The organism is Mycobacterium sp. E796 (assembly GCF_001672815.1).
Lineage (GTDB): Bacteria > Actinomycetota > Actinomycetes > Mycobacteriales > Mycobacteriaceae > Mycobacterium.
In genome coordinates this window covers 1-40,392 of record NZ_LZKK01000040.1, presented here as the reverse complement: position 1 = coordinate 40,392, position 40,392 = coordinate 1, and the positions used below count along the sequence as shown (strand labels likewise).

At 67.3% G+C, this 40,392-nt stretch carries 41 protein-coding genes and 1 pseudogene; 30 read left to right on the top strand and 12 right to left on the bottom strand.

What is annotated here, in order from left to right:
* The first annotated feature begins 89 nt into the window (after window positions 1–89).
* From A5706_RS03625 to A5706_RS03620, 3 genes are read left to right on the top strand one after another with little or no spacing between them, the layout of a single operon-like run.
* Entirely contained in the window at window positions 90–755 is a 666-nt protein-coding gene (locus A5706_RS03625) for a nitroreductase family protein (RefSeq protein ID WP_068108319.1), read from the top strand.
* A 54-nt stretch (window positions 756–809) separates the two neighbouring features.
* Window positions 810–953: a hypothetical protein gene (locus A5706_RS32855; RefSeq protein ID WP_156766654.1), complete on the top strand. Its 144-nt coding sequence runs from the start codon at window positions 810–812 to the stop codon at window positions 951–953.
* A gap of 46 nt (window positions 954–999) precedes the next feature.
* A complete protein-coding gene (locus A5706_RS03620; RefSeq protein ID WP_068127135.1) occupies window positions 1,000–2,481 on the top strand; it encodes an MFS transporter in 1,482 nt (493 codons plus the stop codon).
* Between the two features lie 190 nt (window positions 2,482–2,671).
* On the opposite strand, the gene A5706_RS32000 is transcribed toward A5706_RS03620, so the two are convergent.
* Window positions 2,672–3,106, bottom strand: coding sequence for a TetR family transcriptional regulator C-terminal domain-containing protein (locus tag A5706_RS32000; RefSeq protein ID WP_197517735.1), 435 nt, complete (start codon window positions 3,104–3,106; stop codon window positions 2,672–2,674).
* Between the two features lie 770 nt (window positions 3,107–3,876).
* Between A5706_RS32000 and A5706_RS03610 the strand changes: the two genes are divergently transcribed.
* Window positions 3,877–4,530: a TetR/AcrR family transcriptional regulator gene (locus tag A5706_RS03610; protein WP_068127132.1), complete on the top strand. Its 654-nt coding sequence runs from the start codon at window positions 3,877–3,879 to the stop codon at window positions 4,528–4,530.
* A gap of 241 nt (window positions 4,531–4,771) precedes the next feature.
* Here A5706_RS03610 and A5706_RS03605 read toward each other — a convergent pair whose 3' ends face one another.
* Complete coding sequence (locus tag A5706_RS03605) at window positions 4,772–6,427, bottom strand: PE family protein (protein WP_068127131.1); 1,656 nt, start codon at window positions 6,425–6,427, stop codon at window positions 4,772–4,774.
* Between the two features lie 409 nt (window positions 6,428–6,836).
* On the opposite strand from A5706_RS03605, the gene A5706_RS03600 reads away from it, so the two are divergent.
* From A5706_RS03600 to A5706_RS03575, 6 genes are all read left to right on the top strand, one after another.
* Window positions 6,837–7,217 (top strand): nuclear transport factor 2 family protein, encoded by a 381-nt coding sequence (locus tag A5706_RS03600; RefSeq protein WP_068127129.1) that lies wholly within the window; start codon window positions 6,837–6,839, stop codon window positions 7,215–7,217.
* A 40-nt stretch (window positions 7,218–7,257) separates the two neighbouring features.
* Complete coding sequence (locus A5706_RS03595) at window positions 7,258–8,175, top strand: LLM class F420-dependent oxidoreductase (protein WP_068127127.1); 918 nt, start codon at window positions 7,258–7,260, stop codon at window positions 8,173–8,175.
* Window positions 8,176–8,341: 166 nt separating this feature from the next.
* Window positions 8,342–9,109 carry an SDR family NAD(P)-dependent oxidoreductase gene (locus A5706_RS03590; protein WP_068127125.1) on the top strand — a complete coding sequence of 256 codons (768 nt, stop codon included), beginning with the start codon at window positions 8,342–8,344 and terminating at the stop codon, window positions 9,107–9,109.
* 56 nt (window positions 9,110–9,165) lie between these two features.
* Window positions 9,166–9,696, top strand: coding sequence for a cupin domain-containing protein (locus A5706_RS03585; RefSeq protein WP_231982172.1), 531 nt, complete (start codon window positions 9,166–9,168; stop codon window positions 9,694–9,696).
* Window positions 9,697–9,765: 69 nt separating this feature from the next.
* On the top strand, window positions 9,766–10,533 hold the full coding sequence (locus tag A5706_RS03580) for an SDR family oxidoreductase (protein WP_068127123.1): 768 nt from the start codon (window positions 9,766–9,768) through the stop codon (window positions 10,531–10,533).
* Window positions 10,534–10,545: 12 nt separating this feature from the next.
* Entirely contained in the window at window positions 10,546–10,953 is a 408-nt protein-coding gene (locus A5706_RS03575) for a cupin domain-containing protein (RefSeq protein WP_068127122.1), read from the top strand.
* A gap of 6 nt (window positions 10,954–10,959) precedes the next feature.
* Here A5706_RS03575 and A5706_RS03570 read toward each other — a convergent pair whose 3' ends face one another.
* The 3 genes from A5706_RS03570 to A5706_RS03560 all read right to left on the bottom strand — a co-directional run bounded on the left by A5706_RS03570 (window position 10,960) and on the right by A5706_RS03560 (window position 14,570).
* Window positions 10,960–11,733, bottom strand: a complete 774-nt coding sequence (locus tag A5706_RS03570; RefSeq protein WP_231985008.1) for a DUF5666 domain-containing protein — start codon at window positions 11,731–11,733, stop codon at window positions 10,960–10,962.
* A 71-nt stretch (window positions 11,734–11,804) separates the two neighbouring features.
* Window positions 11,805–13,634 carry an acyl-CoA dehydrogenase gene (locus tag A5706_RS03565; protein WP_068127120.1) on the bottom strand — a complete coding sequence of 610 codons (1,830 nt, stop codon included), beginning with the start codon at window positions 13,632–13,634 and terminating at the stop codon, window positions 11,805–11,807.
* A 78-nt stretch (window positions 13,635–13,712) separates the two neighbouring features.
* The gene (locus A5706_RS03560; protein ID WP_068127118.1) at window positions 13,713–14,570 is read right to left on the bottom strand and encodes a PE family protein; all 858 of its coding nucleotides are present in this window, start codon (window positions 14,568–14,570) and stop codon (window positions 13,713–13,715) included.
* A gap of 183 nt (window positions 14,571–14,753) precedes the next feature.
* Between A5706_RS03560 and trxA the strand changes: the two genes are divergently transcribed.
* On the top strand, window positions 14,754–15,113 hold the full coding sequence (gene trxA, locus A5706_RS03555; RefSeq protein ID WP_068127115.1) for a thioredoxin: 360 nt from the start codon (window positions 14,754–14,756) through the stop codon (window positions 15,111–15,113).
* Here the strand turns inward: trxA and A5706_RS03550 are convergent.
* A complete protein-coding gene (locus tag A5706_RS03550) occupies window positions 15,110–16,552 on the bottom strand; it encodes a condensation domain-containing protein (protein ID WP_231985007.1) in 1,443 nt (480 codons plus the stop codon). The two genes, trxA and A5706_RS03550, sit on opposite strands and share 4 nt — an antisense overlap.
* A gap of 340 nt (window positions 16,553–16,892) precedes the next feature.
* Between A5706_RS03550 and A5706_RS03545 the strand changes: the two genes are divergently transcribed.
* The 4 genes from A5706_RS03545 (at window position 16,893) to A5706_RS03530 (ending at window position 20,389) form a co-directional block, all read left to right on the top strand.
* Entirely contained in the window at window positions 16,893–17,606 is a 714-nt protein-coding gene (locus A5706_RS03545; protein ID WP_068127113.1) for a GAP family protein, read from the top strand.
* A gap of 24 nt (window positions 17,607–17,630) precedes the next feature.
* Window positions 17,631–18,440, top strand: a complete 810-nt coding sequence (locus A5706_RS03540) for an enoyl-CoA hydratase (protein WP_068127110.1) — start codon at window positions 17,631–17,633, stop codon at window positions 18,438–18,440.
* Window positions 18,441–18,461: 21 nt separating this feature from the next.
* Window positions 18,462–20,090, top strand: coding sequence for an ABC-F family ATP-binding cassette domain-containing protein (locus A5706_RS03535; RefSeq protein ID WP_068127109.1), 1,629 nt, complete (start codon window positions 18,462–18,464; stop codon window positions 20,088–20,090).
* A gap of 92 nt (window positions 20,091–20,182) precedes the next feature.
* A complete protein-coding gene (locus tag A5706_RS03530) occupies window positions 20,183–20,389 on the top strand; it encodes a helix-turn-helix domain-containing protein (RefSeq protein WP_068108365.1) in 207 nt (68 codons plus the stop codon).
* 38 nt (window positions 20,390–20,427) lie between these two features.
* On the opposite strand, the gene A5706_RS03525 is transcribed toward A5706_RS03530, so the two are convergent.
* Together A5706_RS03525 and A5706_RS03520 are read right to left on the bottom strand one after the other, a co-directional pair.
* Window positions 20,428–21,009 carry a TetR/AcrR family transcriptional regulator gene (locus A5706_RS03525; protein WP_068108368.1) on the bottom strand — a complete coding sequence of 194 codons (582 nt, stop codon included), beginning with the start codon at window positions 21,007–21,009 and terminating at the stop codon, window positions 20,428–20,430.
* A gap of 12 nt (window positions 21,010–21,021) precedes the next feature.
* A complete protein-coding gene (locus A5706_RS03520) occupies window positions 21,022–23,832 on the bottom strand; it encodes an aconitate hydratase (RefSeq protein ID WP_068127107.1) in 2,811 nt (936 codons plus the stop codon).
* Between the two features lie 153 nt (window positions 23,833–23,985).
* On the opposite strand from A5706_RS03520, the gene A5706_RS03515 reads away from it, so the two are divergent.
* From A5706_RS03515 to A5706_RS03490, 6 genes are all read left to right on the top strand, one after another.
* Window positions 23,986–24,525, top strand: a complete 540-nt coding sequence (locus A5706_RS03515; RefSeq protein ID WP_068127106.1) for a DUF6676 family protein — start codon at window positions 23,986–23,988, stop codon at window positions 24,523–24,525.
* A gap of 250 nt (window positions 24,526–24,775) precedes the next feature.
* On the top strand, window positions 24,776–26,209 hold the full coding sequence (ripA, locus tag A5706_RS03510) for an NlpC/P60 family peptidoglycan endopeptidase RipA (RefSeq protein ID WP_068127104.1): 1,434 nt from the start codon (window positions 24,776–24,778) through the stop codon (window positions 26,207–26,209).
* A gap of 25 nt (window positions 26,210–26,234) precedes the next feature.
* Window positions 26,235–26,960 carry an NlpC/P60 family peptidoglycan endopeptidase RipB gene (gene ripB, locus A5706_RS03505; RefSeq protein WP_068127102.1) on the top strand — a complete coding sequence of 242 codons (726 nt, stop codon included), beginning with the start codon at window positions 26,235–26,237 and terminating at the stop codon, window positions 26,958–26,960.
* 121 nt (window positions 26,961–27,081) lie between these two features.
* Window positions 27,082–28,212 carry a MoxR family ATPase gene (locus A5706_RS03500; RefSeq protein WP_068127100.1) on the top strand — a complete coding sequence of 377 codons (1,131 nt, stop codon included), beginning with the start codon at window positions 27,082–27,084 and terminating at the stop codon, window positions 28,210–28,212.
* A complete protein-coding gene (locus A5706_RS03495) occupies window positions 28,209–29,159 on the top strand; it encodes a DUF58 domain-containing protein (RefSeq protein WP_068127098.1) in 951 nt (316 codons plus the stop codon). Before A5706_RS03500 ends, A5706_RS03495 begins: the two co-directional genes overlap by 4 nt.
* Window positions 29,156–30,163 carry a VWA domain-containing protein gene (locus A5706_RS03490; RefSeq protein WP_068127095.1) on the top strand — a complete coding sequence of 336 codons (1,008 nt, stop codon included), beginning with the start codon at window positions 29,156–29,158 and terminating at the stop codon, window positions 30,161–30,163. Before A5706_RS03495 ends, A5706_RS03490 begins: the two co-directional genes overlap by 4 nt.
* A gap of 5 nt (window positions 30,164–30,168) precedes the next feature.
* On the opposite strand, the gene A5706_RS03485 is transcribed toward A5706_RS03490, so the two are convergent.
* On the bottom strand, window positions 30,169–31,065 hold the full coding sequence (locus tag A5706_RS03485; protein WP_068127137.1) for a hypothetical protein: 897 nt from the start codon (window positions 31,063–31,065) through the stop codon (window positions 30,169–30,171).
* A gap of 157 nt (window positions 31,066–31,222) precedes the next feature.
* Between A5706_RS03485 and fabG1 the strand changes: the two genes are divergently transcribed.
* From fabG1 to A5706_RS03470, 3 genes are read left to right on the top strand one after another with little or no spacing between them, the layout of a single operon-like run.
* Complete coding sequence (gene fabG1, locus A5706_RS03480; RefSeq protein WP_068127093.1) at window positions 31,223–31,966, top strand: 3-oxoacyl-ACP reductase FabG1; 744 nt, start codon at window positions 31,223–31,225, stop codon at window positions 31,964–31,966.
* Window positions 31,967–32,000: 34 nt separating this feature from the next.
* Window positions 32,001–32,810, top strand: coding sequence for an NADH-dependent enoyl-ACP reductase InhA (gene inhA, locus A5706_RS03475; RefSeq protein ID WP_068103250.1), 810 nt, complete (start codon window positions 32,001–32,003; stop codon window positions 32,808–32,810).
* 6 nt (window positions 32,811–32,816) lie between these two features.
* Window positions 32,817–33,821 (top strand): ferrochelatase, encoded by a 1,005-nt coding sequence (locus A5706_RS03470; protein WP_068127092.1) that lies wholly within the window; start codon window positions 32,817–32,819, stop codon window positions 33,819–33,821.
* A 50-nt stretch (window positions 33,822–33,871) separates the two neighbouring features.
* Here the strand turns inward: A5706_RS03470 and A5706_RS03465 are convergent, their stop codons facing one another.
* Window positions 33,872–34,792, bottom strand: a complete 921-nt coding sequence (locus A5706_RS03465; protein WP_068127090.1) for a hypothetical protein — start codon at window positions 34,790–34,792, stop codon at window positions 33,872–33,874.
* Between the two features lie 57 nt (window positions 34,793–34,849).
* Between A5706_RS03465 and A5706_RS03460 the strand changes: the two genes are divergently transcribed.
* The 4 genes from A5706_RS03460 to A5706_RS03445 all read left to right on the top strand — a co-directional run bounded on the left by A5706_RS03460 (window position 34,850) and on the right by A5706_RS03445 (window position 38,280).
* A complete protein-coding gene (locus A5706_RS03460; RefSeq protein WP_068127089.1) occupies window positions 34,850–35,284 on the top strand; it encodes an NfeD family protein in 435 nt (144 codons plus the stop codon).
* 29 nt (window positions 35,285–35,313) lie between these two features.
* A complete protein-coding gene (locus A5706_RS03455) occupies window positions 35,314–36,456 on the top strand; it encodes an SPFH domain-containing protein (protein ID WP_068127087.1) in 1,143 nt (380 codons plus the stop codon).
* A 10-nt stretch (window positions 36,457–36,466) separates the two neighbouring features.
* A complete protein-coding gene (locus tag A5706_RS03450; RefSeq protein WP_068127085.1) occupies window positions 36,467–36,823 on the top strand; it encodes a DoxX family protein in 357 nt (118 codons plus the stop codon).
* A gap of 95 nt (window positions 36,824–36,918) precedes the next feature.
* On the top strand, window positions 36,919–38,280 hold the full coding sequence (locus tag A5706_RS03445; RefSeq protein ID WP_068127084.1) for an MFS transporter: 1,362 nt from the start codon (window positions 36,919–36,921) through the stop codon (window positions 38,278–38,280).
* Here the strand turns inward: A5706_RS03445 and A5706_RS03440 are convergent.
* Together A5706_RS03440 and A5706_RS03435 are read right to left on the bottom strand one after the other, a co-directional pair.
* Window positions 38,243–38,707, bottom strand: a complete 465-nt coding sequence (locus tag A5706_RS03440) for a type II toxin-antitoxin system VapC family toxin (RefSeq protein ID WP_068127082.1) — start codon at window positions 38,705–38,707, stop codon at window positions 38,243–38,245. The two genes, A5706_RS03445 and A5706_RS03440, sit on opposite strands and share 38 nt — an antisense overlap.
* Entirely contained in the window at window positions 38,704–38,937 is a 234-nt protein-coding gene (locus A5706_RS03435; RefSeq protein WP_068127079.1) for a hypothetical protein, read from the bottom strand. Before A5706_RS03435 ends, A5706_RS03440 begins: the two co-directional genes overlap by 4 nt.
* 114 nt (window positions 38,938–39,051) lie before the next feature.
* Between A5706_RS03435 and A5706_RS03430 the strand changes: the two genes are divergently transcribed.
* Both A5706_RS03430 and A5706_RS03425 read left to right on the top strand, forming a co-directional pair.
* Complete coding sequence (locus A5706_RS03430; RefSeq protein WP_068127077.1) at window positions 39,052–39,762, top strand: response regulator transcription factor; 711 nt, start codon at window positions 39,052–39,054, stop codon at window positions 39,760–39,762.
* A pseudogene (locus A5706_RS03425) lies at window positions 39,759–40,392 on the top strand (two-component sensor histidine kinase); the annotation flags it as partial. The gene A5706_RS03430 and the pseudogene A5706_RS03425, both read left to right, overlap by 4 nt.

The following is a 40,392-nucleotide window of genomic DNA, read 5'->3' as shown; positions in this document are numbered from 1 at the left end:
CATCCGCGTGGAAGTTGAAGTCACCGCCATCCTGCTTGCGTGAGCGATCCGACCTTCCGATCAGTGCACGCGAAAGGATCCCCGAGATAGTGAGTGCGTACCCGATCGTCGAGTTGTCCACCGACGCGCTGCTGACCACGACCCGCTCGGTGCGCAAACGGCTCGATTTGACCAAACCTGTTCCTATCGGCCTGATTCGGGAATGCCTGGAAATCGCGGTGCAGGCGCCGACGTCCGCCAACGTGCAGAATTGGAGCTTCATCGTGGTCACCGACCCGGAGCAGCGTCGCGCGATCGCCGATGTGTACCGCCGCACATGGGACTTGATCGTCGCATCCCCTTTCGCGGTCGCCGATCGGTTCAAGGACGATCCCGCGCGCAATCACGAGCAGCGCAAAGTTTCTGACAGCGCGGCGTATCTCGCCGATCACTTCGGCGAGGTCCCCGTCTTGGTCATCCCCTGCGTCGAGGTCATCGACGGCGACGGCAGATTGACAGCCGAAAACGCCAACCAGTATTGGAGTTCGATCATGCCCGCCACGTGGAGCTACATGCTCGCCGCCCGTTCTCGGGGCTTGGGGACCACATGGACCGGGGTGACCATAATGGCCGACGACGAGATGCGGACCATCCTGGGCCTGCCCGACAACGTCTATCACGCCACGACCGTCCCCACCGCCTACTACACCGGCACGACGTTCCGCCCTGCCAAACGGATCCCGCTCGACGACGTGCTGCACTTCGACCGGTGGTGAGCGGCGCGGCGAGCCGGTCGCCCGTGCCGGTGCGATTTTCTAAGGAGGACAGCCATGGATGGCGATTACGAAAACCCCTGCCCTGACAATGGTTCTAGGCGAACCGAATCGCTCGATGGCGATGACGGGCACAACGCGATTACTAGCCGCGACATCGATGTGCTGGCGCAGCTGAAGGCGCTCAGACAACACCGATGACCGGCGTACGCAACGGGTTTGGCGCCCGGTCGTCGGTTTGCGTCGAATGGCCCGCGCAGTGATATTGCGCGACGCGGCACCGACCAGCCGTGCGATGGTGGTCGCGGTTATGGTGTCGATGGTCGCGTTCCTCGACTCCACGGTGATCAACCTGGCTTTGCCGGCCACCGAGCACGACCTCGGCGGTGGCCTGGCGCTGCAGCAATGGATTGTCGACGGCTACCTGCTCGCGACGGTGGCCGCGATTCTGCCCGGCGGGTCCATCTCGGATCTGTTCGGCCGCGTTCCCGTGATGCGGTTCGGGCTGTTGGCTTTCGGTTCGGGCTCTGTGCTGGCAGCAGCCGCCGCCTCGCCGGCGATGCTGATCACGGCGCGCCTCATTCAGGGCCTGGGTGCGGCGTTCCTCGTGCCGGGATCCCTGGCGCTCATCAACACGGTGTTCGACAAAGCCCACCGGGCCGCCGCGATCGGCTTGTGGACCGGGTGGACGGGCATCGCCTTCGCGTTGGGGCCGCTATTGGGCGGAATTTGCGTTGACTTCCTAGGCTGGCGTTGGATATTCGTGTTGTCGGCGATACCGATGGCGGTCGGATATGCGCTGACGTTCTGGCTGTGCCCGATGTCGGGGCGGGTCGAAGGAGCGCGCATAGATATCGCCGGGCTGGGCCTCTCGGTGGCAGGGCCGGCGGCGACCGTGTACGCATTGATCGAAGCGCAACGCGATGGCTGGACCGACCCAATGGTCATCACACCAGCGGTGATCGGGATCGCCGCGCTGGTTGGCTTCGTGACATGGCAGCACCGCAGCAGGCATCCAATGCTTCCGTTGCCGCTGTTCACCTTTCGCAACTTCGCCGTCGGCAACCTCGTCACTGCATTGGTCTACGGCGGGTTGACACTGGGATCGCTGGCCGTAGCCCTCTACACCCAAGAAATCGGCGGATATTCAGCCACCATGGCCGGGCTGGCCACCCTGCCAATCCCGGCGCTATCGTTTGTGCTGGCCCGGCACGTCGGCCGAACTGCCGCGCGGGTGGGGCCGCGTACGTTCCTCATCGTCGGACCCGGGTTGGCGGCGGTCGGCCTGCTGCTGATCCGCCCGAAAGCCAACGGGTTCCACGCGCTCACCGATCTGGTACCGGGGATGACCGTGTTGGCAATTGGGCTGGTGGCGACGATCACACCGCTCACATCGGTGACACTGGCGTCGGTGCCGATTGAACACAGCGGCCTGGGTTCGGCGATCAACAACGCCGTCTCGCGGCTGGCCGCGCTGATGTCGACCGGATCCATAGGCCTGATCAGTGTTGGTGCGGCGAGCGCGCCCGGATTCGCCCGCGCGTTGGAGGTGAGCGCCGCATTGTTCGCCCTAGGTGCGTTGTGCGCCGCGCTGTTGATAACCAATCGGCCTGTCGGGCGCCAGCAGGTGCCCTGCGAGATCGCGGCGTTGTGCCGCGACCGGCCCGGTGCGCAACCCTGCTTGGCCAGCAGCGCCTCGGTCGCGACCGAACCGTCCACTCCGAACTAATCGTTCACCCGCTTGGCGAACGGTAATGGCGAGAAATACTGCAACCGGGTCCGGCGGGCACCCGGCGGTGTGCCGAAGCCCGAGCCCCCCTAGGGGACGACGACCGCGATCTACGAAAGCATTGGCGTACTTCTTGGTTCGACGCCTCCGGTGAGGCGGCGCATTGCGCACCCGGTCAAAGCGTGGTCGATTACTCGGCGATCACATAGGACCGGATGCGGCTGAGCGCTACGTCGATGGCTGCAGCCATATCGTCGACGTCGTGGCTAGCCTGGCTCAGCACATACCCGCCTTGAAGCGCGGCGATCAGCCCGGTCGCCAGTTCTTCGGGATTAGCGTCGCGCGCCAGTTCACCGCAGGTCTGCAGACGGCGCAGCGCGGCCGCGACAAGGCGCTGCCACTCGGCGAAATAGCCGGCCAGCAGCAGCCGACAGCGCTCGTCGCGGTCGGCCAGCCGCGAGACCATACTGCCCAACACGCAACCGAACGCGCCGCCGCGCCGCGCGTTGGCAGTGACCAAGCGGTCGCGCCAGCGCTCAAGGTCCGCCACGCTGGTAACCGCTTGCAATTCGCAGCGCTGTTGACGCAGCAGTGCCTGGGCTTGCTCATTTAAGACCGAACGCACTAAGTCTTCCTCGTCGCAGAATTGTTGGTAGCGCCCTGATTTGCACCCACCGCCACGTAGGATGCGCGCCGTGATTGCTGCTTGCGAGCCGCAGGTCCGCCGCATGTCGGTCGACGCGTCCAGACCGCAGGACCGTGGTGGGCCGGCGCGGCGCAGGCAGGCAGTGCGGCATGGCCGGGATCTCCGCGGCATCGACTTCCGCGAAGCGGCTGCGTAGTCTCATCCGCTATCTCCGTCATAGCTGTATCGCGCGCGTAGTCCCTCACCCTCTCTACAAAGGACTATATCGTCCTAAAGATAGTCCTTGGCCAGCGCCCGCGGGCCACGCCAACGTTAGGTTTCGGAAGCGATTCGTGCCGGATCAGCTTGTTACGCTGGATTCTCCACACGTCGGTCGCTGTCGCGCCAGCAGCTTGGAGTCACCGGTGCGACGCTACAGAGTGGTCTAAATAGACCGATAGTTCTGCGCCCCGCGGACCTCGTCGGCGGGGGAGGCGAATGTGTCCGCCGGTCGGAACACGGCGGACATGAGGACTATAAGGTCCGCACAAGCAGGTATCGTGTTAGGGCGGGACGGCACCGCGATGGCTGCCGCGTAGTGGTTGCGAGGGCGAATCGTGGTTAGGCGAGGTGCAGACCAGGCAGCGATGAGCGCGCGCACAGGCAGGCATGGTGCCCAGCCCTACTCAAAGTTTGGCGGCGGCGTTGCGCAGCGGCGGGCGCCAGCGCGTCTTGACGCGGGGGGCCGGAGTCGGCAAGCTGCTGGCACCGTGGGCCAGAGTGAACTTTCCAACCGCGCGCGACGTATCACAGCACGCGGAGCGGCCACGCGAGACCGGATCATTGCGGCGGCTGCGGATTTGATGTATGTGCGCGGCGTCAACGCGGTCACCCTCGACGATGTCCGCGAGGCCACCGCCACGAGCAAATCTCAGCTATACCAACACTTCGCAGGCAAGCCTGAATTAATTCGGGCAGTGCTGGCCTATCGGGCCGCGCAGGTGTTGGCTCGCGAAGAGCAAAGGCTGCAACGGTTGAAATCGATGCGCGGCCTGCGCCGCTGGCGCGATGCCCTGGTGCAAGGCGCGGCGTTGCAGGGCGGCGCCTACGGCTGCGCGCTGGGATCTATGGCAATCGAAATATCCGACCAAGACGAACAGGCCCGCGCCGCGCTGTCTCACTACTTCGCCAGCTGGAAAGGACTGCTAGCCGACGGCCTGAGGCGTATGCAAGAGGACGATACCCTCGCTGCGACGGCCGACCCAGACGCCCTGGCCACCGGCTTGCTGGCCGCCCTGCAGGGCGGCTACCTGCTGGCCCAGGCCAACCATGACGTCACGGCGATGGCCACCGCACTGGACATGGCGCTCGCCCACATCGACAGCCTGACAAACCAACCTGACCGCGCACGGCGCAAGTCGTGACATCGGCCACGGCTTCGCCGGGTCACTGTCAGCCGCCGCGGTGTGCGACACCAGCGTAGGTGTCCTCTTCGTCGGCGACCACTACTTGCTGCTTGACGTCTTTCGGTACCAACCGTCACCAACTTTCCCGGTCTCTCGCTTAATTCGTCAAGCGACTCGGCTTAAGCCTGCGGTGCACAGCACCCCGACTGCATCGTGGATGAGATGCTGTGCACCGCAGTTGGATTGGGGCCGCTCGGCGCTAGGACATCCCGTCGGTTCCCGGGGCTCCGAACATGCCGCCGTTCCCGCCGGTGCCGCCTGTCCCGCCGTTGATTCCATTGCCGCCATGGCCGCCGAAACCGATTATCGACGTCTCGGGAGTGCCGTCCAGGACACCCGAGGCGTTGCCGCCATTGCCCCCGTTGGCAACACCGATGCCGGAGCCGGCGTTGCCACCGTCGCCGCCCACGCCGAGGAGACCGAGGCCGCTGCCGCCAGTGCCACCCGTGCCACCGGCGCCCATGTCAGCAGCCCCGCCCTGGCCGCCCTGGCCGCCCATGCCGGCCAGGGCGCCGGCGCCGAGGCCTCCGGTGCCGCCATCACCGCCGGTGCCGAAGCTCGAGGCACCGCCCGCCCCGCCGGCTCCGCCCTGGGCGACGGTCGTGGACAGGCCCATGCCGCCAGTGCCGCCGGCACCAGCGATACCCGTTGCACCTGTGGCCGCGCCGCCAACTCCTCCGGCCCCGCCGATAGCGCCGCCAAATCCAATTAGGGCGGGCGCGACCGCATTGCCCCCGAGACCGCCGGCGCCGGCCACCCCGGTGGTGACGGCACCGCCGGCCCCGCCCGCCCCACCGCCGACGAGGTCCATTCCGATCAGGCCCGCCGCCGCGCCCGAGCCGCCGGCGCCACCGGTCCCGGCGATCCCACTCATTGCGGCGCCGCCGGCTCCGCCGGTCCCGCCGCTCGCGATATCCAAGCCGAATGGGCCTCGCGCGAAGCCGTCGCCGCCGACGCCGCCGACCCCACCGGTTCCCGTGGTGGCCGCGCCGCCTGTCCCACCGTCACCTCCGAAGCTCGCGAACAATCCGTTCGCGTTGCCGCCGGCTCCGCCGGCGCCGGCAACCCCAGTGGTCGCGGCCCCGCCGACGCCGCCGTTACCGCCGGCGCCCACCAGCAGCCCGCCCGTACCGCCGGCGCCGCCGGCGCCGCCGTCACCCGCGCCGACGGCAGCCCCGCCAAGCCCTCCCGCGCCGCCGTTGCCGAGCAGCATCGCGTTGCCGCCGACGCCACCGACCCCGCCCCCGGTGCCGCCAAGCCCGCCGGCGCCACCGTTACCGAGCAGGAACCCCCCGGTGCCGCCCGCGCCGCCCGCGGCGCCCGCACCTCCGGCGCCGCCGATGCCGCCGTTGCCGATCAGCCCAGCGGCGCCGCCGGCCCCTCCGGTCTGGCCGGCAGCGCCAGAGCCGCCGTTCCCGCCGTTACCGATCAACAATCCGCCGGCCCCACCGGCCTGCCCGGTACCCGACGCCCCGTTGGTGCCGTTGCCGATCAGCGGGCGGCCCACCAACGTTTCGGTGGGCGCGTTGATCGCACTCAGCACGTCTTGCTCCAGCGTCTGCAGTGGTGAGGCGTTGGCCGCCTCGGTGCCGAGGTACGCGGCAGCACCCTGTTTCATCAAGCTGACAAATTCGGCGTGAAAACCCTGCGCCCGGGCGCTGAGAGCCTGGAAATCCTGGCCGAACCCACTGAAAAGGGAAGCCACCGCCAGCGACACCTCGTCCTTACCCGCTGCCAGAAGGCCAGTCGTCGGAGCGGCGACGGCCGAAGTTGCCTCGGCTAGCGACGAATGGACGCTCGCCAGATCCTCAGCAGCATTCGCAACCAGATCCGGCGTGATGGACATGAACGACATAGCAGAACTCTCCTCGACTGGCCGACGTCATCCGGCCGTGTGTGTGGTCTTGAACGGTCAAACAGTCCGTCCCACATGTGGACCTTACAGTCCACGAGTCAACGACGCATCCATGGAACATGTTCTCACACAGTGGGAAACATCTCAGCAGGGCTAAAAATGGACTAACTAGTCCGCTACGGCGCCGGAGTGCTCATCGCCGGCGACCCGCACACACCGACTCCGCCACGCAGCAACGTACTTCACCTCTGACGCGTGAGGTACAGAATCCCGAATTGGCTTGCCCGGCGACATCACTCACCCGGGTGAATATGTGGTCGGGGTGATGACGGCTCATCCCTCGTGGCTGCAATCTCGGGGGGCAACAAGGCCCAGGCGGTACGAACGGCTTCGAGGAGGGACGCGATAAATGAACGACACCAAGCAGTCCGCGGAAGATCTGGCGACCCTCGAGCAGCTCAACGAGGATTACGTCCACTCCGACCAGTTCAACGATGTCAAGCGCTTCAGCGAGTTCCTCGCCGAGGACTTCATTGTGCAGACTCCGGGCGTCACCCGGAACCGCGAGGAGTTTCTCGAATACATCGCTAAGCCACGTCCCTTCAAGGATCTCGCGGTGCACGACGTCAACATCCGCATCCTCAGTGACGTTGCGCTGATCCACGCCCGCGCGACATACACCATGCTTGCCGACGGAGCGGAGCAAGAAGCTCTGTACACGGACACATATCAGAAGCGTGATGGCAGCTGGGTTTGTGTCGCGGCCTGTGCGATTGCTCCGGGGGCTTAACCCGCGCCACAGCCACCTTCGGCCTGTGAAGGGAAGCAGCATGCCGACTGGAATCGTGTTATTTCCCAACCCAAAAGCGACCAATGTCGTCGATGACATGGTGGCGCAGGCCAGCCGGGCGTTTTCACTCGGCGTCCGCCAGATCTGGCTGGGCCAGCAATTCGATTACGACGCGATCGCCCTCGCCGCTTTTATCGGCGCGGCCGTACCCGGGCTCGGCGTCGGCACGTCGGCGGTGCCGATCAACCCGCGTCACCCGCTGATCGTCGCGTCGCAGGCGCAGACGGCGCAGGCCGCCTCGCACGGCAACTTCAGTCTCGGGCTCGGATTGGGCGCGCATGAGCCGGAGCGGCAGGCCTTCGGGACGCAGTGGCCCAATACGGTCACGCGCCTTCGCGAGCACTTGACGGTGCTGAGATCCATCTTCGATACCGGAGCTGTGTACTTCAACGGCGACGAAATCAGCGCGCACCCGGGATGGCCAGTACGGGTCGCCGGGGGCACGCCCGTCCCGGTATACGTGGCCGCGATGGGCCCGAAGGCGTTGCAGGTCACCGGCGAGCTGGCCGACGGCACCCTGCCGTACCTTGCCGGCCCGCGGACAATCGCAGAGTTCATCGAACCGGCCATCGCGAAGTCGGCGGCCGACGCTGGACGGCCGAAACCAAAGATCATCGCGCAGGTCCCCGCGGTCGTGTCGGACGACGTCGATGCGGCGAAGGATTTCACTGCCGACAGGTTGAGTTTCTACGAGGCGATTCCGTCATATCGGAAGGTGATTGCGCGAGAGCGCGTGGCTCGCGCGGTAGACATCGCCGCAGTGGGTTCAGCGGCAACGGTCAAGCGGCGGCTTCAGAGCTATCTGAACGCCGGTGCGACGGACGTGGTGGTGACCGCGCTGGCCTGGGCGGACGCCGCCAAGGCCGACGAGCTGTGGGCCCTTGCAGCCTCGCTCTGATCCCCGAGCACTCACCCGGGTGAAGGGGGGATTGGGGTGATGACAGCTCACCCCGCGGGGGCGCAATCTCGTTAGGACCAGGTACATGCCGGATCGTCGGACCGTTCGCGGGTGCCCCGCAAGTCCAGCCGGAGCAGTCAGCACAAGCTAGGAAGGCAACCCGCACATGCATTTTGAGGGCAAGAAGGTCATTGTTATCGGCGGCAGTGCCGGCATGGGCCGACAGGTTGCAATCGACATCATCGATCACGGCGGGAGCGCGGTGATCGTCGGCCTGTCGAAAGAGCGTGTCGACGACACCGTCGCTGAGCTGAGCCGGCGTGGCCATGCCTGGGGCATCGCTGCCGAGCTGACGGACCGCGCCGCGGTTGCGGATGTGCAGCGGGCGCTTTCTGAGCAGCACGGCAAGGCGACACTGCTGGTGAATGCGGCGGGATTCTTCATCCCCAAGCCGTTTCTCGCGTACGACGCGCAGGATTACGACTCGTACATGGATCTCAACTATGGGCTGTTCTTCCTGACGCAGACCGTCGTCGAGGGCATGATCGCCCGCGGTGAGGGTGGGGCCATCGTCAACATCGGCAGCATGTGGGCGCATCAGGCGATCGGAGTCACCCCATCGTGCGGCCACTCGATGCAAAAAGCAGGGCTGCATGCGCTGACCCATAACCTGGCCATTGAGCTTGCCGGGCACAAGATCCGCGTCAACGCGGTGGCACCGGCCGCGGTGAAGACCCCGGCTCTTGAGAGGTGGGTCCCCAAGGACGAGATCGACGCCACGCTTGACACTTTCGCGCCGTTTCATCCGTTGGGGCGAGTCGGCACCACGGCCGACGTCTCCAACGCGGTGACGTATCTGTTGTCTGATGACGCGAGTTGGGTCACTGGCGCGATTCTCAACGTCGACGGCGGCGTTATGGCCGGCCGCAATTGACCCGGTGGACGTGGTCCTGGGACTTCGAAAACGATGGAAGCTGAAAGGAAAATGCAGTGACAATCGATATCTTGAGGCCGGGCGGCCCGCCGGCGAAGTCCGTCGGCCGCACCGAAGGCAAGTACGTGTTCAATGGGACGGTCGGTGTCCGCCACATCCTCGACAAGGCTCAGGCGGAAGGCCGCTTCTCCGTCCTCGAGCATCCGTTGTCTCCGCGGGCGCTAGCAGCACCGCTTCATCGCCACCACAACGAAGACGAGTACAGCTGGATCATCGAGGGGCGCGTAGGCGCTTTGCTTGGCGATGAGGTGATCGAGGGCGGACCTGGTGACTTCATTTTCAAGCCGCGAGGCCAGTGGCATACGTTCTGGAACGCGGGCGACGAGCCTGCCCGCATCCTCGAGATGATTTCCCCCGCAGGATTCGAGCAGTTCTTCGACGAGCTTTCCGATCTCGGCGGGATCGCCAAGATATCGCCAGAGGTCCTAGATCAGCTCTGTGCGCGGTATGAACTGGAGATGGACGTTGATAGCGTCCCTGAACTATGCGCCCGCTTCGACTTGAAGTTCCCCGGTGAACCTCTCTGAACAAAACCGCTGGTGCTCTGGGTCATTGCGCAGGGCCGTCATTCACAGACCGGAACTGAAAGGTTCACCATGAAGATCGTAGTCATCGGCGGCCGTGGGCTTATCGGCTCGAAAGTAGTGGCCAGGCTCCGCGCGCAGGAACACGACGTGATCATCGCCTCACGCCGATCGGGTGTCGATTCGCTCACCGGCGAAGGCCTCGCCGACGCCGTCGCGGGTGCGGATGTCTTGGTCGATGTCGCCGACTCACCATTGTTCGAGGACGAACCTGTGATGCACTTTTTCACAACGACGACCACGAATCTTCTCTCGGCTGAACGGGACGCGGGAGTCAAACACCATGTCGCGTTGTCCGTAGTGGGTTCGCAGAGCATGCCAGATAGCGGCTACAACACCGCGAAAGCGGCTCAGGAGAAGCTGATCCAGGATTCGGGCCGGCCATACTCGATTGTGCGAGCAACTCCGTTCTACGAATTCGCGGTGGTCTTGGCCGATTCCGCGACAGACGGCGACATCGTCAGATTGCCACACGCGATGTTCCGTCCCATTGCGGCCGACGACGTCGCCACCGCGGTTGCCGACGCGGCAGTCGGACCGCCCACCAACGGAATAACCGAGATCGCCGGGCCCGAAGCAATGGGAATGGACGACTTTGTCCGCGCGGGCCTTGCCGCCAGCGGTGATCAACGTCGGGTCGTGACCGACGCTCATGCGCCATACTTCGGTGCGGTGATCGACGATCACACCCTCGAACCCGACGAGAACGCCACCATCTTCAGCACTCGATACTCCGACTGGATCGACGCACGCTCCGGCCGCCGCCCACAGGGAAATTGACCAGGATATCGAATCATGGTCGGTGCGAACGACTCCGAACTCGAGTCGACAATAAAGGTGCTCCAGGAAGTACGGTCACCGTCGATCCCCGCCAATGCCTCTGTCATGACTGTTCTTATCAACCATCCGCCGGGCGCGCCTGGATACCCGCCCCATCGCATTCCTGGCGGTCCAGGATTCGGTTACGTGATCGGCGGCGAGATGCTGTTCGAAATCGAGGGTGCGGCACCGCGCGTCCTCCGGGCCGGCGACGCCTTCTGGGGGCCCGGCGGCGACGTGATCCACTATCAGGACGCCAACTACCGCACCGACATTCCTTGCAGCTTTGTGCTCACACTGCTGTGCGCGCCCGGGAAACCGTTGCGCGAATGGGTTACCGAAACGGAGCTTGAGGCGCGCCGGGGACTCCGCGTCAAGTAACCGGGATCACCCGCGCGGCTTGCCCGGGCACTTCCCGTCGACGGCCGCCCGCACGTTGATGCTGGTCGCCTCCAGCGTGCCGCTGTTGTCCAGGCTGCCGCGCGCGTTGATGCACTTGCCCTGCGCAATCGCGTCGGGAGTGGCGGTCGCCAACTTGGAGTACTTGGTCTGATCGTCGACGGTCACGGGCGTCTGCGTGCTATTACCGCTCGCGTCGGTACCCGCGACGGTGATGGTGTTACCGGTCACCGACGCAACCGAGCCCAGCAACGGCTTTGGCTTGGCGGGCGCCGGCGAGGGTGAGCCGGAGGGCGGCGTGGTGGTGGAACCCTGACCGGACTCCTTGGGCTTCGGGCAGGTGCCGTTGACCGACGGGCTGACCCGGACCGACGCGGCGGTGGCGGGCTGCCCGGTCTGGATCTCCTTGGTGGGCCGCACGGTGACGCAGCTGCCCTGGGTCACGTCGCTCAGCGTGGCGGGAGCGACCTCGGTGATCTTGGTCGTGGACGTGAAATTGACGGCGGCGCTGCCGTTGTCGTCTTTCGTGACCCGGATCGAGTTGCCGGCGACCGACGCGATCAGGCCGCTCACCTTGGCCTCGCCCTGGGGCGGTGCCTGCGACGTGGCGGTGGAGGTCACCGTCGACGTGGAGGTGGATGTCGACGTCGGGGCCGATTGGTTCGACGAACCGCAGGCGGCGACGGACAGCGCGGCGGCCCCCGTGGCGGCGAGGATGGCGAAGCGGGTGAGTCGAGGAGTGGGACGGGTTGCTGATATCAACGTTTTCCCCCATTCGTGAGTTGGACCACGAAAAGGTGTACCCGCTCGAGCTGTGCCGGAACTGTGAAGCGTCAGAACGCGTCTTCGGAGACCCGCATGATGTCGTCGTCGATGGATTCGAGGACCCTGCGCTGCGCGGTCAGCCTGGGCAGCATGTTCTTGGCGAAGAACTTCGCCGTCGCGATCTTGCCCTGATAGAAGCTCTTGTCGCTCGCGGAGGGCTCGTCGGCCAGCGCGGCGTGGGCGATACCCGCCTGCACCAGCAACCGCCAGCCGATGACCAGGTCGCCGACTGCGAGCAGGTAGCGCACCGATCCCAGCCCCACCTTGTAAATCTCGGTCGGGTGCTGCGTGGCCGACATCAGGTAGCCGGTCAGCGCGCCCGTCATCGCGGTGACCTCGTCGAGCGCGGTCTGCAGCAGCTCGGCCAGGGGTTTCAGGTCGCCGTCGCAGTTGTCGATGGTGTTGCTGATCTGCGCCACCACAAACTGCAGGGCCTGGCCGTGGTCGCGAACGATCTTGCGGAAGAAGAAGTCGAGCGCCTGGATCGCGGTGGTGCCCTCGTAGAGTGAATCGATCTTTGAGTCGCGGATGTACTGCTCGAGCGGATAGTCGGACAGGAAGCCCGAGCCCCCCAGCGTCTGCAGCGATTCGGTCAGAACCTCGTAGGCCCGCTCCGAGCTCACCCCCTTGACGATCGGCAGCAGCAGGTCGTCGATGCGGTGCGCCATGTCGGCGTCAGCGCCCGAAACCCGTTGCGCTACATCGGGATCCTGATGCGCGGCGGCATACATGTAAAGCGCCCGCAGTCCCTCGGCGTACGCCTTCTGGGTCATCAGGCTGCGACGCACGTCCGGGTGGTGCATGATCGTGACCCGCGGCGCGGTCTTGTCGGTCATCTGGGTGAGGTCGGCGCCTTGCACGCGCTCCTTGGCAAAGGCCAGTGCGTTCAGGTAGCCCGTGGACAGGGTGCCCGCCGCCTTCACCCCGATCGTCATGCGGGCCTGCTCGATCACGGTGAACATCTGCGCGATCCCGTTGTGCACGTCGCCGACCAGGTAGCCGACGGCGGGCACGTCGCCGTCGCCGAAGGTCAATTCGCACGTCGGCGATGACTTGATGCCCATCTTGTGTTCCAGCCCGGTGGCGAAAACGCCGTTGCGGGAACCGAGTTCGAACGTCTCGGGGTCGAACAGATACTTGGGCACATAGAACAGGCTCAATCCCTTGGTGCCCGGGCCGGCGCCCTCCGGCCGGGCCAGCACGAGGTGGAAGATGTTCTCGGCGGTCTCGCCGACGTCGCCGCCGGAAATGAACCGCTTGACGCCCTCGATATGCCAGGTGCCGTCGGGCTGTTGGATGGCCTTGGCGCGGCCCGCGCCGACGTCGGAGCCTGCGTCGGGCTCGGTGAGCACCATGGTGGCCTGCCAACCGCGCTCCACACCGACGGCGGCCCACTGCCGTTGCTGCTCGTTGCCCTCCTCGTAGAGCGCCTGGGCCATGAACGGGCCGAAGTTGAAGAAGTTCGCAGAAGGGTTGGCGCACAGGATCATTTCGTTGACGGCCCAGGCCAGCGGGGGCGGCGCCGGCATGCCGCCGATCTCCTCGGCCAGGCCCAGCCGCCACCACCCGGCCTCCTTGATCGCCCGCACCGTCTTGGCCAGCTCGTCCGGCACACTGATCGAGTGCTCGGCCGGGTCGAACACCGGCGGGTTGCGGTCGGCGGCGGCGAAGGACTCCGCCACCGGACCCTCCGCCAGGCGAGCGGCCTCGGCCAGGATCGTTCCGACGGTGTCCTCGTCGAGGTCGCTGTAGGTTCCGGTGCCGAGCACGGCGCCCAGTTCGAGGACCTCGAACAGGTTGAACTCGAGATCGCGGACATTAGCGATGTAGTGTCCCAACGCGATTCCCTCCCGCCCGATAGCTCAGCGACAAGTCTGTCGGACGCGGGAAAACGTACGCAACCGTAAGTAGGGCCGCTACCCGGGCGCGCCGTTCATGCCGAACAGGAGTCCGCGCTGACCGCCATCTCCAGGCAGGCCGAACAGGGCATGCCCGCCCCTGCCGCCGTTGCCGAACAGCCAGGCGTTGCCTCCATTGCCGCCGTTGGCAAGCACCGCCACACTTATGCCCTCACCGCCGTCGCCGCCGTTTCCGACCAAACCGGCCTGCCCGCCCGCACCGGCAGTTCCGGAAAACGTGGCGTTCCCGCCGGTGCCGCCGTTGCCGACGAGCCACGCCCTGCCGCCCGCGCCGCCACCGTTGAGGCCTTCTCCGCCCGCGCCGCCGTTGCCCCACAGCAGCCCGCCGTTGCCGCCGGCGCCGCCGATCCCGGCAGGACCGCTGGCCCCGCCCATGCCGCCGGTACCGAACAGTCCCGCGTCACCGCCGCGGCCGCCCGGCCCGCCAGTGCCGCCGTTGCCGAACAGGATCCCGCCGCCCTCACCGGCCTGGCCCGCCGCGGTGCCGTTGTTTCCGTTGCCGATCAGCGGGCGGCCCAATAGGAGCCGGGTTGGCTCGTTGATCAGGTCGAACAGTGGCTTGAGGGGGTTGGTGCCGGCGGCTTCGGTGGCGGCGTAAGCCTGCGCGCCGCCGAGCAGGTTTTGCACGAATTGGTCGTGGAACGCCGCGACCTCGGCGCTGAGCGCCTGATAGCTCTGGCCGTGCGCGTCGAACACCACGGCGGTTGCGGCGGACACCTGATCAGCCCCGGCGGCGGTCACCGCGGTCGTCTGGGCCGCCACCGCGGAATTGACCTCGTTAATTGCCGAACCGATCCGGGCGAGATTCCCGGCTGCCCCTGACACCAACTCCGTATCCGCGACCAGAAATGACATCCCGCACCTCCCGGTGATGCGTCAGCGACCGCAAAATCGTATCGCGAATTCAGCAGCTGTGGAGTACGAAATTGTTTGCTGTCGTCGCGGTGAATTTAATGGCTCACGCACACGATTCGCGTCGTATTTCGGGCCCGGGAGAGCCGTGGGAACATCACGTCAGTTACCAACGTTAAGGGCATTGTGACAACACGCGATCTCACTGCTGAGCAGTTCAACGAGACCATCGAGGGCAACGACATCGTGCTCGTCGACTTCTGGGCCTCCTGGTGCGGCCCGTGCCGCCAGTTCGCCCCGACGTTCCAGGCGTCCTCGGAGAAGCATCCCGACATCGTCTACGCCAAGGTCGACACCGAGGCCGAGCAACAGCTCGCGGCGGCCGCCCAGATCCGGTCCATCCCGACGCTGATGGCCTTCAAGAAGGGCAAGCTGCTGTTCAACCAGGCCGGCGCGCTACCGGCATCGGCCCTGGAGGACCTGGTCCAGCAGATCAAGGCCTTCGACGTCGAGGCGGCCGAGGCCGCCCAGGCCGAGCAGGCCTAAACCAGTTGCCGCTGCAGCGCGGCGACATCCCATAGCGGTGCCCCGCCGCGGCCTTCGGCGACGCGGAGGTAAATCGACTTCAGCGTCTCGAGGTAGCGGGTGACCGACTCGCGGGCGACCGGGTTGTCGGGGAAAAACACCATGGCGTGCGTTTCCTTTTCATACCGGTTGACGCGTAAGTCGAATCGAGCCGGGACCCCGCCGTCGTGATGGATCTTGATGTTCGAACCGCCCCATTCCGACTTCACGATGGTGGACAGGGGAGGGCTGCTGGCGTCGAGGTGGAACAGCAACGGAACGCGCCCCTGAGGCATCCGCAGCCACGGCGCGAGTTCCAGCACGCGAGAGAACGGCACGTTCGCCAGGGCCTTGCCCGAATCGAACGACTGCTGAGCGGCGCGCACGGCGGCACCGAACGATGACGAGCCGACGGGGATGGTGATCGGGACGAAGCCGGTGAACCAACCGATCGTCAGGAACTCGTCCCGAGAGCCGCGGGTATCGCACGCGACAAGACCGTAATACGTTTCGGCGCCGGTCAATTCGTATTGCGCGAGGGCCGCGGAGGCGAACACGCCGCCGCTGAAGCGGCCGCCCGCGGCTATGCACGCGTCTTCGAATTCGGCTGTCTGTTGTTCGTCCATCAGCCGGACGAACATCAGGTCGCAGGCCCCGGACCCGTCGCCCAGCGACACCGGGCATTCCGGCAGGGTGCCGTCATTCTGTTCGAAGAAGTCCACCCAGGCCTGCACCTGCGGGGAGTCCAGCGTCAGGGCCGAGGTGTATTCATGTTGCTGCACGCAGTACTTCTCGTAGCTGCCCGCCGCCGGAAGCGCCGGCGGCGCACCGCCGGCCAGCAGCGAGGTATACATCAGATACAGCTCCATGCGGATCGCGCCGAGAAACTGCGCGTCGATGTAGAGATGGTCGATGCTGAAGCAGAAGGTGAAGTGATCCGCGCGCTGGATTACCGCAAAGCGGAAGCAATCCCACTCCAACGGGCTCGGCGTGGCCACGATGTGCTCGCGAAATTCCTCCGGCGTCATGTCGTCGTGCTTGACCGGAACGCATTGGATGTCGGCCGGATTGCGAACCGTGTGTCGCAAAATGCGGTCACCGTCGGCAAATTCGAACCAGCTGTGATACGTGTCATGCCGGCGAAGATGCGTGTTGATGACGTAGGTCAGGACCCGGATATCGCAGCGGCCGGCCATGTCCCAGCTGCCGATGCACAGCCTCGACATGTCGACCCCCCGGGCGGCGTGGTCAACGAAATTGCGCAGGTGGCGGGCCTGTTGGTGGCTGGCCGGGACGGCGCTTATCGGGGCTTGCCGGACCTTGTTGAGCGAGGCCGGCGAAGGATGCCAGCACACGACCGCCCCCGGATCCGGCAACCAATCGTGGATTGCCCCGAACGCCTCTTCCCCTGGGATGAACACATTCCCTCCCTAGTCTGCTTCATCGCCTGGACACAGCGGATTCATAGCCCTACCATTGCTTTGCCGAACGGCGTTCCTACCTCCATTGGCCGGATCCGGTTGCGGGACAGCACATTTGCGCGCCAGTGCCCCGCTGTTGTTGCCCGCCCAAGACATCTCAACGGGCCGTAGCTGACACGCGCCCAATGGTGGCTAAAGATAGCAGACCAAACGAAGCGCCGTGGGGCGTTTCAACGACATTTAACGTACGGTCGCGTACCGAAACCGGACCCGCGCGGCCGCAGGCTAATCGCTCCGAAGTACGAACGCGACCCTGCCCGTTGCCGGTAGAGTCGCGCCCATGTGGGGCACGGTGCTGGCGTTGGCACTGGTCGCGGGGGTGGACCCGGGTCGACTCGGCGTCGCCCTGCTGCTGTGTTCGCGGCGACAGCCCGTGCTCCATCTTTTTGCCCTCTGGCTGGGCGGGCTGGTGGTCGGCGTGGTCCTGGCCCTGGGCGCACTCGTCGGGCTGCACGACGTCGTGCTCGGGGTGATGGATCGGGTGGAACTCGCCACCTCGAGTTCCACAGCGGGGCGGATTCAGATCGCGATGGGCGTGCTCGCGCTTTTGATCGCCGCGTCGATCGCGATTGGTGTTTCGGTGCGCCGCCCGGTGGCGGTGCCCGCCGGCACCCCCTTTGACCAGGCCGAACCCACGGCGTTCTCGCGAATATCGGCGCGGGCCCTGCAGGCGCTGCGGGCCGGCCCCCCGTGGATCACCTTCCTCGTCGGGGTGGGGTTGACGACCGACTTCCGCTACCTGGCGGCACTCACCGTCATCCTGGCCTCCGGGGCCGCGCTGGGCGCGCAGGTCAGCGCCGCCGCGGCATACACGCTGGTGGGTTTGGCGTTTGCTGAAATCCCGCTGATCTGCCATTTGGCGGCGCCGGCCCGGACCGGCGCGATGATGTCGCGCGTGCACGACTGGGTGCAGGCCCGCAGGCGGGCGGTCCTCGGGATCGTGGTGGCGGTGCTGGGCGTTTTCCTGATGACGACCGGCCTGGGCCACGTCTGACCCAGCACGCGTTACCTTTCACGGGTGAGCCTGGTACTGGTAGAGCAACCGCGGCCCGGAGTCGCGCTGATAACCCTCAATCGGCCCGAACGGATGAACTCCATGGCCTTCGACGTCATGGTGCCGCTCAAAGAGGCCCTCGAAAAGGTCACCTACGACAATTCCGTGCGCGTCGTGGTGCTGACCGGGGCGGGCCGAGGCTTCTCCTCCGGCGCCGATCACAAGTCCGCGGGCACCGTGCCGCACGTCGCCGGGCTCACCCGCCCGACGTACGCGCTGCGGTCGATGGAGCTGCTCGACGACGTCATCTTGGGGCTGCGGCGGTTGCACCAACCGGTGATCGCCGCGGTCAACGGACCCGCGATCGGCGGCGGGCTGTGCCTGGCCCTGGCCGCCGACATCCGGGTCGCCTCGACCAGCGCCTACTTCCGGGCCGCCGGCATCAACAACGGCCTGACCGCCAGCGAACTGGGGCTGTCCTACCTGCTGCCCAGGGCCATCGGGTCGTCGCGTGCGTTCGAGATCATGCTGACCGGCCGCGACATCAGCGCCGAGGAGGCCGAGCGCATCGGGCTGGTGTCCTGCCAGGTGCCCGACGCCCAGCTGCTGGACACCTGCTACGCGATCGCCGCGCGGATCGCGGCGTTCTCGCGCCCGGGAATCGAGTTGACCAAGCGCACGCTGTGGAGTGGACTCGACGCCGGTAGCCTGGAGGGGCACATGCAAGCCGAAGGCCTAGGACAGCTCTTCGTCCGCCTGCTCACCGCCAACTTCGAGGAAGCGGTTGCCGCGCGCGCGGAGAAGCGGCCACCGGTTTTCACCGACGACAAATAACCAGCACGCAAGGGAGCGGATGTGATCACGGCCACGGACCTCGAGGTCCGCGCTGGTGCGCGCATCTTGCTCTCGCCCGACGGCCCGGACCTGCGCGTGCAGCCCGGCGATCGCATCGGGCTGGTGGGCCGCAACGGGGCGGGCAAGACGACGACCCTGCGTATCCTGGCGGGCGAGAGCCAGCCCTACGCCGGATCGGTGGCCCAGATCGGCGAAATCGGTTATCTCCCACAGGATCCCAAAGAAGGCGATCTCGACGTCCTGGCCCGCGACCGGGTGCTGTCGGCCCGCGGATTGGACGTGCTGCTCACCGACTTGGAAAAGCAGCAGGCGCTGATGGCCGAGGTCGCCGACGACGACGCGCGGGACCGCGCGATCCGTCGCTACGGGCAGCTGGAGGAGCGGTTCGTGGCGTTGGGCGGCTACAGCGCCGAGAGCGAAGCCGGCCGCATCTGCGCGAGTCTCGGCCTGCCGGAACGGGTGCTGACGCAGAAGTTGCGCACGCTGTCCGGCGGGCAGCGCCGCCGCGTGGAGCTGGCCCGCATCCTGTTCGCCGCGTCCGACAGCGGCGCCGGGTCGTCCACCACCCTGCTGCTCGACGAGCCGACCAACCACCTCGACGCGGATTCGCTTGGCTGGCTGCGCGATTTCCTGCGGGCGCACACCGGCGGGCTCGTGCTCATCAGCCACAACGTCGAGCTGCTCGCCGACGTCGTCAACCGGGTGTGGTTCCTGGACGCGGTGCGCGGCGAGGTCGACGTCTACAACATGGGCTGGCAGAAGTACCTGGACGCCCGGGCAACGGACGAGCAGCGCCGCCGCCGCGAACGCGCCAACGCCGAGCGCAAGGCCGCCGCGTTGCGCACCCAGGCCGCCAAGCTGGGCGCCAAGGCCACCAAAGCCGTTGCGGCGCAGAACATGCTGCGCCGCGCCGACCGGATGATGGCGGCGCTCGACGAGGAACGGGTCGCCGACAAGGTGGCCCGGATCAAGTTCCCCACCCCGGCCCCGTGCGGGCGCACGCCGCTGGTTGCCAAGGGGCTTTCCAAGTCGTACGGGTCGCTCGAGGTGTTCAGCGGTGTCGACCTGGCCATCGACCGCGGCTCGCGCGTGGTGGTGCTGGGCCTCAACGGGGCGGGCAAGACCACGCTGCTGCGCCTGCTGGCCGGCGTCGAGACCCCCGACAGCGGGGCACTCGAGCCCGGACACGGTTTGCGGATCGGGTATTTCGCGCAGGAGCACGACACGCTCGACAACGACGCGACGGTCTGGGAGAACATCCGGCACGCCGCGCCCGAGTCCGGTGAACAGGAGCTGCGCGGCCTGCTCGGCGCGTTCATGTTCAGCGGCCCGCAGCTCGACCAACCGGCGGGGACGCTCTCCGGCGGTGAGAAGACCCGGCTCGCGCTGGCCGGCCTGGTGGCCTCCACGGCCAACGTGCTGTTGCTCGACGAACCCACCAACAACCTCGACCCCGCGTCGCGCGAACAGGTGCTCGACGCGCTGCGCAGCTACCTCGGCGCGGTGGTGCTGGTGACCCACGACCCGGGCGCGGCGGAGGCCCTCGACCCACAACGCGTCGTGCTGTTGCCCGACGGCACCGAGGACTACTGGTCCGACGACTACCGGGATCTCATCGAACTGGCCTGATTTCGCCAAATCGGCCCGCGGCCAGCGACGGCTTCTTACTCTATGTGCTTGGGGATCGAGCCCACAGCATGGAGGGGACGTTGAAGAGCGCAGTGCGCAGGCCGAAGAAGACGCGCGAGCAGATGTTGCACGAACTACGCAACGCCTACGAGGGCGGCGCCAGCATCCGGAACCTGGCGGCCACCACCGGCAGATCGTACGGATCGGTTCACAGCATGCTGCTCGAGTCCGGCACTACGCTGCGCGGCCGCGGCGGCCCCAACCACACTTCGGCCCGGCGCCAGTCCGCGCGGGCGTAGCGTCACTGCGAAATTACGTCCCCTCATTCGCAGTGGCGTTACGCTTGCGCCCCAGACTCCTTGCGCCGCACCGACTTTTCCACCAGATCCAGGACCGCGGACAGCCGGCGCGGATCCTCACCGGATGCCAGCCGGGCCACCAGGCCGTCGAGCACCAGTTCTAGGTAGCACTGCAGGACGTCGCCGGGTACGTCGTCGCGCACCCGGTGCGCCTCCTTTTGCCGGCGCAGCCGATCGGTGGTCGCCGCCGCCAGTTCCGCGGAGCGATCCGCCCAGCCCTGGCTGAAAACCGGATCGTTGCGCAGCTTGCGCGCGATCTCCAGCCGGGTCGCGAGCCAGTCGAATTGGTCGGGCGCGGCGAGCATGTCGCGCATCACCTGGATCAGGCCCTCGCGGGACGCCACGTCGGCCATCCGCTCGGCGTCCTCGTGGGCCAGCGCGAAGAACAACGCGTCCTTGTCGCGGAAGTGATGGAAGATCGCGCCGCGCGACATCCCGATCGCCTTTTCCAGCCGGCGCACCGTCGCCTTGTCGTAGCCGTATTCGGCGAAGCAGTGGCGGGCACCGTCGAGGATCTGGCGGCGGCGAGCCGCCAGATGGTCCTCGCTGACTTTTGGCACAGGCGGCGACGGCTATGACTTCAGCATGTTGCGCAGCACGTACTGCAGGATGCCGCCGTTGCGGTAGTAGTCGGCCTCGCCGGGGGTGTCGATGCGCACCACCGCGTCGAACTCGATCGGGTCCGACCCATCCTTGGAAGCCTTGACCTGCACCGTCTTCGGGGTCCTGCCGTCGTTGAGCGCCTCGATGCCGGTGATGTCGAAGACTTCGGTCCCGTCCAGCCCCAAGTCTCCGGCGGTCTTGCCCTCCGGGAACTGCAGCGGGATGACGCCCATGCCGATCAGGTTGGACCGGTGGATGCGCTCGAATGACTCGGCGATCACCGCCCGCACGCCCAGCAGCAGCGTGCCCTTGGCCGCCCAGTCGCGTGACGAGCCCGACCCGTATTCCTTGCCGCCCAGCACGACCAGCGGAATGTTCTGCGCCGCATAGTTTTGCGCTGCGTCGTAGATGAACGCCTGCGGGCCGCCGTCCTGGGTGAAGTCGCGCGTGTAGCCGCCGGCGACATCGTCGAGCAACTGGTTGCGCAGCCGGATGTTGGCGAAGGTGCCGCGAATCATCACCTCGTGGTTGCCGCGCCGCGAGCCGAACGAGTTGTAGTCCTTGCGGTCCACGCCGTGCTCGTCGAGGTACTGGGCCGCGGGGGTGCCCGGCTTGATGCTGCCGGCGGGGGAGATGTGGTCGGTGGTCACCGAATCGCCCAGCAGGGCCAGCACCCGGGCGCCGGAGATGTCGGAGACCGGTGCCGGCTCGGCCGACATGCCCTCGAAGTACGGGGGCTTGCGCACGTACGTGGAATCCGGGTCCCACTCAAAGGTGTTGCCGCTGGGCGTCGGAAGGTTGCGCCAGCGCTCGTCGCCCTTGAACACGTCGGCGTAGTTCTTGGTGAACATCTCCTGGCTGATCGCCGAGGCGATGGTGTCCGAGACGTCCTTCTGCGACGGCCAAATGTCCTTCAGGAAGACGTCGTTGCCGTCTTTATCGGTGCCCAGCGGCTGGGACTCGAAGTCGAAGTCCATGGTCCCGGCCAGCGCGTAGGCGACCACCAGCGGCGGCGACGCCAGGTAGTTCATCTTCACGTCGGGGTTGATCCGGCCCTCGAAGTTCCGGTTGCCCGACAGCACCGCCGCCACCGAAAGGTCGTTGTCGTTGATGGCCTTTGAGATCTCGTCGGGCAGCGGGCCGGAATTGCCGATGCACGTCGTGCAGCCGTAGCCGACCAGGTAGAAGCCGAGCTTCTCCAGGTACGGCCACAGGCCGGCCTTGTCGTAGTAGTCGTGGACCACCTGCGAGCCCGGCGCCATCGTGGTTTTCACCCACGGCTTGGACGTGAGCCCCTTCTCGACGGCGTTGCGCGCCAGCAGCGCCGCGCCCAGCATCACCTCCGGGTTAGAGGTGTTGGTGCACGACGTGATCGCGGCGATCACCACTGCACCGTGGTCGAGCACGAACTCGCCGCGCTCGTCCGAGCGCACCGTCACCGGGTTGCTCACCCGGCCTTTCGCGTGCTTGGCGGCCGACTCCACTTTGGGGGCGTCGTCGGCGTGCCCGTTCTCCAGCGCCCCCGGGTCGCTCGCGGGGAAGGACTCGTCGACCGCCTCGTCCAGCTTCGAGTAGCCCTTCTTGTCGGGGTCGTCGCCGACGTAGCTCGTAATCTGTTCGCGGAACGTCGCTTTCGCTTCCGACAAGGCGATCCGGTCCTGCGGGCGCTTGGGCCCCGCGATCGACGGCACCACGTCGGACAGGTTGAGTTCGAGGTATTCGGAGAAGGCCGGCTCGTGCTTGGGGTCGTGCCACATGCCCTGCTCCTTGGCGTACGCCTCGACCAGTGCCAGCTGCTCGTCGGTGCGCCCGGTGAAGCGCAGGTAAGAGATGGTCTCCTCGTCGATCGGGAAAATGGCTGCGGTGGAACCGAATTCGGGGCTCATGTTGCCCAGGGTGGCGCGGTTGGCCAGCGGCACCTCGGCCACGCCCTCGCCGTAGAACTCGACGAACTTGCCGACCACGCCGTGCTTGCGCAGCATCTCGGTCACCGTCAGCACGACGTCGGTTGCCGTGACGCCGGCCTGGATCTCGCCGGTCAGCTTGAAGCCGACGACCCGGGGGATGAGCATCGACACCGGCTGGCCCAGCATCGCAGCCTCGGCCTCGATGCCGCCGACGCCCCAGCCGAGCACGCCGAGGCCGTTGACCATCGTGGTGTGTGAGTCGGTGCCCACGCAGGTGTCCGGGTACGCCACCCCGTCGCGGTCCATCACCACGCTCGCCAGGTACTCGATGTTGACCTGGTGCACGATGCCGGTGCCCGGCGGCACCACCTTGAAGTCGTCGAAAGCGCCTTGCCCCCAACGTAAGAACTGGTAACGCTCGCCGTTGCGCTGGTACTCGATCTCGACGTTGCGCTCGAACGCGTCTGCGGTGCCGAACAGGTCGGCGATGACCGAGTGGTCGATCACCAGGTCGGCGGGGGCCAGGGGGTTGACCTTGGCCGGGCTGCCGCCGAGGTCGCCGATGGCCTCGCGCATGGTGGCCAGGTCGACGATGCACGGCACACCGGTGAAGTCCTGCATCACCACGCGGGCCGGCGTGTACTGGATCTCAATGCTGGGCTCCGCCTTGGGATCCCAGTTCGCGATGGCCTCGATGTGGTCCTTGGTGATGTTGCTGCCGTCCTCGTTGCGCAGCAGGTTTTCGGCCAGGACCTTGAGGCTGTAGGGGAGTTTCTCGGTATTGGGGACGGCGTCTAGGCGGTAGATCTGGTAACTCTTGTCGCCGACCTTGAGGGTGTCGCGGGCTCCGAACGAGTTCACAGAATCAGTCACTTCAACTCCCAAGGATTAAGTTCTTCCGCCGACGGGCCATGTCGGCGGTGCGGTAACACTTTAACAGTACGCTTGTCCTGTATTACGGCGGGTGCCCCTTGTCCCAGTCTTGTCGCGCGCGGCGCGGGTTTAAAGCCCCATTACAGTGTCGGCATGACCGGGCACCCGATCCTGCCGCTATACATTCCGGTGGACGTCGACATGACCGCGATCAAGGCGCAGGTCGCCGCCACCGGCGTCAGCGCCCCGCCGGGGGCGATGCCCGGCCTGCTCGACATCGTCAACCAGGCGCACGCCGACGGCATCAACCTCAAGATCGTGCTGCTCGACCACAACCCGCCGAACGATACCCCGCTGCGCGACATCTCCACCGTCGTCGGCGCGGACTATCACGACGCCACCGTGTTGACGTTGAGCCCGAGCTACGTCGGCACCTACAGCACGCAATTCCCGCGCGTGACGCTCGAGGCCGGCGAGGACAACGCCAAGACGGGCAACCCGGTCGTCTCGGCGCAGCACTTCCTGCACGAGCTGAATACGCCCGAGTTCCCCTGGACGGGCCTGACCATCTTCCTGTTGATCGCGGTGCTGGCGGCGGCCGTGGGCACCCGATTTCTGCAGTTGCGCGCCAAGCGCGCAGCAACGCCGGCCGGGGCGCCGGACACGACGGCGGAAGCGCCCGACGGCGCCTAGTAACCGCGTCTGACACGCGCATCCGGGGCGGGTCGCCTCAAAGGGCCGCGCCCTTCGAATTCGCGCGGCAAACAACCCAGGTCACCGTTCGGTCACATTAAACGCACGTCAAGAGTGCAGTTTGTGACTAGCGTTTCCACCGCGTCATCTGTGACGTACGGTGCAAATGGTGCTCGTGTTGTTTGTGGCGTTTTCAGAAAGGCCGTGCCTGGCGCCGCCCGTCCGCGTTGAGCCGTAGGAGACCTGTCGAATGAGACGTACGCGCTGGGGACCCTCTGCGCGACCGGCCATCAGGTTGCTCCGGCCGGTCGTTCCGTCGGTGCTGAGCGTGGCCATGCTGATGTCCACCCCGGGCCTGGCCGACGCCGACCCCGCCGCGGACAGCATGGCCGCGTTGATCGCGAACGTCGCCAAGGCCAACCAGCGCCTGGAAGACCTGACGGCCGAAATCCAGACCGAGCAGGAAAGCGTCAACAAGGCACTGGTCGACGTCGAGACCGCGCGGGACAACGCGACCGCCGCCGAGCATGACGTCGAGGCCAGCCAGCAGGCGGTCAGGGACGCCAACGCGGCGATCGCCGCCGCCCAGCATCGGTTCAACACCTTCGCGGCGGCCACTTATATGAACGGGCCGTCGGGCAGCTACCTGACCGCGACCAGCCCCGAAGACATGATCGCGACCCAGAGCGCCGCCGAGACCCTGACCGCGAGCTCCCAGGCGGTGATGGACAAGCTGCAGCGGGCCCGGACCGAGCAGGTGAACAAGGAGTCGGCGGCGCGGCTGGCCAAGCAGAAGGCCGACAAGGCCGCCGCCGACGCCAAGGCCAGCCAGGATGCCGCGGTGGCCGCGCTCACCGATTCCAAGCGCAAGTTCAACGACCAGCGTGAACTGGCCACCCGTCTGGCCGACGAGCGGGACCAGGCCCAGGCGAAACTCGTAGCGGCCCAGCGTGAATGGGCGGCGGAGCACGGCTCGTCCGGCGTCGCGGTCTCGGGGGACCGGTGGGATCCGGGTTCCCCGGCCGGCGCCCCGCATTCCGGGGGCCGCCGGTGGGATGGCCTGTGGGACCCGACGTTGCCCATGGTGCCCAGCGCCAACGTCCCCGGTGACCCGATCGCCGTCATCAACCAGGTGCTGGGCATCTCGGCCACGTCGACGCAGGTCACCGCCGGCATGGGCCGAAGCTTCTTGCAGCAGCTGGGCATCCTCAAGCCCGACGACACCGGCATCACCAACGCCGCACCCGGCGGCACCGCCGGCCGCATTCCCCGGGTGTACGGGCGGCAGGCCACCGAGTACGTGATCCGGCGCGGCATGTCGCAGATCGGCGTGCCCTATTCGTGGGGCGGCGGCAACGCGGCCGGGCCCAGCAAGGGCATCGACTCCGGCGCCGGGATCACCGGCTTCGACTGTTCGGGCCTGGTCCTGTACTCGTTCGCCGGCGTGGGCATCAAGCTGCCGCACTACTCGGGTTCGCAGTACAACCTTGGCCGCAAGATCCCGTCGGCGCAGATGCGCCGCGGTGACGTCATCTTCTACGGACCAGGCGGCAGCCAGCACGTCACGATCTACCTCGGCGACGGCCAGATGCTCGAGGCTCCCGACATCGGATTGAAGGTTCGCGTCGCGCCCGTGCGCACCAGCGGGATGACGCCGTACGTGGTCCGCTACATCGAGTGGTGAGTAAATGAGCAGTGAACGAGGAGCCATGGGCCGCAAGCGGTTTCGCTTTATCAGCCTTGCCTGGATCACCGCCTTGGTGACCGGGCTGACGTTGTCTGTGGCGGCCCCCGCCACGGCCGACCCCGGGGCGTGGGATCCCACCTTGCCGGCGACCATCAGCGCCGGCGCCCCGGGTGATCCGCTCGCCGTCGCCAACGCCTCGCTGCAGGCCACCGCGCAGGCTACCCAGACGACGATGGACCTGGGCAGGCAATTTCTGGGCGGCCTCGGAATCAACATCCTCGGGGACCCAGCACCCGCGGCGGCCACCCCCACCAACCCGGGCGGCAAGATCCCGCGGGTTTACGGCCGGCAGGCCGTCGAGTACGTGATCAAGCGCATGGGGTCGCAGATGGGCGTGCCCTACTCGTGGGGCGGCGGCTCGTTGGACGGGCCCAGCAAGGGCGTCGGCGACGGGGCCAACATCAACGGCTTCGACTGCTCGGGGCTGATGCGCTACGGCTTCGCCGGTGTCGGCGTGCTGATCCCACGGTTCTCCGGTGACCAGTACAACGCCGGTCGCCACATTCCGCCCGACCAGGCGAGGCGCGGCGACCTCATCTTCTACGGCCCGAACGGCGGCCAGCACGTCACGATGTACCTGGGCAACGGGCAGATGCTCGAGGCGTCCAGCCTCGCCGGCAAGGTCACCGTCAGCCCGGTGCGCAAGCCCGGCATGACGCCGTTCCTGACTAGGATCATCGAGTACTGATCGCGGGGCCGGCGAGGCATCAACTGGGCGAGCGTCGACGGAAACCGGCTGGCCTGGAATAGTTGGTCGAGGGCACGTCGCTGCCCGGCAGTCGTGTCCAGATGAGCGTGGAGGGTTCTTGATGACATCAGCAGGTGGGCCGCCCCCGGGCGCCAGCAACTACCCGGGCCAGGGCGGTCCTTCCGGCCCCCCGGCACACGAGGCGCCGCCGGCCGGCGGTAATGGGCTGGCCGCCGAGGTCCACACGCTTGAGCGCGCCATCTTCGAGGTCAAGCGGATCATCGTCGGGCAGGACCAGCTCGTGGAGCGGATGCTGGTCGGCCTGTTGTCCAAGGGGCACGTGTTGCTCGAGGGTGTGCCCGGCGTGGCCAAGACGCTGGCCGTGGAGACCTTCGCGCGCGTGGTCGGCGGGACGTTCGCGCGTATCCAGTTCACGCCCGACCTGGTGCCCACCGACATCATCGGTACCCGCATCTACCGGCAGGGCAAGGAGGAGTTCGACACCGAGCTCGGCCCGGTGGTGGTCAACTTCCTGCTCGCCGACGAGATCAACCGCGCGCCGGCGAAGGTGCAGTCGGCGCTGCTGGAAGTCATGCAGGAGCGCCATGTGTCGATCGGCGGCAAGACCTTCCCGCTGCCCAACCCATTCCTGGTGATGGCCACGCAGAACCCGATCGAGCACGAGGGTGTCTACCCGCTGCCCGAGGCCCAGCGGGACCGCTTCCTGTTCAAGATCAACGTCGGCTACCCGTCGCCAGAGGAGGAGCGGGAGATCATCTACCGGATGGGCGTCAAGCCGCCGGTGCCCAAGCAGATCCTCAACACCGGCGACCTGTTGCGGCTGCAGGACATCGCGTCCAACGTCTTCGTCCACCACGCGCTGGTCGACTACGTCGTGCGTGTCGTCACCGCCACCCGCAACCCCGAGCAGCTCGGCATGAATGACGTCAAGACCTGGGTCTCGTTCGGCGCCTCACCGCGCGCCTCGCTGGGCATCATCGCCGGCGCCCGCTCGTTGGCGCTGGTGCGGGGTCGCGACTACGTGATCCCGCAGGACGTCGTGGAGGTCATCCCCGACGTGCTGCGGCACCGGTTGATACTGACCTATGACGCGCTCGCCGACGAGATCTCGCCGGAGATCGTCATCAACCGGATCCTGCAGACGGTGGCCCTGCCGCAGGTGAATGCCGTTCCGCAGCAAGGCCATTCGGTTCCCCCGGTGATGCAGACCGTGGCGGCCAGCGGTCGGTGACCGAACCCCACAAGGCGGTGCGTCATCCGCCATCGTTCGAGCGCGGGCAGATTGACGACCCGAAGCTGTCGGCGGCGCTGCGCCAGCTCGAGCTCACGGTCAAGCGCAAGCTCGACGGGGTGCTGCACGGCGACCACCTCGGCCTGATCCCGGGGCCGGGCACCGAGCCGGGGGAGTCGCGGGAGTACCAGCCCGGCGACGACGTCCGGCGGATGGACTGGGCCGTCACCGCGCGCACCATGCACCCGCACGTCCGGCAGATGATCGCCGACCGCGAGCTGGAGACGTGGATGGTGGTCGACATGTCGGCCAGCCTGGACTTCGGCACCACGGTGTGCGAGAAGCGCGACCTGGCGGTGGCCGCCGCGGCGGCGATCACGTTCCTCAACAGTGGTGGCGGCAACCGGCTCGGCGCGATCATCGCCACCGGTGCGACCATCACCCGGGTCCCGGCCCGATCGGGGCGCCAGCACGAGCAGACGCTGCTGCGCACCATCGCCACCACGCCCAGGGCGCCGGTCGGCGTGCGCGGCGATCTGGCGACCGCGATCGACGCGTTACGCCGGCCCGAGCGGCGCCGCGGCATGGCCGTCATCATCAGCGACTTCCTGGGCCCTATCAACTGGATGCGCCCGCTGCGGGCGATCGCAGCCCGCCACGAGGTGCTGGCGATCGAGGTGCTCGATCCGCGCGACGTCGAGCTGCCCGACATCGGCGACGTGGTGTTGCAGGACGCGGAAACCGGGGTCACCCGGGAATTCACCATCGACGCCCAGCTGCGTGACGACTTCGCCAAGGCGGCCGCGGCACACCGCGCCGAGGTGTCCCGCACCATCCGCAGCTGCGGGGCCCCGGTGCTGACGCTGCGCACCGACCGGGACTGGATCGCCGACATCGTCCGCTTCGTCGAGTCCCGCCGTCGCGGGGCACTGGCGGGCCGGCAGTGACACTGCCCCTGCTGGGCCCGATGACACTGTCGGGCTTCGCACACGCTTGGTTTTTCCTTTTCCTGTTCGCCGCCGTCGGGTTGGCCGCGCTGTACATCGTGCTGCAACTCGCGCGGCAGCGGCGGATGCTGCGATTCGCGAACATGGAGCTGCTGGAAAGCGTTGCACCGCAACGTCCTTCGCGTTGGAGGCACGTGCCGGCGATCCTGCTGGTGACCTCGCTGGTGCTGTTCACGATCGCGATGGCGGGGCCGACGAACGACGTCCGGATCCCGCGCAACCGCGCGGTGGTGATGCTGGTGATCGACGTGTCGCAGTCGATGCGCGCCACCGACGTGCCGCCCAATCGCATGGCGGCCGCGCAGGAGGCCGCCAAGCAGTTCGCTGACGAGCTGACACCCGGTATCAACCTGGGCCTGATCGAGTACGCGGGGACCGCGACCGTGCTGGTGTCCCCGACCACCAACCGGGACGCGACCAAGAACGCGCTGGACAAGCTCCAGTTCGCCGACCGCACCGCCACCGGGGAGGGCATCTTCACCGCGTTGCAGGCCATCGCCACCGTCGGCGCGGTGATCGGCGGCGGCGACACGCCCCCACCGGCGCGCATCGTGTTGTTCTCCGATGGCAAGGAGACGATGCCGACGAACCCGGACAACCCCAAGGGCGCGTTCACCGCCGCGCGCACCGCCAAGGACCAGGGCGTACCGATCTCGACGATCTCGTTCGGCACGCCCTATGGCTTCGTCGAGATCAACGACCAGCGCCAGCCCGTTCCCGTCGACGACTCCACCATGAAGAAGGTCGCCGAGCTCTCCGGTGGGAATTGGTACAACGCCGCCAGCCTGGCCGAGCTGAAGGCCGTCTACGCGTCGCTGCAGCAGCAGATCGGCTACGAGACGATCAAGGGCGACGCCAGCGCGGGCTGGCTGCGGCTGGGTGCGCTGGTGCTGGCGCTCGCGGGGCTGGCCGCGCTGCTGATCAACCGGCGCCTGCCCACCTAGCTTTCTTACCCGCGAGCCGAACGTGGCTGCGATTTTCGTCCGAGGATTTCGCGATGTGGTTCGGCTCGCGGAGCGCCCGCCTCAGTTACCCGGCGGATAACATCAGCGGGGTGGTCCTCAGCCACGACCCGAACCACGGTCCAGCCGTAACGCCGCTCCACATTCTCGAGACGCCGGATGTCCTTCCGATAGTGGTAGCGACTCGTTTGGTGTTGACCACCCTCATACTCGGCGGCGACCTTGACGTCCTCCCAACCCATGTCCAAATACGCTTCGGCCCAACCCCATTCGTTGCGGACCGGGATCTGGGTTTGGGGACGCCGAAACCCCGCACGTATCAGTAGCAGGCGCAGCCAGGTTTCCTTGGGCGATTGCGCTCCGCCGTCGACAAGGTCGAGAGCGGCTCGGGCTGCTTTGATGCCACGTCGGCCCCGGTAGCGATCGACCAATTGCTCTACGTCGGCCATCTTGGCGGAGGTTGCCTGCACCAATGCGTCCACCGCCGCGACGGCGAGGTCCTGCGGCAATCGACTTGCCAGGTCCAGGGCCGTCCGCTCGGGCGTCGTGACGCGCATGCCATCGATCAGCAAGATCTCGTCGGGCTCGATGCGGTCCTCCCAGGTCTGGACTCCTGGCTCGCGGCGACTGTTGGCATAGATGATGGCCGCGGGCAGGTCCGCACCGATCCATTTGGTGCCGTGCAGCGCAGAAGCCGAGTAGCCGGCCAGAATGCCGCGGCGGCGCGAGCGTAGCCACAACGCTTTCGCGCGCAATTGCGCGGTCAACTCCACATCGCGGGGCACATACACGTCTTTGTGGAGTGCGACGTACCGACTGCGCAATTGGTAGGGCGTCAGCGTGCCCGCAGATAGGGCTTCGCTGCCCAGAAAAGGCTCGATCATGGGCGAAGTCTGCTGCGTGTTACCGACATCACCGCGCGAGTCGAACCGCACTGCGAAAATCCACCCCGAAAATCGCAGCCAGGTTAGGTTCGCGGCAAAGCCGGCACGACAGGGGGCAGATTTCGGGCGTGCAACGGTGAGGCGATAGGTTGGCCGGGTGACTGAAGTAGCCACCGACGGCGCCAAACCCGCGTTTGTATCTCGCTCGGTACTGGTGACGGGCGGAAACCGGGGAATCGGTCTCGCGATCGCCCAGCGGCTGGCGGCCGACGGGCACAAGGTGGCCGTCACGCACCGCGGATCCGGGGCACCCGAGGGACTGTTCGGCGTGGTGTGTGACGTCACCGACAACGACGCCGTCGACCGCGCGTTCAAAGAGGTCGAGGAACACCAGGGACCGGTCGAGGTGCTGGTGTCCAACGCCGGCATCTCCAAAGACGCGTTCCTGATCCGGATGACCGAGGAGCGGTTCGAAGAGGTCATCAACGCCAACCTCACCGGGGCGTTCCGGGTTGCTCAGCGGGCGTCGCGCAGCATGCAGCGCAAGCGGTTCGGCCGCATCATCTTCATCGGATCGGTGTCCGGCATGTGGGGGATCGGTAACCAGTCCAACTACGCGGCCGCCAAGGCCGGACTGATCGGCATGGCACGCTCGATCTCCCGTGAGCTGTCCAAGGCCGGGGTGACGGCCAACGTGGTCGCCCCCGGCTACATCGACACCGAGATGACCCGCTCGCTGGACGAGCGGATCCAGGCGGGCGCACTGGAATTCATCCCGGCCAAGCGGGTTGGCACCGCCGCGGAGGTTGCGGGGGCGGTCAGCTTCCTGGCTTCCGAGGATGCGAGCTACATTGCCGGTGCCGTCATCCCGGTCGACGGCGGCATGGGCATGGGCCACTGAGTCGCAGAACAAAGAAGAACATCGAAGGACGGATATGGCAGGACTGCTCGAAGGCAAACGGATTCTGGTCACCGGGATCATCACCGACTCGTCGATCGCTTTCCACATCGCGCGGGTGGCCCAGGAGCAGGGGGCCGAATTGGTGCTGACCGGATTCGACCGGCTGCGGCTGATCCAGCGCATCGCCGACCGGCTGCCGGCCAAGGCCCCGCTGATCGAACTCGACGTGCAGGACGAGAAGCACCTCGCCACCCTGGCCGACCGGGTGACCGAGGTGATCGGCGAGGGCAACAAGCTTGACGGCGTGGTGCATTCGATCGGCTTCATGCCGCAGAGCGGGATGGGCATCAACCCCTTCTTCGACGCCCCCTACGAGGACGTCGCCAAGGGCATCCACATCTCCGCGTATTCGTATGCGTCGCTGGCCAAGGCGCTGCTGCCGATCATGAACCCCGGCGGCGGAATCGTCGGCATGGACTTCGACCCGTCGCGCGCGATGCCGGCCTACAACTGGATGACCGTCGCCAAGAGCGCGCTGGAGTCGGTGAACCGGTTCGTGGCCCGCGAGGCCGGCAAGTACGGTGTGCGCTCCAATCTCGTTGCCGCGGGCCCGATTCGGACGCTCGCGATGAGCGCGATCGTCGGCGGCGCGCTCGGCGAAGAGGCGGGCGCTCAGATTCACCTGCTCGAGGAGGGCTGGGATCAGCGCGCCCCGCTGGGCTGGAACATGAAGGACGCGACGCCGGTCGCCAAGACGGTGTGCGCGCTGCTGTCCGACTGGCTACCGGCCACCACCGGGACCGTCATCTACGCCGACGGCGGCGCCAGCACCCAATTGCTTTAACGCATAATGGATTTCGACGCCGTCCTGCTCTTGTCCTTCGGCGGGCCGGAGGGCCCCGAGCAGGTGCGGCCGTTCCTGGAGAACGTCACCCGGGGCCGCAACGTGCCGCCCGAGCGCCTCGACGAAGTCGCCGAGCACTACCTGCATTTCGGCGGGGTGTCGCCGATCAACGGCATCAACCGCGCCCTGATCGCCGAGCTGCGCGCGGAACTGGATCTGCCGGTGTACTTCGGCAACCGCAATTGGGACCCCTACGTCGAGGACACCGTGGCGACCATGCGGGACGACGGTGTTCGCCGTGCCGCGGTGTTCACCACGTCAGCATGGAGCGGATATTCCAGCTGCACGCAATACGTCGAAGACATCGGCCGGGCCCGCCAGGTGGCCGGGCCCGGCTCGCCCGAATTGGTAAAGCTGCGGGCCTATTTCGACCATCCGCTTTTCGTCGAGATGTTCGCCGGGGCCGTCACCGCCGCCGCCGAGACAGTGCCGGCGGGCGCCCGGCTGATCTTCACCGCGCATTCGGTCCCGGTGGCCGCCGACCAGCGCTTCGGTCCCCAGCTCTACAGCCGCCAAGTCGCCTACGCGACAAGGCTGGTCGCGGCGGCCGCCGGCTACACCGACTACGACCTGGCCTGGCAGTCGCGCTCGGGCCCGCCGCAGGTGCCATGGTTGGAGCCGAGCGTCGAGGACCACCTCGCGACGCTAACGGGCACCGAGGCCGTCATCGTCTGCCCGATCGGCTTCGTTGCCGACCACATCGAGGTGGTGTGGGATCTGGACCACGAGTTGCGGTTGCAGGCCGAGGCCGCGGGGTTGGCCTTCGCCCGCGCCGCAACCCCCAACGCCGACAACCGATTCGCCCGCCTCGCCGCCGACCTGATCGACGAGCTTCGGCACGGCCGGGCGCCGACCCGGGTGGCCGGAAGGGATCCGGTGCCGGGCTGCCTCGCCAGCGTCAACGGCGCGCCGTGCCGCCCGCCGCATTGCGTGGCGCGCCAACAGGATTAGCGGCGATCGCGAGCGCGGCGTGGCCGGGCGAAGCGGGTCGACGCCGAGGATTAGTCGGCCCAGGCCGAGTGCAGGATCGCGTCGACCGCGGCCATGCGCGCCGAACGCACCACGGTGGTCAACGGGCGTAGCGCGTCGGTCGCGATCTGCGCCTGTGACGACGACTGCGTGATGCCCGCGGCGATGCGGTCTGCGGGGGAATCGGACCGGCTCAGCCCGGCGCTGACGGCGATGATGGCGTCGACGTGCGCGGCGTTCTCCAGCACCCGCAGCGCGCGCGACGGTGCATGGTCGGGAATGCGGTGCTGCCGTGCCGATTCCAGCAGCTGCTCGACGAGCCCGCGCGGATCGTCGACGTCGGCCGCGGCGCCCAAGCCGATGGCGCCGAGAGCATCCGCGGCCGAGCGCACGGCGGACCGCAGCGCGTATTCCGCGTCGCCGAGCTCGTAGTGGTGCAGCGGCGGGGCGCCGGGCAGCGAGTACACCGTCCACGACAGCGCGCACAATTCCGGCAGGTCCGCGTCGTCGTCGGCGCCATCCAGATCGCCGTAGCTGAACTCGGGGACCAGCCCGACGGCGGTGGTCGGATCGTCGGGGTTGGCGATGATCACGGCCTCGCCGGCGGCCAGCGCGTCACTCTCGAACTGCGTCCCCGCGGCCAGCCCACGCACGTCGCCGGGCACCGGCAGCACCACGCTGATGGTCCCGCGCAAACGAGCCGGCAACCCTGCGGACGCCGGCACGGACGGCCGGCCGGCCGCCGCGCGCAGCGTCTGCAGCAGCGTGACCGTCCCGGCGTCGTGCACATCGGGCCACGGCAGTCCGGTGTGGCCCGCGGCGACGGCATCATACGCCGTCACCGATTGCTTTGGCGCCCAAAGGGATAACGCGTCCAACACATCGTCGGGCGCGGCCTTGCCCGCGAGCCAGGCGTTGGCCCACAGGGACAGCGAGACACTGGGACACCACATGATCTCGGAGTGTAGTTGTTTGGTTCGGCAAAGGCGGATTACGCGTATTCTGACCGCATGCCCGCCGCGGTGATTTGGCTCATATTCGCGCTGGTACTTGCCGGTGCGGAGGCGCTGACGGGCGACATGTCCCTGCTGATGCTTTCAGGGGGCGCGCTGGCCGCAGCGGGCGGCACTTGGCTGCTGGGCTGGCCGATCTGGGCCGAGGCGGCGGTGTTCGTGGTCGTCTCGGTGCTGCTGCTGGTTTTGGTGCGGCCGGCGCTGCGGCGGCGGCTCACACCCGCGAAGGGGCTGCCGACCGGCATCGAGGCGCTGGAGGGGAAGAGCGCGCTGGTGCTGGACCGCGTCGCGCGCGACGAGGGTCAGGTGAAGCTCGACGGCCAGGTATGGACGGCCCGGCCACTCAACGACAACGATGTCTACGAACCCGGCGAACGGGTGACGGTCATGCAGATCAACGGCGCCACCGCGGTGGTGTTCAAGGACCTGTAATACCTGAAGAAGAAACGGGAGGAAGCACCATGGCTGGGATCGCTCTTTTGGTGGTGGCCCTCGCGATCATCGTCTTTGGGATCATCGTGGTGGCGAAGTCCGTCGCGCTGATCCCTCAGGCCGAGGCCGCGGTGATCGAGCGGCTGGGCCGTTACAGCCGGACGGTCAGCGGGCAGCTCACGTTGCTGGTGCCGTTTATCGACCGCGTGCGCGCCCGGGTGGACCTGCGTGAGCGGGTGGTGTCCTTCCCTCCGCAGCCGGTGATCACCGAGGACAACCTGACCCTCAACATCGACACCGTCGTGTATTTCCAGGTCACCGTCCCGCAGGCGGCGGTGTACGAGATCAGCAACTACATCGTCGGCGTCGAGCAGCTCACCACGACCACGCTGCGTAACGTGGTCGGCGGGATGACACTCGAGCAGACACTGACCTCCCGCGACATGATCAACGGCCAGCTGCGCGGCGTGCTCGACGAGGCCACCGGCCGCTGGGGCCTACGGGTCGCCCGGGTCGAGCTGCGCAGCATCGACCCGCCGCCGTCCATCCAGGCCTCGATGGAAAAGCAGATGAAGGCCGACCGGGAGAAGCGGGCGATGATCCTGACCGCCGAAGGGAACCGGCAGGCCGCGATCACCCAGGCCGAGGGAGCCAAGCAGGCGCAGATCCTGGCCGCCGAGGGTGCCAAGCAGGCCGCGATCCTGGCCGCCGAGGCCGACCGGCAGTCCCGCATGCTGCGCGCCCAGGGTGAGCGCGCAGCGGCCTACCTGCGGGCGCAGGGGCAGGCCAAGGCCATCGAGAAGACGTTCGCTGCGATCAAGGCCGGCAGGCCCACCCCGGAGATGCTCGCCTACCAGTACCTTCAGACGCTGCCGGAGATGGCGCGCGGTGACGCCAACAAGGTGTGGGTGGTGCCCAGCGACTTCAGCTCGGCGTTGCAGGGCTTCACCAAACTCCTGGGTGCCCCCGGCGAGGACGGCGTGTTCCGGTTCCAGCCATCCCCGGTCGACGACGTCCCCAAGCACGCCGCCGAGTCCGACGACGCCGACATCGCCGACTGGTTCTCCACCGAGACCGACCCCGCGATCGCCCAGGCGGTGGCCAAGGCCGAGGCGAGCGCCCGCGCGCCGGTGGACGGCGAGCCCGGCGTGCCGCCGCAGCTGACGCAATAGGCTCGGGTATATGAGTGCGCTGACTTCACCGAAAACCTATGCGGCGCTCGCCGTGTTCCATGCCGTCGACGCGGTGGCGTGCGGGGTGCAGGTGGCCCCGATCAAGAAGGTTCTGGACGACCTCGGGGTGCCGGACGAGATCCGACCCGTGCTGCCGGTCGTCAAGGCGGCCGCGGCGGTGGGACTGCTCTCGGTCACCCGGTTCCCCGGCCTGGCGAGGCTGACGACGGCGATGCTGACGCTGTATTTCACCCTGGCCGTCGGCGCGCACATCCGGGCGCGGGACAAGATCGTCAACGCCGTTCCCGCCGCGACGTTCTTGGCCACCTTCGCGGCGATGACGATCAAGGGCCCGGAGCGGGACTAGTCCCCGCTTCAGTCTTGGCGAACGACTGTGCTTTTCGGCCGAACCCGGACGGGGATCGCTTAATTGCGCGGCGTTTCGGGTAACTGACCTACCCAATGAGTGCAAATGCTGAGGTCCGGGGCGCCGATCGGCGAGCGGCGCATCGGTCCATCCAGGGCACGGCCATCGGCAACTTCATGGAGGCGTACGACTTTACCCTGTTCAGCCTCGTCGCCACGCTCCTTGCGCAGACGTTCTATCCCGGGAGCAATTCCGACGCGGGCAACCTGATCGCCACGTTCGGCACGATGACGGCGGGATTCGTCGTCCGGCCCCTCGGCGGGTTCATCTTCGGCCCGCTCGGCGACCGCATCGGGCGCAAGCCCGTGCTGGTGATGACGATCTCGCTGATGGCGGTCTGCGGCGCCCTGACCGGCGCGCTGCCCGGCTACCACACCATTGGGATCTGGGCGCCCATCCTGCTCACCGTCATTCGCATCGGTCAGGGGCTTTCCTCCGGCGGCGAATACGCGGGCGCCATGACGTTCATCGCCGAACACGCCCCTGACCACAAACGCGGGATGATGGCCGGATTCCTCCCGGTGGGCACGCTCGGCGGGTTCGTCGTGGGCGCCGTGCTGGTGACGGGTCTGCAGACGGCGCTGTCGAGCGCCGACATGCTGAGCTGGGGCTGGCGCATCCCGTTTCTGCTGGCCGCGCCGCTCGGGCTGGTCGCGATCTACCTGCGTTCGCGGATCGAGGAGTCGCCCGGGTACGAGAAGGTGCACAAGGTCGCGGTGCCGATCTCCGTCCGCACCCAGTTCGTGCTGACCGTTGTGCGGCAGTGGAAAGGGCTGCTGATCTGTCTCGGGGTGGAGCTCGCGGTCACCGACACCAGCTACATGGTCAGCGGGTACGTGCCGACCTACCTCAAGAAGACCGCGGGCGTGGGGGACACCGCGGCCCTGGTGATGGTCCTGGTGGTGCTGGCCGTCCTGACGGTCGGGGTGCTCCTGGTCGCGATGCTGTCCGACCGAATCGGGGTCAAACCGCTGATGTGGACAGGCTGCGGGCTGCTGGTCGCGGTGTCACTGCCGGCGTTCGCGTTGATGCGGTTCGGCGGGGCGTATCCGACGAAGTTCGCGGGCGTGGCGCTGGTCGCCCTGCCGATGGTCTTCCTGAGCAGCCTCGAGCCGGCGATCCTGCCCGCCCTGTTTCCCACCCACGTGCGCTACGGTGCGGTGTCGATCGGGTTCAACATCGCGGTTTCGGCCTTCGGCGGCACCACGCCGCTGATCGCCGAGACGCTGGTGGCCGGGACCGGCAATCCGATGATGCCCGCGTACATGCTGATGTTCGCCGGGCTGGTCGGCGCGGTCACGTTGATCTTCGCCCCAGAGGTGGCGGGCAAGCCGCTGCTGGGTTCCGGTGTCGGCGGCCTCAGCGCGGCGGCGGCGGCACGGGCGGAGCCGGCATGACGCTTGGCGTGGTGCCCGACGGCGGGGCCGGGGGCACCAACACCGAACACGCAACCCCGGGCGCTCGCTGGATGCGCTGGTCCAATGTCACCAGCGGGGCATTCAAGATCTCGGCGAGCGCGACATAAGCCGCGTCGTAGCTGGACAGGTTTGCCCGTAACTGCCAAGTGCGGGAGGCGAGCGTGTCGTATGGCCACAGGTCTACCGCTAGGTCAAGGAGATCCGTGTGGGCTAGGGCGGCTTGGTCCGCGCTGATCGCTCCGCCGAGTTCGGCCCGCCTGATGACGTTGGCGCATTCGTAGGGCAACAACGTCGGTGCGTAAAGTTCGGCTTCTGCCAAGCGTGCGGTTGCCCATTGACCATGAATGCCGGAATCCAGCAATACGGCCACCACCGCCGATGCGTCGCAGACGACACGCTCGGTCACCGGCGATCGGCGTCTTTGGCCGTGAGGATGACAGCCGCGTCGAGGTGCGCTGCTGTCGCCGTCACGCGGGCGCGGGCGCGGGCGACGACGTCGCCCACTGTCGGCTTGTCCGCTGTCGCGACGAGTAGGCCGCGCAGGTATTCCTGCAGTGACTGCCCGGATCGCGCGGCACGTGTGGCCAGCTCGTCGCGAACCTCGTCAGGAACGTCCCGGATCGTGATCGCAACCATCCCTGCAGAATAGCAGCTATGCATGCATTTTACAGATGGTGCGTCGAACTTGAAACGAACCTGAAGAAAGCGGCGTCGACGCTCGTACCCGAAACGAAGCGCTAACAATGAGGCATGGTGACTTTCCCGCGCGCGGGCAGGCGCCCGGCGGCCGGCACACCGCGGGTGCTGGTCGTCGAGGATTCCGAGACGATCCGGGAGATGGTCCGCGAGGCGCTGACCGACGCCGGGTACCACGCCGACGCCTGCCCCGACGGCGACGGTCTGGAGGCCGCGCTCGACGGCCTGCGACCTGACCTGGTGGTGCTCGACGTGATGCTGCCGGGCCGTGACGGATTCGAGCTCATCGAGGTGATCCGGGATTGGGGCGACGCCGGCATCGTGCTGATCACCGCGCGCGACGGCCTCGACGACCGGCTGCGCGGCCTCGACGGCGGGGCCGACGACTACGTCGTCAAACCGTTCGAGCTGGCCGAACTCGTGTCGCGGGTCGGCGCGGTGTTGCGCCGGCGGGGACGGCTGCCGCGGGCGCTCCAGGTGGGCGACCTGATGCTCGACGTCGACGCGGGGGTCGCCGTGCGCGCGGGACATCCGCTGGACCTGACCGCCACCGAGCTGCGGTTGCTGCGATTCCTGGTCGAACAGCGCAGCCGAATCGTGAGCGCCCCGCAGATCCTGAACGCGGTGTGGGGCTACGACGCCTACGACCCCAACCTGGTGCAGGTGCACATCAGCGGGCTGCGCCGCAAGCTCGAGGCACACGGGCCGCGAATCGTGCACACGGTCCGTGGCATCGGCTACCGCATGCAGGCCCACCGATCATGACGGCACCAGCCGATCCGGCGACCCCGACGCCGTCGCTGCAGCGTCGGGTCGTCGTCGTCGCTATTGGCGTGCTCGCCGTCGTGTTGCTGATCCTGGGCGTAATCATCGACGTCACCGTGCGCGCACAGGCCCGTCGAAACCTCAACGACCGGCTGCTCGCGGCCACCTCCCGCGCGGACGCCCTGGCGATCGCACGCACGCCGCCGCAGCAGATCGCCGCCCAACTGGGCGGCGGCACCGTGCGCGCGCTCGTGGTCACCGCCGACGGCACGGCCTACGGCGACCCCGCGATCAGCCCGCAGACCACCACCGGCGCATTCGTTCCGCCGCTTGGGCCACCGCCGCCACCACCGCCCGGCTACCCGCCGCCCGGTTACCCGCCGTTCGGGCCGCCGCCGGGCGTGCCGCCCCCGCCGCCGGACGCGACCGCCACCGAGCTGGTGCATCCGTTGCCTGACGGCGGTCGCGTGATCCTGGTGGCGGACACGACGCAGACCACCCAGGTGACCCGGGAGCTGCGCCAGTTGATGATCGGCGCGGGTGTGGCGACGCTGGTGGTGGCGGCGCTGCTGCTGATCGCGGTCAGCCGGGTCGCGCTGCGGCCACTGGACCGGCTCACCGCGCTGGCCA

Excerpts from the sequence above, each read along its gene's own strand:
- A5706_RS32855 (WP_156766654.1), top strand. The coding sequence starts at position 810 with ATGGATGGCGATTACGAAAACCCCTGCCCTGACAATGGTTCTAGGCGA.
- A5706_RS03620 (WP_068127135.1), top strand. The coding sequence starts at position 1,000 with ATGGCCCGCGCAGTGATATTGCGCGACGCGGCACCGACCAGCCGTGCG.
- A5706_RS03605 (WP_068127131.1), bottom strand. The coding sequence starts at position 6,427 with ATGTCGTTCATGTCCATCACGCCGGATCTGGTTGCGAATGCTGCTGAG.
- A5706_RS03600 (WP_068127129.1), top strand. The coding sequence starts at position 6,837 with ATGAACGACACCAAGCAGTCCGCGGAAGATCTGGCGACCCTCGAGCAG.
- A5706_RS03595 (WP_068127127.1), top strand. The coding sequence starts at position 7,258 with ATGCCGACTGGAATCGTGTTATTTCCCAACCCAAAAGCGACCAATGTC.
- A5706_RS03590 (WP_068127125.1), top strand. The coding sequence starts at position 8,342 with ATGCATTTTGAGGGCAAGAAGGTCATTGTTATCGGCGGCAGTGCCGGC.
- A5706_RS03580 (WP_068127123.1), top strand. The coding sequence starts at position 9,766 with ATGAAGATCGTAGTCATCGGCGGCCGTGGGCTTATCGGCTCGAAAGTA.
- A5706_RS03560 (WP_068127118.1), bottom strand. The coding sequence starts at position 14,570 with ATGTCATTTCTGGTCGCGGATACGGAGTTGGTGTCAGGGGCAGCCGGG.
- A5706_RS03545 (WP_068127113.1), top strand. The coding sequence starts at position 16,893 with ATGTGGGGCACGGTGCTGGCGTTGGCACTGGTCGCGGGGGTGGACCCG.
- A5706_RS03515 (WP_068127106.1), top strand. The coding sequence starts at position 23,986 with ATGACCGGGCACCCGATCCTGCCGCTATACATTCCGGTGGACGTCGAC.
- ripA (WP_068127104.1), top strand. The coding sequence starts at position 24,776 with ATGAGACGTACGCGCTGGGGACCCTCTGCGCGACCGGCCATCAGGTTG.
- ripB (WP_068127102.1), top strand. The coding sequence starts at position 26,235 with ATGGGCCGCAAGCGGTTTCGCTTTATCAGCCTTGCCTGGATCACCGCC.
- A5706_RS03500 (WP_068127100.1), top strand. The coding sequence starts at position 27,082 with ATGACATCAGCAGGTGGGCCGCCCCCGGGCGCCAGCAACTACCCGGGC.
- A5706_RS03485 (WP_068127137.1), bottom strand. The coding sequence starts at position 31,065 with ATGATCGAGCCTTTTCTGGGCAGCGAAGCCCTATCTGCGGGCACGCTG.
- inhA (WP_068103250.1), top strand. The coding sequence starts at position 32,001 with ATGGCAGGACTGCTCGAAGGCAAACGGATTCTGGTCACCGGGATCATC.
- A5706_RS03470 (WP_068127092.1), top strand. The coding sequence starts at position 32,817 with ATGGATTTCGACGCCGTCCTGCTCTTGTCCTTCGGCGGGCCGGAGGGC.
- A5706_RS03465 (WP_068127090.1), bottom strand. The coding sequence starts at position 34,792 with ATGTGGTGTCCCAGTGTCTCGCTGTCCCTGTGGGCCAACGCCTGGCTC.
- A5706_RS03460 (WP_068127089.1), top strand. The coding sequence starts at position 34,850 with ATGCCCGCCGCGGTGATTTGGCTCATATTCGCGCTGGTACTTGCCGGT.
- A5706_RS03455 (WP_068127087.1), top strand. The coding sequence starts at position 35,314 with ATGGCTGGGATCGCTCTTTTGGTGGTGGCCCTCGCGATCATCGTCTTT.
- A5706_RS03450 (WP_068127085.1), top strand. The coding sequence starts at position 36,467 with ATGAGTGCGCTGACTTCACCGAAAACCTATGCGGCGCTCGCCGTGTTC.
- A5706_RS03445 (WP_068127084.1), top strand. The coding sequence starts at position 36,919 with ATGAGTGCAAATGCTGAGGTCCGGGGCGCCGATCGGCGAGCGGCGCAT.
- A5706_RS03435 (WP_068127079.1), bottom strand. The coding sequence starts at position 38,937 with ATGGTTGCGATCACGATCCGGGACGTTCCTGACGAGGTTCGCGACGAG.
- A5706_RS03430 (WP_068127077.1), top strand. The coding sequence starts at position 39,052 with ATGGTGACTTTCCCGCGCGCGGGCAGGCGCCCGGCGGCCGGCACACCG.